53 protein-coding genes and 1 pseudogene (2 of these 54 only partly in view) are annotated in these 56,163 nt (G+C 63.3%); 23 read left to right on the top strand and 31 right to left on the bottom strand.

From position 1 onward, the window contains the following. Both egtD and egtB read right to left on the bottom strand, forming a co-directional pair. On the bottom strand, window positions 1-970 hold the 5' portion of the coding sequence (gene egtD / locus YUO_RS0126475; RefSeq protein WP_028349978.1) for an L-histidine N(alpha)-methyltransferase. 2 nt of this gene lie to the left of the window's left edge; 970 of the gene's 972 nt are visible here — the first part of the coding sequence; its start codon is at window positions 968-970; the stop codon is cut by the window's left edge — 1 of its three bases falls inside, at window position 1. A gap of 48 nt (window positions 971-1,018) precedes the next feature. Next, on the bottom strand, window positions 1,019-2,257 hold the full coding sequence (egtB, locus tag YUO_RS0126470) for an ergothioneine biosynthesis protein EgtB (protein WP_028349977.1): 1,239 nt from the start codon (window positions 2,255-2,257) through the stop codon (window positions 1,019-1,021). Window positions 2,258-2,559: 302 nt separating this feature from the next. Here egtB and grxD point away from each other — a divergent pair, with 302 nt between their 5' ends. From grxD to YUO_RS0126450, 4 genes are read left to right on the top strand one after another with little or no spacing between them, the layout of a single operon-like run. Further along, the gene (grxD, locus tag YUO_RS0126465) at window positions 2,560-2,898 is read left to right on the top strand and encodes a Grx4 family monothiol glutaredoxin (RefSeq protein ID WP_028349976.1); all 339 of its coding nucleotides are present in this window, start codon (window positions 2,560-2,562) and stop codon (window positions 2,896-2,898) included. After that, window positions 2,895-3,449 (top strand): O-acetyl-ADP-ribose deacetylase, encoded by a 555-nt coding sequence (locus tag YUO_RS0126460; RefSeq protein ID WP_028349975.1) that lies wholly within the window; start codon window positions 2,895-2,897, stop codon window positions 3,447-3,449. The genes grxD and YUO_RS0126460 overlap by 4 nt, the downstream gene beginning before the upstream one ends. 43 nt (window positions 3,450-3,492) lie before the next feature. Next, window positions 3,493-4,776, top strand: coding sequence for a serine hydrolase domain-containing protein (locus YUO_RS0126455; protein ID WP_028349974.1), 1,284 nt, complete (start codon window positions 3,493-3,495; stop codon window positions 4,774-4,776). Further along, window positions 4,757-6,061, top strand: coding sequence for a serine hydrolase domain-containing protein (locus tag YUO_RS0126450; RefSeq protein ID WP_035727696.1), 1,305 nt, complete (start codon window positions 4,757-4,759; stop codon window positions 6,059-6,061). Before YUO_RS0126455 ends, YUO_RS0126450 begins: the two co-directional genes overlap by 20 nt. An 11-nt stretch (window positions 6,062-6,072) precedes the next feature. Here YUO_RS0126450 and YUO_RS0126445 read toward each other — a convergent pair whose 3' ends face one another. Continuing rightward, on the bottom strand, window positions 6,073-7,491 hold the full coding sequence (locus YUO_RS0126445) for a GH1 family beta-glucosidase (protein WP_235782837.1): 1,419 nt from the start codon (window positions 7,489-7,491) through the stop codon (window positions 6,073-6,075). A 298-nt stretch (window positions 7,492-7,789) separates the two neighbouring features. Between YUO_RS0126445 and YUO_RS0126440 the strand changes: the two genes are divergently transcribed. Further along, window positions 7,790-9,346, top strand: a complete 1,557-nt coding sequence (locus YUO_RS0126440; RefSeq protein ID WP_028349971.1) for a glycoside hydrolase family 17 protein — start codon at window positions 7,790-7,792, stop codon at window positions 9,344-9,346. A 25-nt stretch (window positions 9,347-9,371) separates the two neighbouring features. On the opposite strand, the gene YUO_RS0126435 is transcribed toward YUO_RS0126440, so the two are convergent. From YUO_RS0126435 to YUO_RS0126415, 5 genes are all read right to left on the bottom strand, one after another. Beyond that, on the bottom strand, window positions 9,372-10,439 hold the full coding sequence (locus YUO_RS0126435) for a threonine aldolase family protein (RefSeq protein ID WP_028349970.1): 1,068 nt from the start codon (window positions 10,437-10,439) through the stop codon (window positions 9,372-9,374). 41 nt (window positions 10,440-10,480) lie between these two features. Further along, the gene (locus tag YUO_RS0126430; protein ID WP_028349969.1) at window positions 10,481-11,626 is read right to left on the bottom strand and encodes an alpha-hydroxy acid oxidase; all 1,146 of its coding nucleotides are present in this window, start codon (window positions 11,624-11,626) and stop codon (window positions 10,481-10,483) included. A 116-nt stretch (window positions 11,627-11,742) separates the two neighbouring features. After that, window positions 11,743-12,360 (bottom strand): 30S ribosomal protein S4, encoded by a 618-nt coding sequence (rpsD, locus tag YUO_RS0126425; protein ID WP_028349968.1) that lies wholly within the window; start codon window positions 12,358-12,360, stop codon window positions 11,743-11,745. 191 nt (window positions 12,361-12,551) lie between these two features. After that, complete coding sequence (locus YUO_RS0126420; RefSeq protein ID WP_028349967.1) at window positions 12,552-13,331, bottom strand: acyltransferase; 780 nt, start codon at window positions 13,329-13,331, stop codon at window positions 12,552-12,554. A gap of 201 nt (window positions 13,332-13,532) precedes the next feature. Continuing rightward, window positions 13,533-14,312, bottom strand: coding sequence for an HpcH/HpaI aldolase family protein (locus YUO_RS0126415; protein ID WP_028349966.1), 780 nt, complete (start codon window positions 14,310-14,312; stop codon window positions 13,533-13,535). Window positions 14,313-14,541: 229 nt separating this feature from the next. Here YUO_RS0126415 and YUO_RS0126410 point away from each other — a divergent pair, with 229 nt between their 5' ends. Beyond that, window positions 14,542-15,291: a ThuA domain-containing protein gene (locus YUO_RS0126410; RefSeq protein ID WP_028349965.1), complete on the top strand. Its 750-nt coding sequence runs from the start codon at window positions 14,542-14,544 to the stop codon at window positions 15,289-15,291. A 109-nt stretch (window positions 15,292-15,400) separates the two neighbouring features. Here the strand turns inward: YUO_RS0126410 and YUO_RS41830 are convergent, their stop codons facing one another. Further along, window positions 15,401-16,372 (bottom strand): LysR family transcriptional regulator, encoded by a 972-nt coding sequence (locus YUO_RS41830; protein WP_235782836.1) that lies wholly within the window; start codon window positions 16,370-16,372, stop codon window positions 15,401-15,403. On the opposite strand from YUO_RS41830, the gene YUO_RS0126400 reads away from it, so the two are divergent. Beyond that, on the top strand, window positions 16,323-17,486 hold the full coding sequence (locus YUO_RS0126400; protein WP_028349964.1) for a mandelate racemase/muconate lactonizing enzyme family protein: 1,164 nt from the start codon (window positions 16,323-16,325) through the stop codon (window positions 17,484-17,486). The genes YUO_RS41830 and YUO_RS0126400 overlap by 50 nt on opposite strands. Window positions 17,487-17,665: 179 nt before the next feature. Further along, window positions 17,666-18,136 carry a GlcG/HbpS family heme-binding protein gene (locus tag YUO_RS0126395; RefSeq protein WP_028349963.1) on the top strand — a complete coding sequence of 157 codons (471 nt, stop codon included), beginning with the start codon at window positions 17,666-17,668 and terminating at the stop codon, window positions 18,134-18,136. Window positions 18,137-18,184: 48 nt separating this feature from the next. Here the strand turns inward: YUO_RS0126395 and murI are convergent, their stop codons facing one another. Continuing rightward, on the bottom strand, window positions 18,185-18,973 hold the full coding sequence (murI, locus tag YUO_RS0126390; RefSeq protein ID WP_028349962.1) for a glutamate racemase: 789 nt from the start codon (window positions 18,971-18,973) through the stop codon (window positions 18,185-18,187). 171 nt (window positions 18,974-19,144) lie between these two features. After that, the gene (locus YUO_RS0126385) at window positions 19,145-19,543 is read right to left on the bottom strand and encodes a RidA family protein (protein WP_028349961.1); all 399 of its coding nucleotides are present in this window, start codon (window positions 19,541-19,543) and stop codon (window positions 19,145-19,147) included. Between the two features lie 160 nt (window positions 19,544-19,703). Between YUO_RS0126385 and YUO_RS0126380 the strand changes: the two genes are divergently transcribed. Then, window positions 19,704-20,300, top strand: a complete 597-nt coding sequence (locus YUO_RS0126380; protein WP_028349960.1) for a TetR/AcrR family transcriptional regulator — start codon at window positions 19,704-19,706, stop codon at window positions 20,298-20,300. Window positions 20,301-20,328: 28 nt separating this feature from the next. On the opposite strand, the gene purB is transcribed toward YUO_RS0126380, so the two are convergent. The 3 genes from purB to YUO_RS0126365 form a co-directional block, all read right to left on the bottom strand. Further along, a complete protein-coding gene (gene purB, locus YUO_RS0126375) occupies window positions 20,329-21,636 on the bottom strand; it encodes an adenylosuccinate lyase (RefSeq protein ID WP_028349959.1) in 1,308 nt (435 codons plus the stop codon). A gap of 134 nt (window positions 21,637-21,770) precedes the next feature. Continuing rightward, window positions 21,771-22,424 carry a response regulator gene (locus tag YUO_RS0126370; RefSeq protein ID WP_028349958.1) on the bottom strand — a complete coding sequence of 218 codons (654 nt, stop codon included), beginning with the start codon at window positions 22,422-22,424 and terminating at the stop codon, window positions 21,771-21,773. After that, window positions 22,424-23,794: a sensor histidine kinase gene (locus tag YUO_RS0126365; RefSeq protein ID WP_028349957.1), complete on the bottom strand. Its 1,371-nt coding sequence runs from the start codon at window positions 23,792-23,794 to the stop codon at window positions 22,424-22,426. Before YUO_RS0126365 ends, YUO_RS0126370 begins: the two co-directional genes overlap by 1 nt. 203 nt (window positions 23,795-23,997) lie before the next feature. On the opposite strand from YUO_RS0126365, the gene YUO_RS0126360 reads away from it, so the two are divergent. The 5 genes from YUO_RS0126360 (at window position 23,998) to YUO_RS0126330 (ending at window position 28,891) form a co-directional block, all read left to right on the top strand. Continuing rightward, entirely contained in the window at window positions 23,998-24,765 is a 768-nt protein-coding gene (locus YUO_RS0126360) for a MotA/TolQ/ExbB proton channel family protein (RefSeq protein ID WP_028349956.1), read from the top strand. After that, a complete protein-coding gene (locus YUO_RS0126355) occupies window positions 24,762-25,436 on the top strand; it encodes a DUF2135 domain-containing protein (protein WP_028349955.1) in 675 nt (224 codons plus the stop codon). Before YUO_RS0126360 ends, YUO_RS0126355 begins: the two co-directional genes overlap by 4 nt. Further along, window positions 25,429-26,037 carry a hypothetical protein gene (locus YUO_RS0126350; RefSeq protein WP_028349954.1) on the top strand — a complete coding sequence of 203 codons (609 nt, stop codon included), beginning with the start codon at window positions 25,429-25,431 and terminating at the stop codon, window positions 26,035-26,037. The genes YUO_RS0126355 and YUO_RS0126350 overlap by 8 nt, the downstream gene beginning before the upstream one ends. Window positions 26,038-26,380: 343 nt before the next feature. Continuing rightward, window positions 26,381-26,971 carry a TetR/AcrR family transcriptional regulator gene (locus YUO_RS0126340; RefSeq protein ID WP_028349953.1) on the top strand — a complete coding sequence of 197 codons (591 nt, stop codon included), beginning with the start codon at window positions 26,381-26,383 and terminating at the stop codon, window positions 26,969-26,971. A gap of 249 nt (window positions 26,972-27,220) precedes the next feature. Beyond that, window positions 27,221-28,891 carry a helix-turn-helix transcriptional regulator gene (locus YUO_RS0126330; RefSeq protein ID WP_051379668.1) on the top strand — a complete coding sequence of 557 codons (1,671 nt, stop codon included), beginning with the start codon at window positions 27,221-27,223 and terminating at the stop codon, window positions 28,889-28,891. A 45-nt stretch (window positions 28,892-28,936) separates the two neighbouring features. Here YUO_RS0126330 and YUO_RS49005 read toward each other — a convergent pair whose 3' ends face one another. Further along, window positions 28,937-29,326, bottom strand: coding sequence for a GFA family protein (locus YUO_RS49005; RefSeq protein ID WP_051379667.1), 390 nt, complete (start codon window positions 29,324-29,326; stop codon window positions 28,937-28,939). Between the two features lie 217 nt (window positions 29,327-29,543). Here YUO_RS49005 and YUO_RS0126320 point away from each other — a divergent pair, with 217 nt between their 5' ends. Further along, window positions 29,544-30,743, top strand: a complete 1,200-nt coding sequence (locus YUO_RS0126320) for an NAD(P)/FAD-dependent oxidoreductase (RefSeq protein ID WP_028349951.1) — start codon at window positions 29,544-29,546, stop codon at window positions 30,741-30,743. Between the two features lie 18 nt (window positions 30,744-30,761). Here the strand turns inward: YUO_RS0126320 and YUO_RS0126315 are convergent, their stop codons facing one another. Beyond that, window positions 30,762-31,016, bottom strand: coding sequence for a hypothetical protein (locus YUO_RS0126315; RefSeq protein ID WP_028349950.1), 255 nt, complete (start codon window positions 31,014-31,016; stop codon window positions 30,762-30,764). Window positions 31,017-31,353: 337 nt separating this feature from the next. Between YUO_RS0126315 and YUO_RS0126310 the strand changes: the two genes are divergently transcribed. Then, window positions 31,354-32,094: a metallophosphoesterase family protein gene (locus tag YUO_RS0126310; RefSeq protein WP_028349949.1), complete on the top strand. Its 741-nt coding sequence runs from the start codon at window positions 31,354-31,356 to the stop codon at window positions 32,092-32,094. A 109-nt stretch (window positions 32,095-32,203) separates the two neighbouring features. On the opposite strand, the gene YUO_RS0126300 is transcribed toward YUO_RS0126310, so the two are convergent. Next, window positions 32,204-32,587 (bottom strand): hypothetical protein, encoded by a 384-nt coding sequence (locus YUO_RS0126300; RefSeq protein WP_028349948.1) that lies wholly within the window; start codon window positions 32,585-32,587, stop codon window positions 32,204-32,206. A gap of 173 nt (window positions 32,588-32,760) precedes the next feature. Then, on the bottom strand, window positions 32,761-33,462 hold the full coding sequence (rpe, locus tag YUO_RS0126295) for a ribulose-phosphate 3-epimerase (RefSeq protein ID WP_028349947.1): 702 nt from the start codon (window positions 33,460-33,462) through the stop codon (window positions 32,761-32,763). A 260-nt stretch (window positions 33,463-33,722) separates the two neighbouring features. Between rpe and YUO_RS0126290 the strand changes: the two genes are divergently transcribed. Beyond that, entirely contained in the window at window positions 33,723-34,469 is a 747-nt protein-coding gene (locus tag YUO_RS0126290) for an EF-hand domain-containing protein (protein ID WP_028349946.1), read from the top strand. A gap of 124 nt (window positions 34,470-34,593) precedes the next feature. On the opposite strand, the gene YUO_RS0126285 is transcribed toward YUO_RS0126290, so the two are convergent. Then, a complete protein-coding gene (locus tag YUO_RS0126285) occupies window positions 34,594-35,589 on the bottom strand; it encodes a P1 family peptidase (RefSeq protein ID WP_028349945.1) in 996 nt (331 codons plus the stop codon). Window positions 35,590-35,659: 70 nt separating this feature from the next. Then, window positions 35,660-36,181 (bottom strand): annotated as a pseudogene (locus YUO_RS45065) (response regulator); the annotation flags it as partial. Window positions 36,182-36,185: 4 nt separating this feature from the next. On the opposite strand from YUO_RS45065, the gene YUO_RS47935 reads away from it, so the two are divergent. Beyond that, window positions 36,186-36,467, top strand: a complete 282-nt coding sequence (locus YUO_RS47935; protein ID WP_235782841.1) for a response regulator — start codon at window positions 36,186-36,188, stop codon at window positions 36,465-36,467. A 5-nt stretch (window positions 36,468-36,472) separates the two neighbouring features. On the opposite strand, the gene YUO_RS41815 is transcribed toward YUO_RS47935, so the two are convergent. The 8 genes from YUO_RS41815 to YUO_RS0126240 form a co-directional block, all read right to left on the bottom strand. Beyond that, window positions 36,473-37,966: an HWE histidine kinase domain-containing protein gene (locus YUO_RS41815; RefSeq protein ID WP_051379671.1), complete on the bottom strand. Its 1,494-nt coding sequence runs from the start codon at window positions 37,964-37,966 to the stop codon at window positions 36,473-36,475. A 16-nt stretch (window positions 37,967-37,982) separates the two neighbouring features. Beyond that, window positions 37,983-44,273 carry a HAMP domain-containing protein gene (locus tag YUO_RS0126270; protein ID WP_028349944.1) on the bottom strand — a complete coding sequence of 2,097 codons (6,291 nt, stop codon included), beginning with the start codon at window positions 44,271-44,273 and terminating at the stop codon, window positions 37,983-37,985. Window positions 44,274-44,549: 276 nt separating this feature from the next. Further along, window positions 44,550-45,668 (bottom strand): branched-chain amino acid ABC transporter substrate-binding protein, encoded by a 1,119-nt coding sequence (locus YUO_RS0126265; protein WP_028349943.1) that lies wholly within the window; start codon window positions 45,666-45,668, stop codon window positions 44,550-44,552. A gap of 180 nt (window positions 45,669-45,848) precedes the next feature. After that, window positions 45,849-46,583 (bottom strand): ABC transporter ATP-binding protein, encoded by a 735-nt coding sequence (locus tag YUO_RS0126260; RefSeq protein WP_028349942.1) that lies wholly within the window; start codon window positions 46,581-46,583, stop codon window positions 45,849-45,851. Further along, window positions 46,580-47,005, bottom strand: coding sequence for an endonuclease domain-containing protein (locus YUO_RS41810; protein ID WP_035727722.1), 426 nt, complete (start codon window positions 47,003-47,005; stop codon window positions 46,580-46,582). The genes YUO_RS0126260 and YUO_RS41810 overlap by 4 nt, the downstream gene beginning before the upstream one ends. 95 nt (window positions 47,006-47,100) lie before the next feature. Beyond that, window positions 47,101-47,934, bottom strand: coding sequence for an ABC transporter ATP-binding protein (locus YUO_RS0126250; protein ID WP_028349941.1), 834 nt, complete (start codon window positions 47,932-47,934; stop codon window positions 47,101-47,103). Further along, the gene (livM, locus tag YUO_RS0126245; RefSeq protein WP_028349940.1) at window positions 47,931-49,250 is read right to left on the bottom strand and encodes a high-affinity branched-chain amino acid ABC transporter permease LivM; all 1,320 of its coding nucleotides are present in this window, start codon (window positions 49,248-49,250) and stop codon (window positions 47,931-47,933) included. Before livM ends, YUO_RS0126250 begins: the two co-directional genes overlap by 4 nt. Window positions 49,251-49,261: 11 nt before the next feature. After that, window positions 49,262-50,179: an ABC transporter permease subunit gene (locus YUO_RS0126240; RefSeq protein WP_028349939.1), complete on the bottom strand. Its 918-nt coding sequence runs from the start codon at window positions 50,177-50,179 to the stop codon at window positions 49,262-49,264. 275 nt (window positions 50,180-50,454) lie between these two features. Here YUO_RS0126240 and YUO_RS47280 point away from each other — a divergent pair, with 275 nt between their 5' ends. Next, complete coding sequence (locus YUO_RS47280; protein WP_198028096.1) at window positions 50,455-50,613, top strand: hypothetical protein; 159 nt, start codon at window positions 50,455-50,457, stop codon at window positions 50,611-50,613. Between the two features lie 214 nt (window positions 50,614-50,827). Here the strand turns inward: YUO_RS47280 and YUO_RS0126230 are convergent, their stop codons facing one another. The 3 genes from YUO_RS0126230 to YUO_RS0126220 form a co-directional block, all read right to left on the bottom strand. Next, window positions 50,828-51,220, bottom strand: coding sequence for a carboxymuconolactone decarboxylase family protein (locus YUO_RS0126230; protein ID WP_028349938.1), 393 nt, complete (start codon window positions 51,218-51,220; stop codon window positions 50,828-50,830). Window positions 51,221-51,329: 109 nt separating this feature from the next. Further along, complete coding sequence (pcaD, locus tag YUO_RS0126225) at window positions 51,330-52,112, bottom strand: 3-oxoadipate enol-lactonase (protein WP_028349937.1); 783 nt, start codon at window positions 52,110-52,112, stop codon at window positions 51,330-51,332. A 17-nt stretch (window positions 52,113-52,129) separates the two neighbouring features. After that, entirely contained in the window at window positions 52,130-53,485 is a 1,356-nt protein-coding gene (locus YUO_RS0126220; RefSeq protein ID WP_028349936.1) for a 3-carboxy-cis,cis-muconate cycloisomerase, read from the bottom strand. Window positions 53,486-53,651: 166 nt separating this feature from the next. Here YUO_RS0126220 and YUO_RS0126215 point away from each other — a divergent pair, with 166 nt between their 5' ends. The 4 genes from YUO_RS0126215 to YUO_RS0126200 all read left to right on the top strand — a co-directional run. After that, window positions 53,652-54,098, top strand: a complete 447-nt coding sequence (locus YUO_RS0126215) for an SRPBCC family protein (RefSeq protein WP_028349935.1) — start codon at window positions 53,652-53,654, stop codon at window positions 54,096-54,098. Between the two features lie 189 nt (window positions 54,099-54,287). Next, on the top strand, window positions 54,288-54,767 hold the full coding sequence (locus YUO_RS0126210; protein WP_028349934.1) for a (2Fe-2S)-binding protein: 480 nt from the start codon (window positions 54,288-54,290) through the stop codon (window positions 54,765-54,767). A gap of 69 nt (window positions 54,768-54,836) precedes the next feature. After that, window positions 54,837-55,640, top strand: a complete 804-nt coding sequence (locus tag YUO_RS0126205) for an FAD binding domain-containing protein (RefSeq protein ID WP_028349933.1) — start codon at window positions 54,837-54,839, stop codon at window positions 55,638-55,640. Window positions 55,641-55,689: 49 nt separating this feature from the next. After that, window positions 55,690-56,163 carry the 5' portion of an AAA family ATPase gene (locus tag YUO_RS0126200; RefSeq protein ID WP_028349932.1) on the top strand. Its footprint extends 435 nt past the window's final position, so the window shows 474 of its 909 coding nt (coding positions 1-474); its start codon is at window positions 55,690-55,692; its stop codon lies off the right edge, out of view.

The raw sequence follows: 56,163 nt of genomic DNA, 5'->3' as shown, positions 1-56,163 counted from the left end.
AGTCCGACGCCACCAGCGCGTGAACGGAGAACATCTGGTCGCGATCGTTCCAGGATTCCCGCACCGACCAGCCGGACTCGCGCGCCAATGCGGTGAAGCGGTCGAAGCTGTATTTGTAGCTCGACTCGGTGTGGATGCTCTCGCCGGGACGGAATGAAAAATTCCGTCCCAGGATGCGCACGCTCTGCGCCTTCTTGGAAATCAAGTGCATCTCGATGCGATGGCGCTCGCGATTATAGACCGAGCGGTGCATGAAGGCGGAGACGTCGAAATTGCCGCCGAGCTCGCGGTTGATGCGGACCAGTACGTTGAGATTGAACCGCGCGGTGACGCCGGCGGCGTCGTTATAGGCGTCGTAAAGCACCCGCTCGTTCTTCTCGAGATCGACGCCGATGATCATCTGTGCGCCTTTGCCCAGAATGTCGCGTGCGCTGCGCAGGAAGGCGCGCGCCTCGTGCGGCTCGAAATTGCCGAGCGTCGATCCCGGAAAGAAGCCGACCTTGGGCTGGTCTGCGATTTCCGCCGGCAGCTCGAACGGCGCGGTGAAATCGGCGGCAACCGGATAAACGCCGAGATCGGGGAAATCCTTGCGCAAGCCGCCGGCCTGCGCGTTCAGGAAATCGCCGGAAATATCGACCGGGACATAGGCGGAAAAATCGCAGCGCTCCAACAGCAGGCGGACCTTGGTGGTCGCGCCGGCGCCGAATTCGACCAGGGCCGCCCCTTCCGGAATGAGTGCGGCGATTTCGTCGCCGCGGCTGCGCAGGATGCCGAGCTCGGTGCGGGTCGGGTAGTATTCCGGCAGCACCGTGATTTGCTCGAACAGCTCGGAGCCCGCAGCATCGTAAAAATATTTCGGCGACAGCCGCTTGGGGAACTGCGAGAGGTCGCCGATCACATCGCCGGCAAAGGCGGAGGTCTGTTCGTCGAACGGGTGCGTTTGGGCCAAAGCGGCGGCATGCACATTCATGATACTCTCCTGAACGCGCTTTCCGGCGCGCTTCGATGATCGAAAATGTCAGGCGTAATCGGCGAGGCGTAACCCCGTGAATTGCCAGCGGTGGTGCGGGTAGAAGAAGTTGCGGTAGGTGATACGGCTGTGGCCGGCCGGAGTTGCAAGCGAGGAGCCGCGCAGCACGAGCTGGTTGACCATGAACTTGCCGTTGTATTCTCCGAGCGCCCCCTCGATGGCGCGGTAGCCGGGGTAGGGGGAGTAGGAGTTGCGGGTCCACTGCCAGACGATGCCAAAGGCATCGTTGAGCTGGCCGGCGCGGGCGGCGACCTCCCATTCCATTTCGGTCGGCAGATGGCGGCCCGCCCAGCGGGCGAACGCATCCGCCTCGTAATAGCTGACATGGCAGACGGGGGCAGCCGGATCGATCGGCTGCAACCCGCCGAGCGTCATGATCCGCCACTCGCCGTCGACCTGGCGCCAGTGGCCGGGGGCCTGCCAGCCCTCGTTGGCGACCGTGGCAAAGCCGTCCATCAGCCACAGCGTGGCCGTGCCGTAGCCGCCGTCCTGCATGAAGGCGAGCCATTCCGCATTGGTCACGAGGTTGCGGGCGAGCCTCACCGGGCCGACCAGGGCGCGGTGCGCGGGCTTTTCATTGTCGAAATGGAAGCTGTCGTCGCTGTGGCCAACCGTGTGGATGCCCTCGTTGAGGGTGGTCCACTCCTCTGCCGAACGGTGCGATGTCGGGAAGCACCAGGATGGATCGTAGGCCGGCGGGATCGGGTTCTGAGCAAAGGCGTGCAGGATGTCGGTCAGCATCAATTCCTGATGCTGCTGCTCGTGATTGAGGCCGACCTCGACCAGCGGGACCAGTTTTGTGAGGCGCTCCTCGCCAGCGGTCTGGAAGAATTTGACCACGGCGGCATCGACATGCCGGCGATAGGCGGAGATCTCGTCGGCGCTCGGGCGTGTCAGATGGCCGCGCTGGTGACGGGCGTGCCGCGGTCCGGCGCTGACATAATAGGAATTGAATAGAAACGCATAATCAGGGTGGAAGGGCTGGTAACCTTCGCAGTGCTCGCCGAGCAGGAATTGCTCGAAGAACCAGGTGGTATGAGCGCGGTGCCATTTGGCCGGGCTGGCGTCCGGCATCGACTGGATGAGCTGGTCCTCGGGGCTCAACGGAGCGGCCCGGCGCTCGGTTTCACCGCGGACGGCCAGATAGGCCTCCACCAAATTCTGGGCGAGGGTGCCGGAATCCGAGAAAAGTGACGGGGTAGGGACGGCGAGTGCTGGTTTCGTCACAGGTGTCTCCGGTGAGAGGAGAGAACGTTAGTCTGGCAAACTGGTTCCTGACGGGCAGTCCGTCCTAGATAGGGGTTCCGGTGCGGGAAAAAAGCCTGCCCGCGCTATGACATTAATGCCGTCAGACTATGGGCTGCGGTCGCCCCGGGCGCCCCCAGCCGGCCCCGCGCATGCCAGCTCTTCGCCATTTTACTTTGGATGCACAACGGTTTGGGCTACATATATGACAGTATCCGGGTTACATGGACGAGCCGGCCCGTTACGCGACGCCGCAGGGGGCTGAGCCCCAAAAGGAAGCAAATATGAGCATCGAACAATTCATCGACAACGAAGTGAAGTCGAACGACGTCGTGCTGTTCATGAAGGGCACGCCGCAGTTTCCGCAGTGCGGTTTCTCGGGCCAGGTGGTCCAGATCCTCGATCATATCGGCGTCGGCTATAAGGGACTGAACGTCCTGGAATCCGCCGAGCTTCGCAACGGCATCAAGGAATATTCGAACTGGCCGACTATCCCGCAGCTCTACGTCAAGGGCGAATTCGTCGGCGGCTGCGACATCATCCGCGAGATGTTCCAGGCCGGTGAATTGCAGCAGCTCTTTGTCGACAAGGGCGTCACCGTCAACGCGGCGGCTTCCGCCTGAGCGGCATCGCGCGTCAGGTCGGCCAAGCGCGACTGGAAGTCATTGTTGCCGACATCACCACGCTCCGCGTTGACGCCATCGTCAACGCCGCGAACTCGTCCCTGCTCGGCGGGGGCGGGGTCGATGGCGCAATCCATCGGGCGGCCGGACCTGAACTGCTTGCCGAGTGCCGCACGCTGAACGGCTGTGCGACCGGCGGCGCCAAGATCACCCGGGGATACCAGTTGCCGGCCAGGCATGTGATCCACGCCGTCGGGCCGGTTTGGCACGGCGGCAATGTTGGAGAGGACGGGCTGCTCGCTTCCTGCTATCGGCGCTCCCTCGAGCTCTGCCAGGCCAACGGGCTCTCCTCTCTGGCCTTTCCCGCGATCTCCACGGGCGTCTATCGCTTCCCTGCCGACCGTGCTGCGCGCATCGCCGTCACAACCGTCGTCGATGGACTGGCCGCGGCGCCTGCCGTGACAAGGGTTATCTTCTGCTGCTTCGCCCGCGACAGCGCTCGGTTGCATGAAGAGGCGCTGGCAGCCTTTGGCAGCCCTTGCGCCGACTGACGCCGCAGCTACACTCCTGCCTGAATTCCGGAGGGGGGTTCCAATGAACTCACGTCAAATGCTGCGCGCGCTTGCCTGCGGCGCGCTGATGCTGGCGGTTACGCCGCAAGTCCGCGCCGAAGGCACCTTCGACATTCCCGCCGGCGCGCGTTTCAACAAGGACAAGCTTACGAAGATCACCGAATTCTTCAAGAACGAGGTGGCGACCGGCAAGATCGCGGGCGCGAACGTCCTGATCCAGCAGCATGGCAAGGCGGTCTATCACGAAACCTTCGGCGTTCAGGACGTGGAGTCCAAGAAGCCAATCAATGACAAGACCATCTTCCGCCTGTTCTCGATGACGAAAGCGATCACGTCGGTCGTGGCCATGCAATTGGTCGAGGACGGCACGATCAAGCTCGACGATCCCGTCTCAAAGTACATCCCGTCCTTCGCGAACGTGAAGGTCGGCGTCGAGAAGAAGAACGAGGATGGCACCAAGACGCTCGAGCTGGTGCCACTGAGCCGGCCGATTAACGTCCGCGACCTGATGGTGCATACGTCGGGGATCACCTACGGCTTCTACGGCGACACCCTGGTCCGCAAGGCTTATGCGGCCGCCAATATCTATGACGGAGATTTCGATCTGGCCGGGTTCGCCGAGCGGATCGCCAAACTGCCGCTGCACAACCAGCCGGGCGCGCTCTGGCAATACGGCCATTCCACCGACATCCTGGCGCGGGTGATGGAAGTCGCGTCCGGAAAATCCCTGTTCACGATCATGCGCGAAAGGCTGCTCGATCCGCTCGGTATGGTCGACACCGGCTTCTACATCACCGATCCGGAGAAGCGGGAGCGGATGGCGCTGCCGGTACCCAACGACAGTAACTTCCGCGTCGGCCGCGACACCAACCCGACCAATGTCAAGAAGATCGAATTCGCCAGCGGCGGCATGTACTCGACGATGGCGGACTACCGCCGCTTTACGCAGATGCTGCTCAATGGCGGCACGTTCGAGGGCAAGACCTACCTGAAGCCCGAAACGTTCAAGCTGATGACGACCGACTATGTCGGCCCCGGGTCTGGGGTCGAGCGGGACTATTTCTATTTCCCCGGGGACGGCTTCGGAATGGGCCTAGGCCTTGCGGTGCGCACCGATCCCGGTAACGCCAAGCCGCCGCCGCCGGGATCCCTTGGCGAATTGAAATGGGATGGCGCCAGCGGCTGCTATTTCGTGGTCGACCGCAAGCAGGACATGTTCTTCGTGCTGCTCGAGCAGACGCCGACGGAACGCCAGCGCATCCAGCGGACGCTGAAGCAGTTGGTCTATGAAGCGCTGGAGAACTGACGGCGTTATCGGGCGTTGCCTTGCTGCGGCGGCGCTTGTGGTTTTCCTGGTCGGCGGCCAACCGCAGGAGGCGCGGGCGGAGCCGAAAACGGCGGCCGCGCCAACGTTTTCGCGGGCGGCCCTTGACCGGATTGGTGACCACGTTCGCAACGAGGTCGCGGCCGGCAAGATTCCGGGTGCGGTGCTTCTGATCCAGCAGCACGGCAAGCCGGTCTACCTTGAATGTTTCGGCGTGCGGGACCCTGCGTCCAGCCAGCCGATGATGTCGGACAGCATTTTTCAGATCTATTCGATGTCGAAGGCCGTCACATCGGTCGCCGCGATGATGCTGGTCGACGACGGGAAACTGGCCCTCGACGATCCCGTGTCCAAATACATTCGCGCCTTTGCGGATGCGAAAGTCGGTGTCGATCTCTCCGATGAAGCAGGACAGTACCCGCTCAAGCTCGAGCCGCTGAAGCGCCCGATCACGATCAGGGATCTGCTGCGGCACACGTCGGGCATCACCTACGGCTTCTTCGGCGAAACCGCGGTGCAGAAACTCTATGCCAATCCGCGATTATACGCCGGCGACTTCGACAACGCCGAATTCGCTGATCGCATTGCGACACTGCCGCTCGCCGATCAGCCAGCAACGCGTTGGAACTACAGCCACTCGACCGACGTACTCGGCCGCGTCGTCGAGGTGGTCTCGGGGCAGACGCTATTTCAATTCGAGAAGCAGAGATTGTTCGATCCGCTAGGCATGTCCGAGACCGCATATTATGTCGCAGATAAAACGAAGTGGCCGCGCATCGCCCAGCCATTTCCGGTCGATCGCTTTCGGGTGGCCGGAATCGGGGACCCGACAGTGCCGCGGCGGTGGGAATCCGGTGGCGCGGGTCTGGTCTCGACGGCCGCCGACTACGCCCGATTCCTGCAGATGCTGCTGAACGGCGGCGAACTGGACGGCAGGCGGTACCTGAAGCCCGAAACAGTCGCGCTAATGACGTCGGATCAGATCGGTCCTGAAACCAGGATCATTCACGATCCCTTTTATTTTCCGGGACCGTCCAGCGGCTTCGGTCTTGGCTTTGCCGTGCGCACCTCGCCGCCGCCAAACACGACATGGCCGCTCGGCGAATACCGGTGGGATGGCGCAGGCGGCAGTTTCTATTTTGTCGATCCGCAGGACGACTTGCTCGTTGTCTTCATGGTGCAGGCTCCGACGCAAGGCGGGCGAATTCAACTGGCACTGAAGACGATCATGTATGAGGCGCTCGGCAAGGGCCAGCGCAGGGATTGACTATCCCCGGACTAGACTACCGCATTTCGTGCGATCGTCTCGCGATAGAACGACGCGCTCAGCTTGGGCGTACGACGCTTGGTATTGAAGTCGACGTGGTAGATGCCGAAGCGCTGCTCATAGCCATCAGACCATTCGAAATTATCCATCAGGCTCCAAAGGAAGTATCCGAGCACGGGCACGCCCTCGGATGTCGCGCGCTGTAGCTGCGTGAGATAATTGCGCAGATACATGATGCGGTCGACGTCGTAGATGGTCCCGTCCGGCGACGGCTGGTCGCTCCCTGACGTTCCGTTCTCGGTGATATAGATCGACTTCACGTTCCACAGTTTTGCGACATGACGCGGCACCCAGTAGATGGCCTCGGGGCCGGGCCTGAGCCAGCTCGCTTTCATGTGCGGAAACGAGGCGGGAAACGGCGCCAGCGTGAAGCCGCGCTCGTTGTCGGCGGCAACAACATAATGGTCCGGCATATAGACATTCAGCCCGACGAAATCGATCGGGGATGAAATGACGCGCAGATCCTCGGCAGTGAATTTCGGCGCGTCTTGGCCGGACCGCGCCAGATACGCGTCGGTGTATTTTCCCTCGAGCATCACGGTCAGGTAGCCGGCGTTGAGCTCGCGCGTCGCGATCTCGGCGGCGCGGATGTTGGCTGGCGTTTCGATGGCAGGGATGCAGCTCACGGCATTCTCCGCCGGACCGACCTTCGTTCCGGCACGCCCATGGGCGCGGATGGCCTGAACGGCGAGGCCATGTCCCAGCGCAACATGGTGACGAACCTGGTTCAGTCCTGATTGAGGCAGTTTGAGGCCGGGCGCGTCGGCACCAAGGCCGTGGCCGAGATGAACGAGCCTTGAGCACTCGTTGATCGTGAAGAAATGCTTCACGCGATCACTCAAGCGGGCAGTGGCATGGGCGGCGTAGTCCGCGAATGCCTTTGACGTGTCGCGCGAAGTCCAGCCGCCGAAGCGATCCTGCAGCGCCTGCGGCAGGTCCCAATGATACAGCGTCGCAAACGGCTCGATGCCGTTGGCCAACAATTCGTCGACAAGGCGGTGATAGAAATCGAGGCCCTTTGGATTTGCCGGTCCGGTCCCATCCGGGAAGACGCGCGGCCATGCGATCGAGAACCGATAGGCTTTTGCGCCCAGCGATTTCATGATCTCGATGTCTTGCTTGTAGAGACGATAATGGTCGGTCGCGGTGTCGCCATTGCTGCGATCGGAAATGGTGCCGGGCGTGTGGGCAAAGCGGTCCCAGATCGACGGCCCGCGGCCGTCTTCGTTGACCGCACCCTCGACCTGATAGGCCGAGGTCGCCGTGCCCCACAGGAAGCCGCTCGGGAAATCCGACGACGGGCGCTGATTCTGTGTTCCGGTCGCTTGATCCGATTGCGCCGTACTGGACTTGGCTGACAGCATCGACATGCCAAGAGCCGACCAGCCTGCAAGCCTGCCAAATTGTCGCCGGGAAAATCTCTTGAATGCCATCATTTTACTCGTCGGGCGCGATCAATTTTGCGCAAACAAAACTCACTTTGGAAGGGCTCAATATCGCTGCTTCCGTGCTCTCGCGCAATTGTACACATGGCGCGACCTTCGGGTCGACATGCCTGCCGCGCAAGGCTAAACAGGCACATCCATTCGTCCTATTAGGGGAGCAGGACCAATCGGCTTCCGCACGCCGCTGGCGCTTTTATTTCTATCGCTCGGCATCGTTGTCGCGGTGTGGTGGTGGCTAGCCACGCCGGTAGCGCTGACGCGCGCGCCGATCGATGATGCATCGAAGCTGGAATGCGTTTCCTACGCGCCGTTCCGCAACGATCAGACGCCGCACGATCCGACACTCATCGTCAAGCCGGAGCAGATCGCGGAGGATCTGCAGGAGCTTGCCAAGGTCTCCAAATGCATCCGCACCTATTCCATCGACAACGGGCTCGACAAGGTGCCCGAGCTTGCGTCCAGGGTCGGATTGAAGGTTCTGCTCGGCGTGTGGATCGGGCGTGATCGCGCGAAGAACGCGCAACTCGCCGACATTGCGGTCTCGCTGGTCAAGGATCATCCTGGCACGGTCGCAGCGCTCATCGTCGGCAGCGAAGTGCTGCTGCGCGGCGACATGACCGTCGGCGACCTTCGCCAAACGATCCAGTCGGTCAAGCCGCGCGTGGACATTCCGGTGACCTATGCCGATGTCTGGGAATTCTGGCTGCGCTACCGCGAGGTAGGCGCCGATGTCGATTTCGTCACCGCCCATTTCCTGCCCTATTGGGAAGACGTTCCGCCGCGCGCCGAGGATGCGGCCGCGCAAATAGATGAGATACGCAAGCAAGTGGCGGCAGCCTTTCCCGGCAAGGAGATTTTGATCGGCGAAACCGGTTGGCCAAGCCACGGGCGGATGCGCGACGGCGCGCTGGCGTCCCGCGTCAACCAGGCACGTTTCATTTCCGAGATTCTCGAGCGAGCACGGCGCGACAATTTTCGCGTCAATTTGTTCGAGGCCTATGACGAGCCGTGGAAGCGCCGCTGGGAAGGAACGGTGGGGGGCTATTGGGGACTGTTCGACGCGGCAGAACGCAAGCTGAAATATCCGGCCGGCGTGGCCATCAGCAATTACCCGTTCTGGAAGCTGCAGATGGCAGGCGGGCTGCTGCTTTGCCTCTGTGTATTCGCAGTTGCCGGGTTCACGCAGAAGCGCCAGCCGGCGCTGCCGCCGTTGGCATCGTGGGCCGCGGTTGCCGCATCCGCGACCGCTAGCGGGATCTTGCTGGGCATCAGCATCGACAAGATGCTCCAGGAAAGCTACGGCCTCGGCGGTTGGCTAGTTCAGGGTTTTCTGCTGACGGCGGCAGTGACAGCGCCGCTGCTGGCCACCTACGCGCTGATGTCGGGGCGGGGGCTGCCGGCGTTTCTTGAAGTGTTGGGGCCGCGCAAGGGCCTGACCCCATTGTTCATGAGCAACATACTGGGCGTGACGCTGATCGTGACGACGCTGATTGCCGCGCAGACCGCGCTCAGCCTGATATTCGACGCGCGCTGGCGCGATTTCCCGTTCGCCGCCCTGACCATGGCCGTGGTGCCGCTCTGGACATTGGCGTTTCTCAACGGCTCGAAATCCGGCGAGCGGCCGCTCTCTGAGGCCGTGTTTGCCGGACTCTTCGCCTTGGCCGCGATCTATATCGTCTTCAACGAAGGTTTCCAGAACTGGCAGGCCATGTGGACGGGCGCAGTGTATCTGCTGCTCGGCAGCGCGTTGTGGCGGGCGCGCATATCAGCCGTTGCCTGAGTTCACGGCCTCGGGCTGACGCTTCTCACGCGCCGCGTACGATCTCGCGCACCAGGGCGACCGTCTCCTCGATCATCGCAGCACTGACGTCGAGATGCGTACAGGCGCGAATGCGGCCGTCCATCATCGCGAGCAGCACGCCGCGTTTGCGCAAGGCTTCGACCATCTTATCGCCCGCGATGCCGGCTCTGTCAGGCTTGAAGAACACCAGGTTGGTCTCGGGCTCTTGCACCTCGATGCCGTCGATCTGCGACAGCCCTCGCGCCAGCGCGCGCGCATTGGCATGATCGTCGGCGAGGCGGTCGACGTGATGGTCGAGTGCATAGACGCAGGCCGCGGCGCAAATGCCGGCCTGCCGCATCGATCCGCCGAGGCGCTGCTTCCAGCGCCAGACGTCGTCGATGAAGGTGCGCGACCCCGCAATCACGCCGCCGATCGGCGCGCCGAGGCCCTTGGAGAAATCGATCCAGGCCGAATCCCAGCCCGCGGCCATGTCGCGCGCCGATATTTTCGTGGCGACGCAAGCGTTCAACAGCCGCGCGCCATCCATATGAGTGATCAGTCCATGCGCCTTGGCGATCTCGACGATTTCATCCAGCGCCGCCTTCTTCCAGATCGTGCCGCCGCCGATATTGGCGGTTTGCTCGACGCTGACGACGGTCTGCGGCGGCTGGTAGCGCGAGCGCGGGTGCAGCGCGGCGCGGAACGTTTCGGGCGTGAATTGCCCGTCATCGCCCGGCAGCGGCATGATCTGGAAACCGCCGAGCGCTGCGTGTGCGCCGCCTTCGCGTGCAATGATATGCGCGGTGGCATGGGCCAGAATTTCATCGCCCGGCCGGCAATGGGCGAGGGTGGCAGAGACGTTGCACATGGTACCTGACGGCATGAACACGGCGGCTTCCTTGCCGAGCAGGTCAGCCACGCGCTCGCACAGCAAATTCACCGTCGGGTCGTCGCCGATTTGCTCGTCGCCGACTTCCGCCCGCGCCATCGCCTCGCGCATCGCGAGCGTCGGTCGCGTCTGGGTGTCGGACAACAGGTTGATGCGGATGGGATCGGCGTTGGGATCGCGCGGGGCAGGGGTGTAGTGCATGGCAGTTTCTCGTCTCTTTTGACTTGATGGCGGGACAGAAATTATCTGAATCGCAGATTTTCGCGAGAGAGCTGATTGATCGCAGTGCATCCCATCAGCTTCATTCCCCGCTCGAGTTCCGACCGCATCAGGTCGAGAGCCCGCTCGACGCCGGCCTGGCCGGCCGCTGCGAGAGGATAGAGATAATAGCGTCCAACGCCTACAGCCTTGGCTCCAAGCGACAACGCCTTCAAGACATGGGTGCCCCGCTGAATTCCGCCGTCCATGATCACGTCAATTCGATCGCCGACGGCATCCACGATTTCGGCCAATTGGTCGAATGGCGCGCGCGAACCGTCCAATTGCCGGCCGCCATGATTGGACAGCACGATGCCGGTGCAACCGATCTCGACGGCGCGCCTGGCGTCCGCCACCGACATGACGCCCTTCAGGCAGAATTGCCCGTTCCATAGCCGGACCATTTCAGCCACGTCATCCCAGTTCATCGAAGGGTCCAGCATCTCGGTGAAATATTTGGAGATCGACAGCGCGCCGCTGCCCATGTCGACGTGCTGGTCCAGTTGCGGAAGCTTGAACCGCTCATGCGTGAGATAATTGATGCCCCAGGCCGGCTTGATCCCGAACTGGTACATCCCGGCAAGTGTCAGCCGAAATGGAATCGAAAAGCCGGTACGCTTGTCGCGCTCGCGGTTGCCGCCCGTGATACTGTCCACGGTGAGCATCATCACCTGGACGCCGGCTTCTTTCGCGCGTTGCATCATCGCACGGTTGAGACCGCGATCCCGATGATAGTAGAATTGATAGACCTGCGGCGTGTCGTGCGCCTTGCGCAGTTCCTCGAGGCTTACCGTGCCCAGCGAGGATACCCCGAACATCGTGCCGTACTTCGCCGCAGCGGCGGCAACCGCGCGTTCGCCGGTATGGTGGAATAGGCGTTGCAGCGCGGTCGGAGAGCAATAGATCGGCATCGCGAGCTTCTGGCCCAGCACCGTCACCGACATATCGATGTGTTCGACGCCGCGCAGCACATTGGGTACCAGGTCACAGCGCTCGAAACTTGCGGTGTTCCGGCGATGGGTCACCTCGTCGTCAGCCGCGCCATCGATGTAATCGAAGATAGGGCGGGGCAGCCGTCGTCGGGCCAGCCTGCGGAAGTCATGAAAGTTGTGGCAGTCGCGCAAGCGCATGTTGGACCCGCATTGATTCAGCCCACGGCGAGGCTCGGCGTTGAGACGACGCATACTCGCATACAAAAAGGCCCCGGCAAAACCGGGGCCTTTGATATCTCGTAACTGAAAACCGATCAGCGCGAATAGAATTCGACGATCAGATGCGGCTCCATCTGCACTGCGAACGGCACGTCCGACAGCGCGGGGATGCGGGTGAACTTCGCCGTCATCTTGGAGTGATCGGTCTCGATGAAGTCGGGCACATCGCGCTCGCCGAGCTGGCTTGCTTCCAGAACGGGAGTGAGCTGCTTGGAGGATTCCTTGACCTCGACGACGTCGCCGGGCTTGAGCTTGTAGCTCGGAATATTGACGCGGCGGCCATTCACCTTGATGTGGCCGTGGTTGATGAACTGGCGCGCGGCGAACATCGTGGCTACGAACTTGGCGCGATAGACCACGGTGTCGAGACGGCGCTCCAAGAGGCCGATCAGGTTCTCACCGGTGTCGCCCTTCATCCGGCCGGCCTCGACATAGATGCCGTGGAACTGACGCTCGGAAATGTTGGCGTAATAGCCTTTAAGCTTCTGCTTGGCGCGGAGCTGGACGCCGAAGTCGGACAGCTTGCCCTTGCGGCGTTGGCCGTGCTGGCCGGGGCCGTATTCCCGGCGGTTCACGGGGCTCTTCGGGCGGCCCCAGATGTTCTGGCCCATACGGCGATCGATCTTGTATTTCGCCTCACTGCGCTTTGTCATCGCGTCCTCTGCTTAAGAGTTTGAGTTTTGAGGAAACGCGCCCTCCTGTGCACCGGGGTTGCCGGGGCCGACAGGTCCGCCTCGAAAGCTCGGGGAGGACCACGGGTCGCGAAACGCATCGCGGGCCGAAACCGGCCCGCGAGCAAGCGGTTCTTAGGGAGAAACCGCCGTTCTGTCAACGAAAAGGGCCGTCAGGTCGCGACCGCGCGGACCGGTTTGGGCTCGGTTTGCTGGCGATTGGCCCGCAATTCGGCTGATATTTCGCCGTTCAGCACCTGTTCCAACCGGTTCAACGCCCTGGCCATCGGGGCGGCATCGGTAATCCGGTGATCCCAGCGCAAGACGACATCGACGGTCTGGTCGGGCTTTTCCACCCCATAGCTCAGCACAAAGGGTCCGGGGCTGATGGCATGGAGCTGGCCCGCGCCATAGGCGGCCACCGAGGTGACCCCAAAACTACCGAAATAATTGGCCCGCTGGCGGCCGAAATTCAGCCCGACCGCCCAGAACAGCCGCCGCAGCGGCAGCGGCAGCCGCGTGGTTCGCAGGATCTTCCGGAACGCCGGCACCTCGTCGATCGGCGCCACCTTGGCGTGCCGGATCAGGGCGTCGACCTCGGCAAGCGGCATTTCGTCGGGCGCGGCGACCTTTTGTGGCAGCACGCAATCCTGGCCATTCTCGATCCGGGCGATCGCCACCATCGCGACGCTGCGCGGCAGTTCGTAGAAGGCCGGCATCGGCCATTTGACGTAGAGGGTGCGCAGGATCGGTTGTTCCTTGGCCACCAGCGCGAACGCCTTGACGAAAATCGCGGCCCAGCCCGGCCGCTCGGCGGCCTGCGCGCGGGCTTCCTGCAGGGCTCGAATATTGAGGGGACGCGAGAGCGAAACAAAGGGCACGCGGTTCGAGGCGTGCATGAGGTCGGCGACCAAGCGGCGCGGTAGTGTGATTTTTCGAACCGTTCCGCGCATCGCTCCGCCCGCGTTTCCGCAATAGATCAATCAAAAAGCCGGCACGCCGCCCTGGCAACCTGCCAGCACCTCATCTAGCACGAACAAGGCGTTTTGACGCCATGAGGTTCGCATCCGGATCGCCCCGATTTGCCGGCGCCGCGGCCCGGAGGAACCCGGTAAACCCCGAGAACTTTGAAGGGCTTGCCGCCGTCTCGGCACCTATCGCTTAATCCCTTCAAAGCTTGCCGCGATGCCGCGCTGGAACAGCGACCAGTCGAAGCCGAGCGCCAGCGCGACGTAGCCGCGGTCGATCATCTTATTGGCTTGCTCGGCCGTGCGCGCGACGCCGCCGATTGGTACGCCACTTCTGAGGATGCCTTCCTCGGCACGCTTCGTCAGCGCCACCACCTCGGGATCATCGGGCAGGCCGCGCTTGTTGATGGAGGTGGCGAGGTCGCCGGGGCCGATCACGGCGACATCGATGCCAGGCGTCGCCATGATCTCGTCAATGCGCTCGACCGCTTCGACATGCTCAATGGTGACCATGCAGATCATGTCGTCGTTCGCGGTCGCCATGTAATCCGCCATCGACACGCCCCAGCGGAACGGCGCATGGAATGGGCCCCACAGCCGGTCGCCGTTCGGTGGATAGCGCACGCTGCGCACGGCTTTTTCGGCCTCAGTGCGGCTGCAGATCATCGGAAAATTGATGCCGAGCGCGCCGAGGTCCATCGGCGCTTTCGCCAGCCATGGCTCGTTGGCGGCAATCCGCACCATCGGCACGCAGGGCGTGCCAGAAGTCGCCGTGATCATCGCATGCGCCGAGCCGAGATCGATCGGGCCGTGCTCGAGATCGACGATGATGAAGTCGATCCCCGAGCGCGCCATGATCTGCACGGTCTGGATCGAAGGGATGGTCGCGATCGCGCCGAAGGTCGGGCGGCCCTCGCGCCACAATTGGCGAAGGCGGTTGAGCGGCGCAGGCTTTGCGGTGGTCAAGCGGAAACTCCCTGCTGAAACGACCGAGTCATCATTGGGCGAGGGGACCATAAGGTCAAATTCACAACGCATCGAGCCAGATTGTTTTTGAGCCGTGCCATGAACTCAGGCGCCACAGGCGAGCAACGCAATGCAGCCCCAAGGACAGAGAGACTAAAGAGCCAGCGCTGGGCTTATCTGTGCTAATCTTCTTGCAGCACATGGTTGCCTGGGTTTCGGGGAGTGGATTGTGAGGCGACGTGAGTTCATCGCGCTCCTTGGCGGCGCGGCGGCAGCGCGACCACTCGGTGCGCATGCGCAGCGCCCGAAAGCGCGCGTCCTCTATTTCACTCACTCTGCCGGCTACCGGCATCAGGTCCTACAGCTTTCAAAGGCAATCCTGACTCAGCTCGGAAGCAATTCGGGTATCTTTGAGGTCACTGCAACGGAAGACCCGTCTGAATTTTCGACCGAAACCCTCGCGCGCTACGCCGCGGTGATGTTCTTCACATCCGGAGAACTTCCGATGAGCGACGCACAAAGGATGGCTCTTCTCAACTTTGTGAGTTCGGGCGGCGGGTTCATCGGCGTTCATTCGGCGACGGACACATTCTACACGTGGCCGGACTATCTCGATCTGGTCGGCGGCTACTTCAATGGTCATCCCTGGCATCAGGCCGTGACCATCAAGGTGGTTGATCCCAGCGACCCTCTGGTGGCGTTTCTAGGGAGTTCATTCCAGATCGAGGACGAGATCTACCAGATCAGCGACTTCGACTACCGTGGATCAAGTGTGCTTCTGCGCCTTGACCCAAACTCGGTGGACCTCGGCAAGAGCGGCGTGCATCAGCGATTCTATGGTTGGCCTCTCGCATGGACCCGCCTCTACGGCGAGGGGCGCGTATTCTATACGGCGCTGGGCCACGAGCCGTCAGTCTGGCAGGAATCCCGCTACCAGCGGCTCCTCACCAACGCTATCCTCTGGTCTGTGCGAAGGTAACGAGCGAGTATCGACACGGCCGCCGCTCATTGCTTCTATTGGGCCAACGCATGCCACAATTCGTCTGCTGCGTGATTGCGACAGTCGGGCGATCTGAATAATCTGATCTCTATCGGTATGTCGAACTGCGGTGGCCCCGCGCCAACGAGCCGTCCCTGTTCCAGATCGTGTTTTGCCAATGTTCGCGGAAGCCACGCGACCCATGGCCTTCGCGCGCCATCGTCATCAGCGTCGCGGCGAGATGTGAGGTAAAGCCGGTCTCCATTTGCGCGATCGCATCCCGGCTCATCTGATGGGCGGAGAGGATCCGGCCAAGTCCGGAGGCATGGCTATACGCGAGGAGACGTATCGGTCGAGCCGATGTGCCGGAGAGCGGCCATGCAGGCCGCCCGTCGGAATAGGGCGCGCAGAGCGGGACCAGACAATCATCGCCAACCCGCACGCTCTGGAAGCGGTCGGGTTCGAAACGCGTCGGCGCCTCTGGATGATAGTGACACAGCAGGAAATGCACCTCTCCGCCGAGCATGATCTCTTCGCAAGCTTCCATGCTGTCCGAAACCAGGTTGAGGGCGCCGAGGGCCTCAAAGCGCAGGTGGTTCCGAATCCATTCGGGGAAAAACGTGAAGGAAAGCGCGTGCGTTGCTGCGATGGACAGAGCGATAGTATTTCGCTCGCCCACCGATCGGGTATCGCGTCGGGCCCTGTCCAAACCACGGATCATGTCGGCAGCCAGCGGCTGAAAGTGCTGGCCGGCTGGCGTCAAGCTGGCGCCTTGAGCGCCCCGCACGAAAAGCGGGGTGCCGATCCAGTCCTCAAGCGCGCGTATGCGCCGGCTGAAAGCCGGCTGTGTTACGTTCCGCGCGTCGGCTGCGCGCGAGAAGCTCTTCAGTTCTGCCAGCGCCAGGAAGTCTTTGAGCCAGTCGAGATCCATGTCGATGCCGTTTGCGCATAACGCGAACCGATCATGGCATTGGCCAATCCGCCCTGTCCAGAAGTACCCCATCGAAGCAGATCGCCCCAAGGAGAACATCATGCGCATCATCGACGTCTGCGAGATCACCAAGCCGATCTCGTCGCCCATCCGCAACGCCTATATCGACTTTTCGAAGATGACCGCGAGCCTCGTCGCTGTCGTGACTGATGTCGAGCGCGATGGTCGCAGGGTCATTGGCTACGGCTTCAACTCGAACGGCCGGTACGGCCAGGGCGGTCTCATCCGCGAGCGCTTTCGCAACCGCATTCTGGAAGCAGACCCCAAAAGCGTCCTCAACCAATCCGGCGATAACCTCGATCCGCACAAGCTCTGGGCGGTAATGATGAGCAACGAGAAGCCCGGGGGTCACGGCGAGCGTTCAGCTGCGGTCGGAACGCTCGACATGGCGGTCTGGGACGCGACGGCCAAAATCGCGGGAAAACCGCTGTTCCGGTTGCTCGCTGAGCAAAAGGGGCGCGAGGCCAACCCTCGCGTCTTCGTCTACGCAGCCGGCGGCTACTACTACCCCGGCAAGGACAATGCGGCGCTGCGGGCAGAAATGCGCGGATATCTCAATCGCGGCTACAACGTCGTGAAGATGAAGATCGGTGGCGCATCCATTGACGAGGATCAGCGCCGCATCGAGGCGGTTCTGACCGAGATCGGCTCCGAGGCTCAACTGGCTGTCGACGCCAACGGCCGTTTCGACCTTCAGACCGGCATCGCTTATGCCAAAATGCTCCGCCAGTATCCGCTGTTCTGGTATGAGGAGGTCGGTGACCCCCTCGACTATGCCCTTCAGGCAGCGCTCTCGGAATTCTATCCCGGCCCGATGGCTACCGGCGAGAACTTGTTCTCGCACCAGGATGCGCGCAATCTTCTGCGCTACGGTGGAATGCGCCCGGACCGCGATTGGCTGCAGTTCGACTGCGCCCTGTCTTACGGCTTGGTCGAGTATCTGCGCACGCTCGACGTGCTGCATCAATTCGGTTGGTCGCCGTCCCGCTGCATTCCGCACGGCGGCCATCAGATGTCGCTTAACATCGCGGCAGGACTGGGGTTGGGCGGCAATGAGAGCTATCCCGACCTCTTCCAGCCGTACGGCGGCTTTCCGGATGGGGTGAAAGTCGAGAACGGTCACATCGTCATGCCCGAGCTTCCCGGAATCGGGTTCGAGGGCAAGTCGGACCTTATCAAGGTCATGCGCGATCTGGCTGAGTGAGCGTAACGCGATCTGCGGTGTCGTTGCGATCCTCGCCATCTCCGATGAGGTAAGAGGCGAGCTCCGCAGCGATGTCCGCAACGCCGAATTATCATTCGGCGAGGGACCATAAGGTCACATCGACGTTTTCATCCGCCCGGGTATAGTCCCCTGCACAATAAAACCTAAGGGAGGAGACAATGATGAGGACAATTCTGGTCGCCGCTGCATTCGCCGCCCTGGCCACCGGTGCATCCGCTCAGGACAAGCGCCCTGACTACGGCACCGCGGTCAATGCCGCAGGTGCGAAGAAGATCGCAGCCGGCGTCCTCGCCGAATGCCAGAAGAACGGGTGGAACGTGGCTGTCGCTGTGGTCGATAATCACGGATTCCTCGTGTACTTCGAACGCATGGACAACACGCAGACGGGCAGCATGGACATCGCCGTCGGTAAGGCGAGGTCCGCGGCGACCTATCGGCGCCCGACACGCGTTTTCATGGAGGCGATCAACAAAGGCGCGCCGTCCACCGCTACACTTCCCGGTGTCTTCGCCTCGCCGGGCGGATTGCCGATCATGGTCGATGGCAAAGTCACTGGCGGCGTGGGAGTGAGCGGCGTCACCGGCGATCAGGACGAGCAATGCGCCAAGGCCGGACTCGGGACTACATAAGGAATTGCATCCTGCACTCCAGCGTACCGTGACACGCGCCCAGGCGACCTACGCCGGGACGCGCCCGCCGAAAAATGGCATTAGCGCCCGGCTCAGCGCGTGCCGCCGCTGGGAGGTGAATATCATCTCGGCCCCGGCCTGATCGCTTTGGCGGCCAGGCGACCCGAGCAGCTCGGACACGCGCCGGGCGATCGCGGGTGCCGGGTCGATCCAGTCGACCGGCCATGGCGCGAGCTGTGTCAGACGGTCGAGCAGCAGCGGAAAGTGGGTGCAGGCCAGCACGACGGTGTCGGTGCGATCCTTGCCATTGCCGACAAAGCAGGGGGCAAGCTCCGCCGCAATATCTTCGTCGCGCACGTCGTTTCCGCTGAGGGCGGCTTCGGCAAGGGAAGCTAGTTCTGCCGATCCCACCAGCGTCACTTCGCAGCCCTGCGCGAAATCATCGATCAGGCGCCTGGTGTATTCGCGCTTGACGGTGCCCTTGGTGCCGAGCACCGACACGCGCTTGGTCTTCGAGCTGGCGCAGGCTGGCTTGATCGCCGGCACGGTGCCGACGAACGGCACGCTATAGGCGTTGCGCAGGTGCGACATCACGAGCGTGGAAGCGGTGTTGCAGGCAATCGCCACCAGGACCGGAGCGTGGCGTGTGATCAACTCGCCGACCAGCGGCACCACGCGGGCGATGATCTCTTCCTCGCCGTGATGGCCATAGGGAAAGAACGCGTCGTCGGCGACATAGACGTAGTGGGCGTCGGGCCGGGCACGGACGATCTCGCGCAGGACCGTGAGGCCGCCAAGGCCGGAGTCGAAGATGAGGATTTTCGGCGGGGATGACACGCTGCGACCTTAGCCGATCTGCGGTTACCGTTAGGTTGCCGGCGGCGGTCGTAGAGGTTGTCGACGGCGGTTGCGACAATTTGGAACCATCTAAATCGGCTTGGCAAGGCCGGAAAACTGCTGGGGGCTACCCAGGACGTCCTGCAAGCGGGGACGCTCGCCGCCAATAGGTCAGGTGGACTGAGGAAGGCGCGCGATGACTTTGATTTCAAAATCGAAGCCCGCTAGCCAGTTCACGCCCACCGCAGTCCAGTTCGGATAGGGCGGCTCACCGATCTCCTTCAAGCGAACTGCATTGACCGCCTCCCACTGCGTGGCCGGATCGGTGTGGAACGTGGTTACGTCAACGACGTCGTCAAATGTGCAACCGGCAGACGTCAGCACGGCCGAGAGATTGTCGAAGGCAAGCTGGACCTGCTTTTCGAAGACCGGCTCGGGCGATCCGTCATCGCGGCTGCCCACTTGGCCCGAGACGAACAGAAAGTCGCCCGAGCGGATCGCCGCCGAATAACGGTTGATCTCGTAGAGTGCCTGCCGGCCGGCAGGGAAGATCGCATCGCGTTTGGCCATGACGTCACTCCTGTTCAAAGGCAAGCCAGACCTCCACGGGTCCGGCTGTTTGCATCCCACTCGAGCGATAAATTGACATACGCTCCGTATGTTTCTATAAACCACATACGCGGCGTATGTAAACTAGCATACGGAGCGTATGTGATTTGCGGAGATAGCGGTGGCCGCGAAGCGACGCGCACAGATGGTGGAGGAAACCCGGGCCAAGCTCATCCAGGCCGCCCGTAAGGCTTTCGCGACCAAAGGCTATGCGGCGGCGTCGATGGACGATTTAACCGCCGAGGCCGGCCTGACGCGCGGCGCGCTCTATCACAACTTCGGCGACAAGAAGGGGCTGCTGCAGGCCGTGATCGGCCAGATCGACGCGGAAATGCTGGCGCGAATGCGCGCTGTACGAGATCAGGCGGAGACCCGGTGGCTCGGCTTTCTCGCCGAGGGCGTCGCCTATATCGAAATGGCGCTGGAGCCGGAGATCCAGCGCATCATGCTGCTAGACGGGCCGGCCGTGCTCGGCGATCCATCGCTATGGCCCAATCAGACTGCGTGTCTTCGCTCGACCACGCAAACGATCCAGGCGCTTATCGACGAAGGAACGGTGAGGCCGATGGATGCGGAAGCTGCCGCGCGGCTGATCAATGGCGCGGCGCTCAACGCCTCGCTCTGGATTGCCGCAGCCGACGATCCGCATGCCGTCTTTGCAAAGGCTATCGAGGCTTTCCGATATCTCGCCCTTGGTTTGCTGCAGACCGAGAGATGACCGTCAAGCGTTCGGACGGCGTGCGTTGTCAGCTCTCGCCGAACACGCGCTTGAAGATCGTATCGACGTGCTTGAAGTGATAGCCGAGGTCGAACTGCTCCTCGATTTCGGCATCGCTCAGGTGCTTCTTCACGTCGGGGTCTTTTTTCAGCAGCGTCTGGAAGTCGCCTTCGCCGCGCCAGACCGGCATAGCGTTGCGCTGGACGTATTTGTAGGCGTCCTCGCGGCTGGCGCCTTTCTGCGTCAGCGCGATCAGAAGCCGCTGCGAATGCACGAGACCACCGAGACGGTCGAGGTTCTTCTGCATGTTGGCGGGATAGATCAGCAATTTCTCGATCAGGCCGGCAAGCCGCATCAGCGCGAAGTCCAGCGTCACGGTGGCATCCGGCCCGATCATGCGCTCGGCCGAGGAGTGCGAGATGTCGCGCTCGTGCCAGAGCGCGACGTTTTCCATCGCCGGCATCGCATAGGCGCGCACCATGCGCGACAGGCCGGTAAGATTTTCCGACAGCACCGGGTTGCGCTTGTGCGGCATCGCCGACGAGCCCTTCTGGCCCTCGGAGAAGAATTCTTCCGCTTCCAGCACTTCGGTGCGCTGCAGGTGCCGGATTTCGATGGCGAGCCGCTCGACCGAAGAGGCGATCACGCCAAGCGTTGCAAAATACATCGCGTGACGGTCGCGCGGGATCACTTGCGTGGAAATCGGCTCCGGCTCCAGCCCCATCGCCTTGGCGACATGCTCTTCGACCCGTGGGTCGATCTGCGCAAAAGTGCCGACGGCGCCCGAAATCGCGCAGGTCGCAACTTCCTTGCGGGCGGCGACCAGCCGCTCACGGGCGCGGGAGAATTCCGCGTAGGCATAAGCGAGTTTGAGCCCGAACGTCACCGGCTCGGCATGGATGCCATGGGAGCGGCCGATGGTCGGCGTCATCTTGTGCTCGAAGGCGCGCTTCTTCAGCGCGGCCAGCACCTTGTCGAGGTCTGATATCAAGAGGTCCGCGGCGCGGGTAAGCTGCACGTTGAGGCAGGTGTCGAGCACGTCGGAGGAGGTCATGCCCTGGTGGACGAAACGCGCCTCGGGACCGACGATTTCGGCCAGATGGGTCAGGAAGGCGATGACGTCGTGCTTGGTCTCGCGCTCGATCTCGTCGATCCGTGCCACGTCGAAGGTGGCGTGCTTGGCCTTGGCCCAGATCGTCTTCGCCGCCTCCTTGGGGATCACGCCAAGTTCCGCCTGCGCGTCGGCGGCATGCGCCTCGATCTCGAACCAGATCTTGAAACGCGTCTGCGGCTCCCAGATGGAAGCCATTTCCGGACGGGTATAGCGGGGGATCATCGACAACTCCGAAGCGGGCAGGCGAGGCGCGCGAGGCGGCTCCCGGCCGATTTGTTTTTACGCCGTGCTTTAGCAAATCGGGCCGGGGGAGGCCACCCGTAGGGCGGCCGCGAGCGGGGAAAACCGGGCCGCCGCTACAGGCTGGCCAGTCCGCATTCCACAGCCAGGCGGACCAACTGCGCGTCCGTCCGCATGCCGGTCTTGGTCTTGATCAGATAATGGTAGTTCTGCACGGTCTTGATGCTGAGATTGAGATTTGAGGCGATCTGCTCGGTGGTCGCGCCGGCGGCCAACTGCCTGAGGATCTCGATTTCCCGCTCGCCCAGTTGATCGAGCACCGATCCCGAGGGGGAGAGGTTGTCCAGCGCCAGCACGCGAGCAATGTCGTCGCTCATCGCCTGTTCGCCGTGGACCAGCGAACGGATCGCCCGGATCAGCGCTGATGGGTCGGAGCCCTTGGTGACGTAGCCTTTCGCGCCGGCATTGAAGGCGGCCTTCACCTGCGCCGCCTCGCAGTGCATGCTGAAGACGAGAATGCGGGTGTCGGAGGATCGGGCGCGAATGTTCCTGATCGCCTCAAGCCCGCTGGCGCCCGGCATCGATATATCCATGACCACGACGTCAGGAGCGTGCGCCTTGAACGCGCGATAGGCGTCGGCGGCGTTGTCGGCCTCGGCCACCACCTGGAAATCGTCCTGGTGCTCCAGCACGCGCCGGTAGCCTTGCCGGACCACGGGATGGTCGTCGACGAGCAGGATCGAAATGCCTTTGGTCTGCGACGCGTTCATCAGGCTGCAAGCGGGATCGTGGCGGCCACGCTCACCCCGCGGTTCGCATCCGCGATCGACAGCGACCCGCCGAGCGCGGCGACCCGCTCGCGAATGCCGGTCAGGCCGAAGCCGGGAGAGCGGGCCAGTTTGGCCGCATCGCCGCCACCGTCGTCCTCGACGTGGACCAGCAGCGCGTTTTCCGCGCCGGTGCGCCGCTCGATCCGCAGCACGATCACCCGCGCCGAACTGTGCCGCAAGGAATTGGTCAGGCACTCCTGGGCGACCCGATAGGCGGTCGCAGCGACGGCGCCGCGGACGTCGGCGAGATCGCCCTTGAGATCGAGCTGGATCATCGGCTGCGTCGCATTCCGCGAGCGCCAGCTATCGACGAGATCGACGAGGCAGGCCTCAAGCCCGAGTTCCTCGGCGGGCGGATGGCGCAAGCGGTTCAACGTATCGCGCAGGCACGCCATGATGCGATGGGTGGCTTGCGAGATCATCCGCGCGTCCTGCGCAACCTCGCTCCTGTCCGTTTCCCGCGCGCTGGTTGCTTCGATCGTATTGGCGAAAGCGAGGATCGCCGTCAGGTTCTGTCCGAATTCGTCATGCAGTTCACGGGCAAGCGCCCGCCGCTCGTCGCTGCGGATTTCGAGCAGGCGCCGGGTCAGCGCGGCGCGTTCCTCCATCGACTGCGCGAGGCGGTCGCCGAGATCGCCGACGGCCTGTCCGATCATGGCAAGCTCCATCGATCGGAAGCGGGGCAGCGACGTGCTGTATTGCCCGCGCGCCATCCGCTGCAGCGCGGCGACGATCCGCTGCGCCGGCGCAAGCGTATGCGCAATCGCAAGCGAGGCGAGCAGCGCGATCGCCACCGCCATCAGCAGGGCGACGTGGATGTTGTCGAGGATGTGCTGCCAGGCGAGTGCGATGGCGGCATTTGGATCGGCGGCGGCCGATACGCTGCCTGCGTTGGCCGCGCGGGTGCTGATCGGCCGGACGACCGCGGCGTGATCCCCAAGCAGTGTTTGCACGGTGGCCGCGAACCAGCGCGGCGGAGATTGGCCGATCCCCTTGCTCTGTCCGCAAAGCGGCTTCTCGAACGCGCCTGCCGGCTCGAGCCGGACGCAGATGCCCGGCGAGATCAGCCCCATCGTTTCGATCGTGCGCCATTCCGGCACCGGCAGCAGTTGCTCGCGCATTCTGTTGCTGCGCAGCATCAATTCGCGCCAGTAGAGCGCTTCCAGCGCCACCGAGACACGCTCGGCGGAAGCGGCCGTGGCACGATCGACGCTGCGATGCGCGTCGATCGTCGCCCAGATAGTCGCCGCTCCCAGGCACAGGATGACCACGAGAAACAAGCGGGCGACGAGCTGAAGCACGAGGCGCATGCGATCACTCCCGAAGGTGCGGATAAGCGTAACAGCGCCGCCAACCCGTGCCAATGCAGTGAGTTCTAATTCGGGAAAATTTCCCAACCAACCGTGGGCATATGTCTTTGGACGCGGTCGTGACCGCTGATCTATCAAAGCCGGGGGCCTATTTCGCAGGTGGCCTTGGGCCGCGGCGCGCCATTCCAGGGAGCTGACGCAGCATGAGTGCAACGGCTGGCGCCGAGACCGCATCATCCGGCGCGGATACGTCGGAACGCAGCGTTCTCCTGTTGTGGATGATTTTCACCGGGCTCTCTGTTTTCGCCGTGGTGCTCTTGTGGCGATACGGTCTGCTCCATCTGATGATCATTTCAGACCGTACCTACATTTCGAGCGTCATTGCCGTCCTCTATGTCGTCACCTGCTTCCATTGCTTCTGGCGGACGCGCGCGATCGCGCGTGAAGGCGAGATGACGCGACGCTGCCGCGCAATCCTGTCGGTCCCGGGCGGCGCAAGGGGGCTGGACGAGGATGCGCGGGCGCTACCGGGCGGGCTGGTGACGGATCACATCCGCAGCCTGGTGCAGAAGGCCAGCGCACAGGCGGCCGGGCGCATCGACCAGACGCTGCTGCTCCGCTCGCTCGCTGACCGGCTGCGTGGCTCCAACGGATTTGGCGCGTTCGTGTCCGACACGCTGATGAAGCTCGGGCTGCTCGGCACCATCATCGGCTTCATCATCATGCTGGCGCCGATCGCCACCCTCGATGCGGCCGACAAGGTCGCGATGAAATCATCGATGGGCCTGATGAGCGACGGTATGGCAGTGGCCATGTACACGACGTTGGCCGGCCTGATTGGCTCCATCCTCGTGAAGATCCAGTACTACATGCTGGATGCCGCGACCCAGCGGGTATTTTCCGATGCCGTCATGCTGACCGAGACGCACGTCACTCCGGCCCTGGAACGCCATCTTGGAACGCCGGCATGATGGACGATTTCGGTCTCTATCCGCGCGAGGAGGCCTTCGATCCGCTGGGCGTCATGCTGTTCAAGGCGCTTCAGGTGATTGCGTTCCTGTTCTTCCTGGCGCTGCTCGCAGTTTCACCGGACGCGAAGGACGGCAAAATCGACTCCAAGGCCGAGTTCATCATCACGATGGACTGGCCGGACAATCATCCCGACGATCTCGATCTGTTCGTGCAGGATCCTGCCGGCAACATCGCCTGGTATCGCCACCGCGAAGCCGGTTTCCTCACGCTCGATCGCGACGACCGCGGCGGCGCCAACAATTTCATCATCGTCAACGGCAAGAAGATTGCGTCGCCGATCCGGGAAGAGATCGTCACCGTGCGCGGCATCGTCGCCGGTGAATACACCGTCAACGTCTCGCACTTTCAGGCGACGACCGGCCAGCCCGTCGCGGTGAGCGTGAAAGTCCAAAAACTCAATCCGACCGCACAGGTGATCTTCGACAACAAGCTGACGCTCGACCACACCGGCGAGGAAAAGACCGCGCTGCGCTTTTGGCTCGATGCCGAAGGCAAGGTGCTCGACGTCCAGCAGCGGCAGAAGTCGCTGATGGAGACGTTCCGCAACGTCCGCGCCAATGGCGCGGATCTCGATCCGAAAACCGGCGTCAGGATGCCGCGTCGTGAATAGCCTGCAAGAGGTCGTCCTCACGCTCTCTCTCAGCTATGCGCTGATCGGCGCGCTGTTGCTGATTGTCCTGGTCTATGGGCGCTTGCCCTGGTCGGCCAAGGCAGTCGCCGTGGTGGTGACGAGCGCGTTCTACATTGCGAGCTTCATGGGCGTGCGCGGCCTATTGGGGTGGGCCAGCGTCGACAGGCTGCCCGCAAGCTTCAAGCTGTTGCACGCCCGGATCGTGGAGCCGCACTCGCTGGAAGGCGATCCGGGCTCGATCTATCTTTGGGTCGAAACGCTCGACGACGGCAACCGGCCGAGCGGTGTGCCAAGGGCCTTTCGCATTCCCTATAGTGAAAAGCTCGCGCAGAAGACTGACAAGGCGGCCAGTGAGATCGCCGCCGGCCGGCCGCAGGGTGGCCGCGCCGCCGATTTTGGCGATGGCGGGGGCAGGCTGCTCGAGGCCGCCCGGGAATACATCATGCCCACGGCGATCATCGATACGTCGGGAGGTGATCCCTCCACGGGTGGAGGATTGGCCGCGGCGCCCCGCGACGGCGACGGAGTGTCGTTTACGCCGCTGCTCCCGCCGCGGATGCCGCCCAAGGACGAGCAGTAAGCTTGGGGCGGGGGTCTCCGGAGGGTGGTCAATCACGGATGATTGACTAACAGATATTGAAATCTGTCAGCGAGACATGCTATATCCATTGCCGACGCCGGTACTGGGCGTCACCCGGCTCGTTGGCCCTGAGCCCGGGTACTTGCAAAGGACTACGCCATGACTGCCCATCTCATTCATCTCACCGCCCAACTCCAGCGCTGGCTCAATCAGAGCGTCGCCCGCCATCTGGCCGCCCAGGCCGAGCGGCTGGAACCGGTGAAACATTAATCCGCCAAAGGATTTACAACGCGGATTGCAAGGGGATTAGAATGACCCGTCCCATCGTTTCGCAGGTGCGCGCATGAACGAAGTCGTGGTTTTGACCCCCGAACGGATCCTGGAGGTCACCGAGGACGTCTTGCGCCGTTACGGGCTCGCCAAGGCAACGGTGGTGGACGTCGCCCGCGCGCTGGATGTCAGCCACGGCAGCGTCTACCGCCATTTCCCCAGCAAGGCCTCGCTGCGCGAGGCGGTGGCCAAGCGCTGGCTCGACCGCCTCAGCGCGCCGCTTCTGAAGATCGCTGAAAGCTCCGGCCCGGCGCCGGCGCGGCTGGAGAAGTGGCTGCGCACGATGTTCTCGATCAAGCACAAGCGGCTCAGCGACGATCCTGAGATGTTTGCGACTTACCTGGCGCTGGCGCGCGAGGCCTGCAGATCCGTGAGCTGCCACAAGGACTGTCTGGTCGATCAGATTGCCCGGATCCTCTCCGAAGGCGTGAAGCGGGGTGAGTTCGAGGTCGCAGACGTCAAGGTTTCGGCGCGCGCCATTTTCGATGCCACCAGCCGCTTCCACCATCCCGCGCATGCCGAGGAATGGAACGAGCCGGGTGCCCCGGCGCGGATCGATGCGCTGCTAGCGCTGCTGCTTAAGGGGTTGGAAGCGCCGCGTTAGCGCTGGCGATCCTTCTGAAACCGACTTGCAAGACAAAGCCCGTTTTCCCGCGAGCCGTGATGGCTCTGGTTGAGCGGCGCCGGATGCGCAAGAAGCCGTAATTCGACGTTTTCCAGCAGATATCTGATCAATTCTGTTCCCATCGGAAATCCACCCGCGCGAAAGGCATCCTGCCGGTCGACTGTTCCGCATATGATGCTTTGGCAAATCTCATGGGTCCGGTTATCTCTTGGGGACTGGAGCAAACGCATGAAGCAGTGTCCGGGCCAGCAGAAGCGCGGAGGTGCGAGCAAATCCGGCGATCTCGATCTGGCCCGTGAATATTATCGACAGCGCGCTTGGGCCGACGCTTACCAGGCGTTCTTGCGGGCCGACCAGGAAAGCTCGTTAACTGCCGAAGCTCTCGAACTGCTGGCGATGGCCGCATACCTGGTCGGCCGGGACGAGGATTATCTCAAGGCGCTCGAACGGGCCTACAATGCGCACCGCGATACTCCCCGGCGGCTTCGCGCTATCCGTTGCGCGTTCTGGCTCGGCTTTCGCCTGCTAATGCGCGGCGAGATGGGCCGTGCGAGCGGCTGGTTTTCCCGTGCTCAACGTTTGCTGGAGCGTGACACGCGCGAATGCGCCGAGCGGGGCTATTTGCTGCTGCCGGTCGTCGAGCAACGCCTCGAATCTGGTGAGTACGAGGCCGCGTTCGTCGCTGCAGCCGAGGCCGCCGCAGTCGGCGAGCGCTGTGGCGACCCGGACCTCGTCGCCTGTGCCCGCCACCAGCAGGGCCGCATACGACTGCAGCAGGCGCAGCTCGGAGCCGGACTCGCGCTCCTGGATGAGACCATGGTCATGGTCACTGCTGGAGAGCTATCGCCGCTGGTGACTGGCTTGATGTATTGCAGCGTGATCGCGGCCTGTCAGCAGGTATACGCATTCGATCGAGCCCGCGAATGGACAGGCGCCCTGGCGCGGTGGTGCGAGGGCCAGCCCGATATGGTCGCCTTCGCCGGGGTTTGCCAAGTGCATCGCGCGGAGATCCTGCAGTTACAGGGTGCCTGGCTTGAGGCGATCGAGGAAGCGCGGCGCGCCTGCGCGCGGTCGCAGGGCTTCGACCGGCGGGCTGCCGCCGGAGCGCTCTACCAGCAGGCAGAGGTCCATCGTCTGAAAGGGGAGTTTGCAGCGGCTGAAGAGGCGTTTCGAGGCGCGAGCCAGCTTGGCCTGGAGCCCCAGCCGGGCTTAGCGCTGCTGCGCCTTGTGCAGGGACGCACCGATGCGGCCGCCAGCGCCATTCGCCGCGTCGCAGGCACGACGGTGAACCGCCTGAAACGCATGGGTTTGCTGCCCGCCTATATCGAGATCACCTTGGCCGCCGGTGACGTTCAGGACGCACGCAACGCCTGCCGAGAACTCGAGGACATTGCGCGGAGCTTCGATACGAGCGTGCCGGATGCAATTGCCGCGCAGGCCTGCGGAGCGGTGGACCTTGCCGAAGGGGACGCGCGGTCCGCACTCGGTTCGCTGCGCCGTGCCTTCGAGGTGTGGCAGAAGATCCCGGCGCCCTACGCGGCTGCGCGCGTGCGCGTGCTGATCGGACGGGCCTGCCGCGCCCTCGGAGACGAGGACGCTGCCGATCTGGAGTTCGACGCGGCCCGGACCATTTTCGAGCGTTTAGGTGCCGGCCCCGATCTCACGCAGATCGGCTCACTGACGAAGGGCGTCGCTTCCAGCAATGTGCATCGCCTGACCCCGCGTGAGCTTGATATTCTCCGCCTGGTCGCCGCCGGCGAAACCAACAAAGCGATTGCTGGCAGGCTCTCCCGAAGCGAGAAGACGGTCGACCGGCACGTCAGCAACATCCTCGCCAAGCTTGATGTTCCCTCGCGGGCCGCGGCGACGGCCTTTGCGTGCCGACACAAGCTGATCTGAACACTGAGATTAAGGTCGAAGGTTTCTTCGATCAGCTTCGGACGGTCAAACAGGCGAGCCGGACGCGGCTTCCGGGTGCAACGACGCGAGCCTTTCGCCTGCAAACGCCTCTCCCGTGGGCTTGAGCTTCTCGGGTTCTTCGAACGCGCCGAGATGAAAGTGCGTCTCATTGGGCCGTCGCTGGTTCGCGCAGGTCAGGGTCGAGCCGCACCTTGCGCAGAACCCGCGCTCCACGCCCGGCGATGAATTGTATTTGCTGATCGCTCCGCTTGTTACCGTGACGGCTGAATCGTCGAAGGCAACGAAGACGGATGCCGGCGCTCCGGTATGGCGCCGGCAACTCTCACAGTGGCACCACAGGACCCATTTCGGGCGCCCAGCCGCACGGAAGCGCACGGCACCGCAAAGGCAACGTCCCTCGAATGTATCGCTCATATCGTTTCTCCTTCCCGCCGGCTTCGACACGTCGCGATCGTGCCATACCTACGGCGCCCGCGAATGGGGAGGATCACCCATACGTTTGTAAGGCCCCGATTGGGGTGTTCTCCCGAAGCGCCGGCTCGCGTTTCTCTCTAGCACCAGCCATGGCACGCCGCGGACCCGCGATGCGCCGAGCCCGCGTCTGATTTGTCAGCACAAGGAGAGAGCCGCGATGACCAAGGCATTCGACGCAATCGTAGTGGGCGCCCGTTGCGCGGGATCGCCGACCGCAATGCTGCTGGCCCGGAAAGGATATCGGGTTCTCGTGGTCGATCGCGCAACTTTTCCGAGCGACACGGTCTCTACGCACATCTTGCATCCCCTTGGCGTCAGTGCCCTGTCCAATTGGGGCCTTCTCGATCGTCTGACTGTGACCGGGTGCCCGCCGATCGACAGCTATGCTTTCGACTTTGGTCCTTTCACGATTGTGGGCGCGCCAGGCTCGAGTGAAGCTCCGGTAGCGTACTGTCCGCGCCGCACGATGCTCGACAAGCTGCTCGTCGATGCTGCGGCTCAGTCCGGCGCGGAAGTTCGCGAGGGTTTTGCCGTGGATGAAATCTTGATCGAGGACCGACGGGCGGTCGGCATCAAGGGCCGCTCGAAGCATGGCGGCCCTATCACCGAGCGCGCTGAAGTCGTCGTCGGCGCCGACGGCAGACACTCGTTCGTGGCCGAAACGGTCCGGCCAGAGCACTATGACGAGAAACCCATTCTGCTCGTCGCATATTACACCTACTGGAGCGGACTGCCGATGTTCGGCAAGTTTGAGCAATATATCCGTGACGGGACCGGATTTGCCGCCGCTCCAACCCATGACGGGCTGACGATGGTGATCGCCGGTTGGCCATACGCAAGGTTCGACGATTGCAAGAAGGACATCGAAGGGAATTACCTGAAGACCATCGCGTTGGCGCCGGCGTTCGCCGACCGCCTGCGCGAAGCCAAGCGGGAAGCGCGCTTCGCCGGTGCGGCGGTGCCGAACTACTTTCGCAAGCCCTACGGCCCCGGCTGGGTGCTCGTGGGCGACGCGGGCTACAACCGGGATTTCATCACTGGACAAGGAATCATGGACGCCTTCCATGACGCCGAGCTCTGCGCGGTCGCGCTCGACAGGGCCTTCTCGGGAGCGCAACCGTTCGACGCGGCGATGAGCGAGTACCATCGCGCGCGCGATTCACGGGTCGCGGCAATGTATGAATTCACCTGCATGCTGGCGACGCTGGAACCACCGCCACCGGATATGCAGCACCTCCTTGGCGCGATTCACGGCAATCAGAGCGCTATGGATGCCTTCGCGCGGATGAATGCCGGAACAATATCACCCGCTGAGTTCTTCGCGCCGGAGAACGTCAAGGCGATGACCGCCGCTTAGGGTAGGTCTTGAGCATGCTCAGTCGCGGATCATCGCGATCAACTTGAAGTCCTTGTCGAGCTTGATGTCGTACTGACCGTCCTTGCATTTGGCATCATCGACTTCAAAGTAGCCGCTGGCCTCGGTCTCCTTTTCCATCTTGCCGCCCGTGCAGCCAAGGACTTCCAAAGCAGCCTTGATTTTCTCGGCCTCTGCCGGTGTCACTGGGGTGTCAGCAAGCGCGAAAGTGCTGCTTACAAGTGCTACTGCGAACGCCGTCAAGAAGGGCTTCATCTGTGCATTCTCCAATCCAGCAGATAAACCAGCTTAAGCCAAGTCTGTTCCAACCGAAAGGCGTCAGGAGAGGCTGACCCATCACGCCATGGGCATCGCGGGCTAGAATTGAGCGGTGGCCTAGCTTGCTTGCGCGGCTCTTCTAAACGTTAGCACATGGACCGCAGTAACGATGACTGAGAACAGCAGCAAACCAATTTCGGCGCCGTGAGCCCTTTTCCGAAGCGTAAGTTGAGGCGCCCCCAAATTAGCAATCGAACTGCGCAAGCGGCTCGTTGTTTGATATCCATCAAGGCGCGCGCAGGCACGGGCGCGATGATGGATCGGGAGGAGACGCGTGCGGCTGGCCATTTTTGCCGATATCCACGCCAACCGGCAAGCGTTCAGCGCGTGCCTCGATTTCGCGCGCGCCCGCGGCGCGGAACGGATTGTCTGTCTCGGCGATGTGGTCGGCTATGGCGCCGATCCGGAATGGGCGGTCGATACCGTGATGGGCCTGGTCGATGACGGCGCCATCGCCGTGATCGGCAACCACGACCACGCGATCAGCACCCCGTCGGAGACCATGAACGCCGAGGCCCAGGCCGCGATCGAGTGGACCCGCGGCAGGCTCAGCACGCCGCAGCGGCGTTTTCTTGCTGAGCTGCCGCTGACGCGGCAGGAAGACGATCGCCTCTACGTACATGCCGAGGCATCGCATCCGGCACGATGGCATTATGTACGCAGCAGTACGGATGCCGCGCGCAGCATCGAGGCGGCCAAAGCCCATGTCACCTTCTGCGGGCACATCCACCGGCCGGCGCTCTATTCGATGTCATCGGCGGCGAAGATGACGGGTTTCGTTCCGACATCCGATGTGCCGGTGCAGTTGCTCGGCGGCCGGCGCTGGCTCGCTGTACTCGGCTCGGTCGGGCAGCCGCGCGACGGCGATCCTGCGGCTGCGTTTGCGATGCTCGATACCACCTCGCGCGAGATTACCTATTGCCGCGTGGCGTACGACGTCGAAGCGGCAGCCGACCGCATCCGCGCCAACGGGCTGCCGCACTGGCTGGCCGATCGCCTGCTGGTCGGGATATGACGGCGATGGCGAAGCCCGCAATTGCGCCCGGCGCCCAACTCGACGGCTTCAAGGCCGCCACGATCGGCAGTGGCGCCGGCGGATAGCGTGTAGCAGGTGGCGCGTGCGCTCAGTCGAGGGGCTGAACGGGTGGCAGCGCTGTTTTGGCGGAGCGCGGCGGGTTCGGCACGGGATAGCTGGTGAGGCGGGCGCTCCGTTCGGCCTGACCGGCGGAATTGGATGCGGGGCCTACCGCTTCCGCCCTGGCGCCTCGCACGCTGTCCCTTGAAGCCTGTCTACGGTGCCGCGACGAGCGCGAGCCTTCCAGTCCCCACGAGCGCGATATCGAAGGCCCGGCCGTATAGCCGACGAAGGCGCCGGCGACAGCCCCAATCGGGCCCAGCACGACGGCGCCGGCCACGGCGCCGAGGGCCGCGTCGCCTGCGCGCTGCGCGAGCGCGGCAGAGGGCGCGAATACCAGGAGCATTGCGGCTGTGATGAAGGCCTTGATCATATTTCTGTCCCGTCCGTGGAAGGCGGGATGCTGGTCCGCGTTTATGGCGAGATGCGTGAAGCTTTGTGGCCGGAGCGTGGACTTTCGGGTTCCATGGCTGCTGCCCGTCGAGTGTGGCTTTCCTGCCGGCTATCGCCGTCGCCCTGCGTTCGCAGGGATGACATTGAGGCTAGCTAGACCGCTTCGCCGCGCGCCAGCGCCGCCGCGTTGCGGATAGCGGATATGTTGGCCTTGTAGCTGTCCACGGTGCCGCCCTTGAACACCGCGGAGCCCGCGACCAGCGCATTGGCGCCGGCGGCGGCCAACTGCCCGGCGACATCAGGACCGACGCCGCCATCGACCTCGATGTCGATCGGACGGCCCGCGGCCATCGCCCTGACGTCGCTGACCTTGCTAAGCGCGGATTTGATGAAGGCCTGGCCGCCGAAGCCGGGATTGACCGACATCACAAGCACCAGATCGATCAGGTCGATAACATATTCGATCGCACTCGCCGGCGTGCCCGGGTTGAGCGAGACGCCGGCCTTCTTGCCGAGCGCGCGGATCGCCTGCAGCGAGCGATGCAGATGCGGGCCGGCCTCGGCATGGACGGTGATGTGATCGCAGCCGGCCTTTGCAAAGGCCTCGAGGTAGGGGTCGCAGGGTGAGATCATCAGATGCGCGTCGAAGATCTTCTTCGTATGCGGGCGCATCGCCTTGATGACATCGGGGCCGTAGGAAATGTTCGGCACGAAATGTCCGTCCATCACGTCGAGATGGATCCAGTCGGCGCCCGCTGCGTCCACCGCGCGGACTTCCTCGCCGAGCTTGGCGAAATCCGCCGCCAGGATCGACGGTGCGATGACCAGGGGACGCGACGCAAATTGCTGGGACATGTGCGCTTTTCCCGAAAGGCTTGCGAGAGTGCGGAATGGCTCCGCGTAACATGCAGCACGGCCGGGGGCAATGCGCGGCGCCGCCGTCTCCTGTGGGCGGAAAAATCTGCCGCGGCGGGCAGCTATTGCCGGGTTTGCCGATCAGACGGGATACGGAAAAGCCCGGTTTTATTGGGTTTTCTTCATGGCATGGCGCTTGCTGAGGAAAACGGAACACGAACTGTGGGCCGCTTTACGCGCGGCATTGTTGGAGTTCCGCCATGTTCTTTGCTCTGGGCGCCGCGTCATCGGCCATCGATGCCCTCAAGGCGCTGACGTCGTCCAAATCGTCTGCGCCAACCACCGGCCTCAGCCAGAACTTCGCAAGCTTCGGCCAGTCATCCCCGACTACGCCGGCATCGATCGCTCCAGGGTCCGGCTCGGGCAACGGCCTTTCGACGATATCGCCGGAAACCATGAGCGCGCTGCTTGACGCGCAAAGCCAGTCCTCGACGGGATCGGCCACGGCTTCGAAAAGCCGTCACGCCGCGCTGAAGGACCTGTTCGGGCAGATCGATGGCGACGGTGACGGCAAGATCAGCAAGACGGAATTCGAAGAGGCGCTTGGCGCCGGTGGCACCAACCTTGCGCAGGCCGACAGCGTGTTTGGCAAGCTCGACCAGGACGGCGACGGCTCGGTCAGTCTCAAGGAACTGGCGTCGGCGCTCCGGCCTGAGAAGGAGCATCACCGCCGCCCGGACGAGACGAACGAGTCCGACGCATCCAATTTTGATCCGCGCTCGCAGATGCGCCAGGGCGCAATGACCACGACGGTCAGCAACAGCGACGGCTCGGTGACGACCTCCTTGACCTATGCCGACGGATCGAAGGTAACGATGACATCGCCTGCGTCCGGCAGCTCATCCACATCAGCGACATCGTCCTACAATTTCATCGAGCAGATGATCCAGCGCGAAGCCAAGGCGATCGCATCGGGCGCCACCGCATCGCTTTCGCTCAGCGCCTGACGGGATTAGCTGTAACCCCTCATCCTGAGGAGCCCGCGAGAAGCGGGCGTCTCGAAGGATGTAGGCCACAGACGGGGCCCCATGGTTCGAGACGCGCTTCGCGCTCCTCACCATGAGGGGCTTGCTAACCGAAACGATCCCTCCACGCCGGTAGCGCGCCGGCGAAGGGCAGTGCAGTCGCAGCATGGACGCCGCGCGCGATTGCGCGCGCAACCGTGTTGGCGGCCACCATGCCGAGTTCGGTGAGGCCGAACAGCGGATCGATCGGCTTCTTGCCGGTCGCGGCGGCAAACACCACGTCACCGTCCAGCGGCGCATGCACGGGATAGATGGCGCGCGCCATGCCGGTTTGCGCGATCATCGCGAGCCGCCTGGCCTGCGGTTTGGTCAGCACCGCATCGGTGACAACGACCACCAGCGTGGTGTTCTGCGACGGAGTAGCTGACGGCGCGCCCTTGAGGCGGGCTCTCAGCATATCGGGCGTGAACGAGGGCGGCAGTCCTCGCCCGCCAAACTCGTTGTCCTGCTCGAACGGCGCGGCCCAGAACCACGGGCCGTCGCCGATCGTCACGCTGCCCACCGCATTGACCACCGCAAGCGCGCCGATGGTCACGCCGCCGTCGGTCTGTGCCGAAGCGGAGCCGAGGCCGCCCTTGAAATTGGCAGTGGTCGCGCCGAGGCCGGCGCCGACGCTGCCGAGGGCGAAATCGTCAGCCGCCGCGTTGGCCGCGGCGTAGCCGAGATCGCGATAGGGGGGAAAGCGTCCCCATGCCTTGTTGCCGCCGTTGAGCAGATCGAAGCAGATTGCTCCCGGAACAATCGGGATGACCGCGTCACGGATGCGAAAGCCGCGCCCCTGTTCGGCAAGCCAAGCCTGCACGCCGCCGGCGGCATCCAGTCCGAGCGCCGAGCCGCCGGCAAGCGCGATGCCGTCGATCGCCTCGACGGTGCTCTCAGGGCTGAGCAGCGCTTCTTCGCGGGTGCCGGGGCCGCCGCCGCGCACGTCGATCGAGGCCACGGCGGCCGTGTCGAACAGGATCGCGGTGACGCCGGAAGCGATGCTTGCGTCGTGGGCGTGGCCGACGCGAACGCCGGAAATATCGGTAAGCAGGTTTTTCAAAGCGCCGCTCCGTGGGGCTGCATCCGCCTGAGGCGTTCCATCCACGGATATATCAGCCGCAGCGCTTGCTTCAACTGGCAAGCGCCAGCCGGATCATCCGCGCAAGCTCGGATTTGCGATACGGTTTTGCCAATAGCAGCACGCCGGAATCCAGGCGGCCGTGATGGACGATGGTGTTTTCGGTATATCCCGAGGTGTAGGGCGTCTTGAGGTCAGGCCGGCGCTTCAGCGCTTCGTCGACGAGCTGGCGGCCGTTCATGATGCCGGGCATGATCACGTCGGTAAACAGCAGGTCCACGTTCGGGACATCGTCGATGATGCGCAACGCATCGGAAGCGTTGGCTGCCTCCAGGGTGGTGTAGCCCAGGCTCTCGATCTGGGTCATCACATAGCGCCGCACCAGCGCATCGTCCTCGACGACGAGGACAGTTTCGGTGCCGCCCTCGATATTTCCCGAGACCAGCGCTTCCGCCGCGGTCTGCTGCAATCCCGTTGCTCGCGGCAAATAGATCTTGACGGAGGTGCCGTGGCCTTCCTCGCTGTAGATCTTGACGTGCCCGCCCGACTGCTTGACGAAGCCGAACACCATATTGAAGTTGTTCGAAGATACGAGCTTCGACCTTGCGATCGTCGACATCTTTTTGCAGGGCACCGACGGCTCCGATCTGATTGCAGCGATGCGCGCCCGCGTGCCGGGCCTGCCCGTCATAGCGATTTCGGGAATGACCGCGCTGGACTTTCTGTCCGAAACGCCAGAACTTTCCGACGTCATCTGTCTGCAGAAGCCGTTTCGTCCGCCGGATTTGATGCGTGCGATCGAATTGGCGATGGGACCGGCCCGGCCGCAGGGCGCTCCCGTTGCGGGAGCAGCGCGTTAGCAGTCTTACCGCTCGGCGCGTCGCAGACCATTGCCATCAACAGTAACCTCGAGGAGCGAAACCGGATCGGCGCCAAACTGCCGTTGCGACAACGGAACCGACAGGCGGCACACGAGGCCTTCCGGGCGCCAGTCGAATTCCGCCCTGCCACCAAGCTGCGACTCGATGCTGGCGATGACGCTTCTGGTTCCGAACCCTCGCGACACCGGCTTCTCGACATGTGGCCCGCCAGTCTCCGACCATATGATCTTGAGAACGCCCGCCTGGTCTTCCCAACACACCGACAGCCGGCCCGACAACGCAGACAGCGCGCCGTACTTCGCCGAATTGGTGACGAGCTCGTGCAGTGCCAACGCAACCGTCTGGGCCGTCGCCGGCTCGAGATGGATCTCCGGGCCGGACAAGTCGGTCTGGTCGCCGGTGGAATAGGGCGCCAGCTCCTCCTCGATCAGTTTGCGTATTTCGGCGCCTTGCCAGCTCGAGAGCGAGAGCACGGTGTGCACGCGCGCAAGGGCATTGATCCGTCCTTCGACGGAACGGACGTAGCTCTTCACATTGTCGCCGCGCGTCAATCGGACGATGGATTGCGCGAGCGCCAGCGCGTTCTTGGCGCGGTGGTCGACCTCCCGCGCCAGCAGGCTTTGCCGCTCCTCGGCCTGCTTGCGTTCGGTGATGTCGACGGTAACGCCGCTGACGCGGACGACGCGGCCGCCCTTGTCGGTGCTTGCCGCCGCCGTTCCCGCGCACCAGCGCACCTCGCCATTCGGCCGGATGATGCGGAATTCCGCTTCGTATGATTTCGCGCCCCGAGCGAAGCTGGCCCACGCCTCGTGCAATTCATGAACGTCGTCAGGGTGAAGCAGCGCCTGGATATTGGCCGGCGTCAGTTCGAACTTGCCGGGATCGACGCCGAGGATCTGATACTGGCCTTCGTCCCACATAAAGTCGCCATTGACCCAGTCCCAGTCCCAGGAGCCCATCTTGCCGGCCGCGATCGCCAAACTGCGGCGCTGCTCGCTTTCCAGAAGCCTGGCGTGCGATTCCTCGAGTTCGGCAGTGCGCGCACGAACCCGGTCCTCGAGTTCGACATTGAGCCGTTCGAGCTGGCGCGTCTTGCGATAGAGCTCCGCGAACACCTTGATCTTGGCGCGCAACACTTCGGGCACCACAGGCACCGGAACGTAGTCGACCGCGCCCATCTCATAGCCGCGCAGCCGGTCGATGTCGCTGACCTGGATCGCGGAGATGAAGATCATCGCCGTCTTCTGGAAGCGGGGATGTTCGCGGATCATGGCGGCGAGTTCGAACCCGTCGAGTTCCGGCATGCAGACGTCGACCAATATGATGGCAACATCGTTCTTGAGCAGGAACTCGAGCGCTTCGCGCCCGGACGAGGCCTTGACCAGGTTCTCGCCGAGTTCTTTGAGGATGACCTCATAGGCGAGCAGCTTCGCAGGCTGATCGTCAACCAGAAGAATGTTTACCTTCTCTTGATCCATCATCTGCTTACGCCGGTCAGCGGTGCAACCACATTCGGATGGCGAGCAGCAACTGCTCGGTATTGACGGGTTTGGCGAGATAGTCCGAAGCGCCGGCTTCGAGGCATTTCTCGCGGTCGCCCTTCATCGCCTTGGCGGTCAGCGCAATAATCGGCAGGCGGCTGAAGGACGGATTTTCGCGGATGACACCGATGGTCTGATATCCGTCCATCTGCGGCATCATGATATCCATCAGCACGATTGCGATATTTGGGGTAGACTCGACCAGCGCAATGGCCTCGTGGCCGGTCGTCGCGGTCAGCACCTTCATGCCGCGCCGTTCGAGCACACTCGACAGCGCGAAGATGTTACGGGCGTCGTCGTCTACCAGAAGTGCGGTCTTGCCAACGAGATCCTCATCGGAGCTATTGAGCTTTTCGAGCATTCTCTGCTTTTCGACTGGCAATTCCGTGATCACACGGTGCAAAAACAGCGACGTTTCATCGAGCAGGCGTTCCGGCGACTCGACGCCCTTGACCACGATGCTCCTCGCCATGGTGTGAAGTTCCGCGTCTTCCTCGGCCGAGAGTTCCCGGCCCGTAAACACCACGACCGGCACGTTCGATAGCGTTTCGTCGTTGCGAAGCTGGTCAAGCACCTCGAACCCGCTCATGTCAGGCAATCGCAGATCGAGCACGACGCAGTCGCAGGGCTGGTTCCGCAACGTCGACAAGGCATCGGCGCCGGTGTCGGCGGTGAGGATCTCGATGTCGTCATGGCCGAGCAATTCGGTGATGCTCATCTGCTCGGCGGCATTGTCCTCCACGATCAGCAGGCGCTTGCGGCGGGGCTTGGCGTATTCCTTGATCTGCGACAGTGCCGCGCTGACGCCCTCGGTCGTCGTCGGCTTGTTGACGAAGGAAAACGCGCCGCGCGCCAGCGCATGCTGGCGGTCTTCGTCGAGCGTGATGATCTGCACCGGAATGTGCCGCGTCAGCGGACTGTGCTTGAGCTGGCTCAGCACGGTCCAGCCCAGCATGTCAGGCAGGAACACATCGAGCGAAACCGCTGTCGGCTGGAACTGCTTGGCGAGCTCGAGCGCTTCGGCGCCGCGGCTCGCAACCAGCACCTTGAAACCCTTGTCGCGGGCCAGATCGATCAGCACCCGCGCATAATGCGGATCGTCCTCGACGATTAGGAGGATGTTGTCTCCCGGCGCGAGATCGAGGCGATCGTCCGGCAATTGCTCGACGACGCGCTCCTGCGTTGAGGTGGCTTGCACCGCCGGCGCCGGCGTGAACGGCGACGGAGCGGCGACGCGCGACGCGATCGTCGGGCCGGAATATTTCAGCGGCAGATAAAGCACGAAGGTGCTGCCTTTACCGGGTGCGCTGCGCAGATGGATTTCGCCGCCGAGCAGGCTCGCGAGCTCGCGGCTGATCGCGAGGCCGAGACCGGTGCCGCCGTATTTCCGGCTCGTGCCGGCGTCCGCCTGCTGGAACGCCTCGAAGATCAGTTTCTGCTTTTCCAAGGGAATGCCGATGCCGGTATCCGTCACCTCGAAGGCGACGACGGCGGGGGCGTGATTGAGGATCGGGTGTTCGGCGCTCCAGCCGCCGACGGCAGCCGACACGCTCAGTTTCACGCCGCCTTCCGCGGTGAACTTGAATGCGTTCGACAGCAGGTTCTTCAACACCTGCTGCAGCCGCTTGGAGTCGGTGACCATGCTGCGGGGAAGGTTCTCGTCGACATTGATGTTGAACGAGAGGTGGCGGTTTTCGGCCTCGTGCTTGAACGGGCGGCCGACGGTCTCCAACAGGCTGGACGTCAGGATTTCCTCGGCATCGACCGTCACAGTGCCGGATTCGATCTTCGACAGGTCGAGGATGTCGCTGATCAAGTTCAGAAGATCGGTGCCGGCGCCGTGGATGGTGCGGGCGAACTCGACCTGCTTCGGCGACAGATTGCCGTCGGGGTTTTCGGTGAGCTGCTGGCCGAGGATCAGGATGCTGTTGAGCGGCGTGCGCAGTTCGTGCGACATGTTGGCGAGGAATTCGGACTTGTACTTCGATGTCAACGCAAGTTCCGTTGCCTTTTCCTCGAGCGCGCGCCGTGCTTGTTCGATTTCCTGGTTCTTTCGTTCCACCTCGACGTTGCGTTCGGCGAGCTGCTGGGCCTTCTGTTCGAGCTGTTCGTTGGTCTGCTGCAATTCCTTCTGCTGCGTCTGCAGTTCACCGGCGAGCTGCTGGGATTGCTTCAACAGGCCTTCGGTCTGCATCGTGGCCTCGATCGAGTTGAGCACGATGCCGATGCTGTCGGTGAGCTGTTCCAGGAAGGTCATCTGTGACGTCGTGAACGACGAGATCGAGGAGAGCTCGATCACGGCCTTCACCTGGTTTTCGAACAGCACCGGAAGCACGACGATGTTTTTCGGGATCACGCGTAGCAGTGCCGAATTCACCGGTGCCGTATCGTGAGGGATGTCCGACACCAGCCGCTGGCGCTTGTCCATGGCGCATTGGCCGATCAATCCTTCGCCGAACTGAACGATTTGCGGATGCGGATTGGCGCCGTCGCCGGCGTAGGCCGAGAGCAGGTGCAATTGCGGGCTCTCGGCGTTCTCGACCTGGTAGATCACGCCCATATGCGCGTTGACGAGCGGCGCCAGTTCGGTCAGCAGCAGCCGACCGACGGTGGACAGCTCGCGCTGGCCCTGCAACATGTTGGTGAATCTTGCGAGGTTTGTTTTCAGCCAGTCCTGCTCGGTGTTCACCTGGGTGGTGAGCCGCAGGTTGCCGATCATGGTGTTGATGTTGTCTTTGAGTTCGGCCACTTCGCCGCGGGCGTCGACCTGGATCGAGCGGGTCAGGTCGCCCTTGGTCACGGCGGTCGCCACCTCGGCGATCGAGCGCACCTGCGAGGTCAGGTTGGCGGCGAGCAGGTTGACGTTGCCGGTGAGGTCCTTCCAGGTGCCGGCCGCGCCGGGCACGTTGGCCTGGCCGCCGAGCCGCCCCTCGACGCCGACCTCGCGCGCCACGCTGGTGACCTGATCGGCAAAGGTCGCGAGCGTCTCGGTCATGTTGTTAATGGTGTCGGCAAGGGCTGCGACTTCGCCCTTCGATTTCACTGTCAGGTTCTGCTTCAGGTCGCCGTTGGCGACCGCCGTCACCACCTTGACGATGCCGCGGACCTGTTCGGTCAAATTCGCCGCCATGAAGTTGACGGTGTCGGTGAGGTCCTTCCAGGTGCCGGCGACGCCCGGGACCTGCGCCTGACCGCCGAGCTTGCCCTCGGTGCCGACCTCGCGCGCCACGCGGGTCACTTCGCCGGCAAAGGCGTTGAGCTGGTCGACCATCGTGTTGATGGTGTTTTTCAGTTCGAGGATTTCGCCCTTCACGTCGACGGTGATCTTGCGCGACAGGTCGCCGCGCGCCACGGCGGTCGTGACTTCAGCGATGTTGCGCACCTGCGTGGTGAGGTTGGCCGCCAGCAGGTTGACGTTGTCGGTCAGATCCTTCCAGGTGCCGCCGACGCCGGGCACCACGGCCTGGCCGCCGAGCCGTCCCTCGGTGCCGACCTCGCGCGCCACGCGCGTCACTTCGGCGGCGAAGGAGCGTAGCTGCTCGACCATCGTATTGAGGGTGTCCTTCAGCAGCAGGATCTCGCCGCGGACGTCCACCGTGATCTTCTTGGAGAGGTCGCCGCCGGCGATCGCAGTTGCGACCTCGGCGATGTTGCGGACCTGCGCGGTCAGGTTCGAAGCCATGAAGTTGACGTTGTCGGTCAGGTCCTTCCAGGTGCCGGCGACTTCAGGCACCTGGGCCTGGCCACCGAGCTTGCCTTCGGTACCGACCTCGCGCGCCACGCGCGTCACTTCCGACGCGAAGGCGTTGAGCTGGTCCACCATCGTGTTGACGGTGTTCTTCAGTTCGAGAATCTCGCCCTTGACGTCGACCGTGATCTTCTTCGACAGGTCGCCCTTCGCCACCGCCGTGGTCACCTCGGCGATGTTGCGGACCTGGCCGGTCAGGTTGCCGGCCATCGAGTTGACGTTGTCGGTGAGGTCCTTCCAGGTGCCGGCGACGCCGGGCACGTTGGCCTGGCCGCCGAGCCGTCCCTCGGTGCCGACCTCGCGCGCCACGCGGGTCACTTCGCCCGCGAAGCGGTTGAGCTGGTCGACCATCGTGTTCAGCGTTTCCTTGAGCTGCAGAATTTCGCCGCGCACGTCGACCGTGATTTTTCGCGAGAGGTCGCCGCCGGCGATCGCGGTCGCCACTTCTGCGATGTTGCGGACCTGCGCAGTCAGGTTGCCCGCCATCGAGTTCACTGAGTCGGTCAAATCCTTCCAGGTGCCGGCCACTTCAGGCACCTGTGCCTGGCCGCCGAGCTTACCGTCGGTGCCGACCTCGCGCGCCACGCGCGTCACTTCGCCGGCAAAGGCGTTGAGCTGATCGACCATCGTGTTCAGCGTTTCCTTCAACTGAAGGATTTCGCCCGAGACGTTGACCGTGATCTTCTTCGACAGGTCGCCCTTCGCCACCGCGGTCGCGACTTCGGCGATGTTGCGAACCTGAGCGGTGAGGTTGCCGGCCATCGAATTGACGTTGTCGGTGAGGTCCTTCCAGGTGCCGGCGACGCCGCGCACGTTGGCCTGGCCACCGAGCTTGCCTTCGGTGCCGACTTCGCGCGCGACGCGCGTCACTTCGCCGGCAAAGGCGTTGAGCTGATCCACCATCGTATTGATGGTGTCTTTCAACTCCAGAATTTCGCCGCGGACGTCCACCGTGATCTTTTTCGACAGGTCGCCATTGGCGACCGCGGTCGTCACCTCGGCGATGTTGCGGACCTGCGCGGTCAGGTTGGAGGCCATCGAGTTGACGCTCTCGGTGAGGTCCTTCCAGGTGCCGGCGACGCCGAGCACGTTGGCCTGACCGCCGAGCCGTCCCTCGGTGCCGACTTCGCGCGCCACGCGCGTCACTTCGCCGGCAAAAGCATTGAGCTGGTCGACCATGGTGTTGAGCGTTTCCTTCAACTGAAGGATTTCGCCCGAGACGTTCACGGTGATCTTCTTGGAGAGGTCGCCGCCGGCAATGGCGGTAGCGACATCGGCGATGTTGCGAACCTGCGCCGTCAGGTTGGAAGCCATGAAGTTGACGTTGTCGGTGAGGTCCTTCCAGGTGCCGGCCACACCAGGCACCTGGGCCTGACCGCCGAGCTTGCCTTCGGTGCCGACCTCGCGCGCCACGCGCGTCACTTCCGAGGCGAACGAGTTGAGCTGGTCGACCATCGTGTTGATGGTGTCCTTGAGCTCGAGGATTTCGCCGCGGACGTCGACCGTGATCTTGCGCGAGAGGTCGCCACGGGCGACCGCGGTAGTGACGTTGGCGATGTTGCGGACCTGTGCGGTGAGGTTGCCGCACATCGCGTTGACGGAGTCGGTCAGATCCTTCCAGGTGCCGGCGACGCCGGGAACGATTGCTTGGCCGCCGAGCTTGCCGTCGGTGCCGACTTCGCGGGCCACGCGCGTCACTTCGGAAGCGAAGGAGCGGAGTTGGTCCACCATCGTGTTGATGGCTTCCTTGAGCTGCAGGATCTCGCCGCGGACGTCGACGGTGATCTTCTTCGACAGGTCGCCATTGGCGACCGCAATGGTCACTTCGGCAATGTTGCGGACCTGGCCGGTCAGGTTATTGGCCATCGAGTTGACGCTCTCGGTCAGGTCTTTCCAGACGCCGGTCACTTCCGGCACCTGGGCCTGGCCACCGAGCTTGCCCTCGGTGCCGACTTCGCGCGCGACGCGCGTCACCTCCGAGGTGAACACGCCGAGCTGCTTGATCATCGTGTTGACGATGGTGGCAGACTGCAGAAATTCGCCGCCAAGCGGGCGGCCGTCGACGTTGAGTTGCACGGTCTGCAGCAGATCGCCCTGTGCCACCGCGGCGACCGCGCGCGTGACTTCGCGGGTCGGCCACAGTAGATCGTCGATCAGCGTGTTGACGGAGCCTTCCATGTCCGCCCACGAGCCGCTCGAGAGGTCGAACTTGACGCGCTGGCGCGTCTTGCCCTCGCGCCCGACGACCTGGCCGACGTGCTCCAGTTGCTGCGCCATTCGCTGGTTGGAGGCGACGATTTCGTTGAAGGTATCGGCAATCTTGCCCTCGATGCCGAGATGATCGCCTGTCATGCGTACCGAGAAATCGCCGGCACGCATTGCCTGCAACGCGTGCAGCAGGTCCTGCATCGGATCGGACGTGCCGTTGGTGTGGGGTGGTTTGGATTTGGCGACCCGGCGAGCGGAGGGAGATGCTCCAGGGGAAAGATCACTCATGGTGTCTCCTCGGCCAGTTCGCGCAAATCTCAAAATCTCAAAATCTCATTGGCTGAGATGCAATTTCACGAAATAGACCCGCTGCCCTGCGGCAGATCAAGCTGGAATAACGGTTAAGGTCGTGAAATCAATGACATGGAACTCAGCCCCAACTCTCCACAATGCCGTGGGAACCCAATTGTTCCTCTCGGTTAAAAATTATTTGGAACCGAAAATAAAAACGCCCCGGTAGGCCGGGGCGTTTGATGTTGTGATCGGCGCTGATCGCCGAAGGGATCAGGAGGCCTTCGGATGGATCTCGGCGTAGTTGCCCTTGGCGTCCCACTTGTAGACGACGTAGTCGATCACCTTGATGTCACCCTTGGCGTCGAAGCCCAGCTTGCCGAGCACGGTGTCCCATTCGCCGGCCTTGATGGTTTCCATGACCTTCTTCGGATCGGTGGTCTTGGCCTTCGCCGCCGCCTGCGACCACACCTGCATCGCAGCGTAGGTATAGAGGGTGTAGCCTTCGGGATCGATGTTCTTGCCCTTGAACTTCTCGACGATCGCCTTCGCGGTCGCCTTGTTGCGCGGATCGGGACCGAAGGTGAACAGCGTGCCCTCCGCGGCCGGACCGGCGATCGAGGCGAACTCCTTGTCGTTCAGCGCGTCGCCCGCCATCAACACCGTCTTGAGGCCCTGGTCGCGCATCTGGCGCAGAATGAGGCCGGATTCTTGATGATAGCCGCCGACAAACACCAGATCGATATTGTCGCGCTTCAGGCGCGACACGATCGCGTTAAAGTCCTTGTCGCCCTTGTTGTAGGATTCGAACATCTTCTCGGTGACGCCGGCCTTGTTGAGCGCCTTCTTGGTTTCGTCGGCGAGACCCTTGCCGTAAGTGGTCTTGTCGTTGAGGATGGCGATGTTCTTGCCCTTGTAGTTCTTGACGATGTAGTCGGCGGCAACCAGGCCCTGCTGATCGTCACGGCCGCAGACGCGCGCCACGTTCCAGAGCTTGCGCTCGGTGAATAGCGGGTTGGTCGACGCCGGCGTAATCTGCAGCACGTTGCCGTCGGCATAGGCTTCCGATGCCGGGATCGACGACGACGAGCAGAAGTGGCCGGCAACGAACGGGATCTTGGCGCTGGCGAACTTTTCCGCGACAGAGCGTGCCTGCTTCGGATCGCAGGCATCGTCGCCGATCTGCAGCGCCAGCTTCTTGCCCAGCACGCCGCCGGCGGCGTTGATATCGGCCACGAATTGTTCGGCGCCGTTCTTCATCTGCCGGCCGAATGCGGATTCGCCGCCCGTCATCGGGCCCACCACTGCGATGGAGATGTCCTGCGCCAGCGCCGTTGTCGACAGCGCCAGCGATGCGCCCAATGCCAGGCCGATGAGTTTCAGTGATTTCATGAGGTGTCCTCGCAGGTCAGTCGATTTCAGGAAGTACCCGGCAGGCCGGGTACCAAAACCACGCCTATTGTCGGCTGATTTTACGGCGAAGTCATCGGCAAATTTCGGGCAAATCCACCGTCGGTTCGCCGCATCTTGCCGCAGCACGCACCAAGGGTGCGCCGGGGGCAGGTGGGACCGCTACTCCCGGCGGCCGCCCTCCAGATAGGCGGCGCGGATTTCCGGGCGCTGCAGCAATTCGCTGCCGGTTCCGGACAGCGTGATCAGGCCGTTGACCATGACATAGCCGCGATGGGCCAGTTTCAGCGCGTGGTTGGCGTTCTGCTCCACGATCAGCACGGTCAGGCCGTCCTGCCGGTTCAGGGTCCGGATCGCATCGAAAATCTGCCGCGCGATCAGGGGAGCCAGCCCCAGCGACGGCTCGTCCAGCATCAACAGGCGCGGCCGGCTCATCAAGGCCCGGCCGATCGCCAGCATCTGCTGCTCGCCGCCGGACAACGTGCCGCCGCGCTGGGTCATGCGTTCCTTGAGCCGCGGGAACAGCGCGAAGACACGTTCCAGGCCGCTCGCCCGATCGGCCTCGCTTGAGTCGGTGGCGTCGGCGCCCATCTGCAGGTTTTCCGCCACGCTCATGCGCGGAAAAATCCGGCGGCCTTCGGGCGACTGGGCAATCCGCAGCCGCGCAATCTCATGCGTCGGCACGCCGGTAATGTCCCGGCCGTCGAATTCGATGCGGCCGGCGCGGGCACGGGGCCGGCCGAAAATCGTCATCATCAACGTCGACTTGCCGGCGCCGTTGGCGCCGATCAGCGCGACGATCTCGCCGGCGTTGATGTCGAGGTCGACGCCCTTGAGCGCCTCGATCTTGCCATAGGCCGCCCGCAGCGAGCGGATCGCGAGCAGGGGGTGAGTCATGACTCGCTCTCTTCTTCGTCGGGCGCGAGCTTGTCGGTACTCCCTCCCCCTGAAAGGGGGAGGGGTGGGGTGGGGGTTGCAGCCGCTTGCGCAAGCCTCTCGGTTTGCGTCAGGAGATCGCTAAGCACGCCCTCCAGGTTCGCAAGGACATCGTTGTTCCAGTAGCGAACGACGGTAACGCCTTTCTCGGCAAGCCATTGTGTTCGACGATCGTCGGCTTGCTTACGCTGTTCTGCGTGTTGTCCGCCGTCCACTTCGACAGCGAGCCGAAGACGGGAGCAATAGAAGTCGACTGTGTACGGCCCGATCGGATGCTGCTTTCTGAATGAAAGGCCATTCAGTTGGTCACGGCGCAGCGCACGCCACAGCCGCAATTCCGCGTCGGTCATGTTTGCGCGGAGAGATCGCGCCCTAGCGGTCATATCTTTCGTGCGGGAAAAGCGTGACCCCCACCCGCCCGCTTCGCGGTCGACCTCCCCCTTCCAGGGGGAGGTGGGGGACTTGTCGCGCGGCTCGCTCACGTCCCGCTCTCCATCACCGCGATGGCTTCCTCCTCGTCGGCGCCGAGATAGGCCGCGATCACCTTGGGATCGTCGCGGATCTGGCGCGGCGTGCCTTCGGCGATCTTGATGCCGTGGTCCATCACCACGACGTGGTCGGAGATTTGCATCACCACGCTCATGTCGTGCTCGATCAAAAGGATCGAGGTGCCCTGGTCGGCGCGGATCGAGAGCAGCAATTCGCTTAAAGCAGCGCTTTCGCGCGCATTCAATCCCGCAGCCGGCTCGTCGAGGCAGAGCAGGGCGGGCTGGGTGCACATTGCGCGCGCGATCTCCAGGCGCCGCTGGTCGCCATAGGGCAGGTTGCCGGCGGCATCGTCGGCGCGATCCAGAAGACCAATGCGGTCGAGCCAGATCCGCGCCAGGTCGATCGCGGCCTGTTCGGCGTGGTGCCAGGACGGCGCGCCGATCAGGCCAAGGAACGTCAACCCGGAGGCGCGCATCAGCGCGTTGTGCTGTGCGACCATCAGGTTTTCCAGCGCCGTCATCCCGGGAAACAGGCGGATGTTCTGAAAGGTGCGCGCGACCTTGGCCAGTTTGGCAATCCGGAAATCGTTCAGCCGCTCGAGCCGGATGGCGCGGCCGTCATCATGGGTAAGGCCGATGGCGCCCGAGGTCGGCTTGTAGAAGCCGGTGATGCAGTTGAAGACGGTGGTCTTGCCGGCGCCGTTCGGCCCGATCAGCGCGGTGATCTTGCGCCGCTCGGCGTCGAAGGAGAGGTCGTTGACGGCGACGATGCCGCCGAAGCGCATCGACAGGCGATCAACGCAGAGAATCGGATCGCCGCTCATCCGTGTCCCTCCTTGACGAGGTCGGACGAGATCGCCTGGCTATGCTTGAGGAATACGGTCGGCGCGCGATGGCCGACCAGGCCGCGCGGCCTCCAGATCATCAAGAGCACCATCGCCATGCCGAACACCAGCATGCGGTACTGGTCGAGCCCGCGAAACAGCTCGAAGCCGCCGATCATGGTGAGCGCCGCCAGTGCCACGCCGAGTTGCGAGCCCATGCCGCCCAGCACCACGATCGCCAGCACCAGTGCCGATTCATGGAAGGTGAAGGATTCCGGGCTGATGAAGCCTTGTCTTGTGGCGAAGAACGCGCCGGCAAGACCGCCGAACAACGCGCCCGTTGCAAATGCCGTCAGCTTGGTCGTGGTGGTGTTGATGCCGAGCGCGCGGCAGGCGACCTCGTCTTCGCGCAACGCTTCCCAGGCGCGGCCGAGGGGCAGGCGGCGCAGGCGGATCGTGACCCAGTTGGTGAGCAGCGCCAGCGCCAGGATAATGTAGAACAGAAATACGATGCGGTGCGTCGGGGAGAATTCGATGCCGAGCAGGGCCGCCAGCCCGTCATCGGCCGGCGTCAGCGGAATGCCGAACAGGGTCGGGCGCGGAATGCCGGTGACGCCGTTCGGCCCGCCGGTTAGGGTCTGCCAGTTGATCAGGACGAGGCGGATGATCTCGCCGAAGGCCAGCGTCACGATGGCAAGGTAATCGCCGCGTAGCCGCAGCACAGGAAAGCCGAGCAGCACGCCCCAGAACGCCGCCAGGATTCCGGCGAGCGGCAGGCAGATCCAGAACGACAGCCCGAAATTGGTCGCTAGCAGCGCGTAGGAATAGGCGCCGACCGCGTAGAACGCGACATAGCCGAGGTCGAGCAGGCCGGCGAGCCCGACCACCACGTTCAGCCCCCAGCCGAGCATCACATAGGTCAGCACGAGGATGGCGAGGTCGAGAATGTAGCGCTCGTTGTAGAAGAGGACCGGCACCAGGAACGTGAACACCAGCAGCGCCGGCGCGACCAGGCGTCCTGCAAGCGACAGCGCGCTTTGCACCGAAGGTGGCACTACCCTGACGGCGTCGACCGGTCCCCACCATCGCCGCAGCAGCTCGACGAGGATGCTGCCGCCGAACACGGCTGCGACCATGACGGCGAGGTCGTCGAAGCGCGTCCAGTAGACCAATTGCCCTTGCGGGCCGGCCTCGGTACGCACGCCGATCATCAGCGAAAACAGCACCAGCGCCACGAACGCGCTGATCAGCGCTTTCTTGAGGATGAAGGCAGCGCCAGGGGCTCGCGAGGTTTGGGCGGCGGGGGGTGCGCTCACGCTGCGGCCCATCAGACTTTTTCGACTTCAGGCCGGCCAAGCAGGCCGGTCGGAAGGAAGATCAGGACCACGATCAGGATCGAGAACGCGGCGACGTCCTTGTATTCGACCGAAAAATAGGCCGACCACAGCGTCTCGATCAGGCCGATCAGGAGACCGCCGAGCATCGCGCCGGGCAGCGAGCCGATCCCGCCGAGCACGGCCGCGGTGAACGCCTTGATGCCGGCGACAAAGCCCATGAAGAAATCGACCAGCCCGTAATAGAGCAGGTACATCATGCCGGCCACCGCAGCGAGCGCAGCGCCAATCACGAACGTCATGGAAATGGTGCGGTCGACGTCGACGCCGAGCAGGGAGGCCATGGTCTGGTCCTGTTCGCAGGCACGCATGTCGCGGCCGAGCCGGGTGCTCGACACCAGCCAGGTGAACAGCGCGAGCAGCACGATGGTGGTGACGACGACGATGATCTGGATGTTGGAAAGCTGCACGACAAAGCCTTCGGAACCCTCATGCAGGGTATAGCCGCCGGTGATGATCGGCGGCACCGGTTTGACGCGTGCGCCCTGGGCGACCTGCGAATAATTGGTGAGCACGAATGACATACCGATCGCCGAGAGCATCGGCGCCAGGCGGAACGAGTGCCGCAGCGGCCGGTAGGCGATGCGCTCGACCGTCCAACCGTAAAGCGCGGTGATTGCCATCGACACCAGCAGCACGACCAGGAGGATGAGCGGGATGGCGGTAAGCCCGAACGAGACCAGGATCAGGAAGGTGATCAGGGCGATGAAGCCGCCGATCATGAAAATATCGCCATGGGCGAAATTGATCATGCCGACGATGCCGTAGACCATGGTGTAGCCGATGGCGATCAGGCCGTAGATCGAGCCGAGCACTAGGCCGTTGATCAGTTGCTGGGCGAAATAATCCATGCGCTGCCGTTTGTTGTATGAAGACGCGGCGAGAGCTCCGGCAGCCCATGACGACGCGTCGTGGCATTTTCTAACAGTGGGAACTGGGGGCGGCAACAGCGCCGGCTGCGGCTTATTTGGCTTGTACAGAGCTAGTTTTTGCGCAGGCGGTTCCGGCGCCACACTCCGGACACGGCAATGCCTTCCGATGATCCCACCGGAACCGCTGTTCCGCTGAAACCGACGCCGTGGCTCTCCGTTGGTTCAGGTTACGCCTCAGCAACGGAGATCCCTCGATGAGCAAGATGAACCAGAACCCGGGCCAGCAGAACCAGAACCCGGGTCAGAAGCCCGGTCAGCAGCAGGGCGGCGGCCAGAAGCCGGGCCAGCAGCAGCAGGATCCGGGCCGTCAGGGCCAGAAGCCCAGTCAGGATCCGCGGCAGATGCCAGAGTAACCAGAGTAGGAAGGCACATGCCAGACAGAAAAGGCCCCGCCGAAAAAGTGGGGCTTTTCTTTTTGTGCGCTGCCACCTCCGTGTCCCGGACGCGGCGCAGCGCCCCTTGGCGGTGCGCCGCAGAGCCGGGACCCAGATGCAGCCGCCTTGGGTCCCGGCTCTGCGTCGCGTCACTTCATGCCGCGCCGCGTCCGGGACACGGGATAGCGCCGGGCTAGCTCCTCAGCAAACCCAATTCGGTGATGATCGCGTTCGCCTCCTTGACGGCGTGGTTGGCTGCCGGCACGCCGCAATAGATCGCCTGCTGGAGCAGGATTTCCTTGATGTCGTCGGGCGTGAAGCCGCCTTCGGCGAGCGCCGCGCGCACATGCAGGCGGAATTCATCCCACTGTCCCAGCGCCACCATGGTGCCGATCACGAGCACGCGGCGGGTGCGGTGGTCGAAATGCGGCCGGGTCCAGATGTCGCCCCAGGCATAGCGGGTGATCAGGTCCTGAAAATCGGTATTGAACGCGTTGCGGTTCTTGATCGACTTGTCGACCCATTCATCGCCGAGCACCTTGCGGCGCTGCGCCATGCCGTCGTCGCGGCGTTGGTTGTCGTCCATGGTAGATCTCTCCCCCGCCATTGCGAGGAGCGAAGCGACGAAGCAATCCACGTATCCGCAAGCGGTGATTGGATTGCTTCGCTTCGCTCGCAATGACGTCTCTGGTTAGCTACCGTTGCGTCAGAAAACCGATCACCGCGTCGGTGAAGGCGTGCGGTTGCTCGACATTCGAAATATGCGCGGCATCCAGCAGCGTCATGCTCGCGCCGGGAATCCGGCTGCGCATGAATTCGGCATCCGCGACCGTCGTCGACATGTCGTGACGGCCGGCGATCACCAGTGTCGGGCTCTTGATCTTGGGCAGCAGTTCGCGCTGATCGAGCGTCGACAGCGCCTCGCAGCAGGCGATGTAGCCCTCGACCGGCGTGGTCAGCATCATAGCCTTCATGTTGGCGGTGATCTGCGGCTCGCGCTCACGAAAGTCCGCGGTCAACCAGCCGGCAATGACGGTATCGGCGACGGCGGCGATGCCGCCTTCCTTCACCGCCTTGATGCGCTCGTGCCAGCGCGTCGGGTCCGGGTAATAGCAGGTCGTATTGGACAGGATGATCTTGCCGAATCTGTCGGGCGCGTTGGCGCCCAGCCATTGCCCGACCATGCCGCCCATCGAGAGGCCGCACCAATGCGTCCGCGCGATGTTGAGATCGTCGAGGATCGCCAGCACGTCGCGGCCGAAGCGTTCCAGCGAGTAGGGCCCGGGCGGCACGCTCGACTTGCCATGGCCGCGCCGGTCGTAGCGGATGACGCGGAACACCTGGGTGAGCGCCTTCATCTGCGGCTCCCACATCTGCATGGTCGAGCCCAGCGAATTCGACAGCATCAGCGTCGGCCCGCCGTCGCGGCCTTCGACGGATACGTTGAGCAGGCAACCGTCGGCGTTGATCATCGGCATGGCAGTTCTCCGGCTTCTTATTTGTCGTCCAGCGAAGCGAGCAGGCGGTCTATCAGGGCTTGCGAGGCGCCCTGATAGGCCATCGGCTCGAACAGTTTTGCAATCGTGTCGGCATCAAGCTGTGCGGTGACGTTCGCATCCTCTAGCAGCACATCGCGTAGATGTTTCTTGTCCTTGACTGCCTTCCTGCTGGCAGCCTCGACCAGATGGTGCGCGTCACTCTTGCCGATCTTTTCGGCCAACGCCATCGCCACCGCTTCGGCCATGATCAGCCCGTCGGTCGCGTCGAGATTGGCGTGCATACGCGCGGCGTCGACTTCGAGCCCTTCCGCGATATCCACAATGGCCGACAGCGCGCCCGAGGTGACGAGCAGTAGCGTCGGCAGTGTCGGCCATTCCGCGTGCCACGGACCGGCGCTGCGCTCGTGATCCTGCACTTGCGCAGCAAATATTGTCGCCGCAAGATTGGGCGCCTGAGTGGCTGCTGCGAGCGCGCTGGCTGCCGCCACCGGATTGCGCTTGTGCGGCATGGTGGAAGAGCCGCCGCGGCCTTCGCCCGAGGGCTCGAACGCTTCGCCGACATCGGTCTGCATCATTAAGGAGACATCGCGCGCGATCTTGCCGCAGGTGCCGGCGATGATGGCCAATACAGAAGCTGCTTCGGCGATGCGGTCGCGGTGGGTGTGCCAGGGCGCGTCCGGCAGTGGCAGCTTCAGTTCGTCGGCCAGTTTTTCCGCGACCGCTAATCCCTTGTCTCCGAGGGCCGCGAGCGTGCCGGCGGCGCCGCCGAATTGCAGGGCCAGCGACTCGCTGCGCACGCGCTGCAGGCGCAGCTTCGAGCGATGCAATGCAGCGGCATATTCGGCGAGCTTTAGTCCGAACGGCATCGGCAGCGCATGCTGCAGCCAGGTGCGGGCGACCACCGGCGTGTGGCGGTGCTGTCGCGCCAGTCCGGCAAAGCCTGCGATCGCGCGATCGATGTCGGCGAGCAGCGCATCGATGCCGGCACGAAGGCCGAGCATGGCGGCGGTGTCGATGACGTCCTGGCTGGTCGCACCCCAATGCACATAGCGCGCAGCGGCGGCATCCAATTTGGCGACATTTGCGGTCAGCGCCTTGACCAGGGGGATGGCGAGGTTGCCGGCCTTGGTCGCCGCTTCAGCCAATGCGGCGATGTCAAATGATTCGGCTCGGCACGCGCTGGTAATCGGGTCGGCCGCGCTTGCCGGAATCACCCCGGCTGCAGTCTCGGCGCGCGCCAGCGCTGCTTCGAAATCCAGCATGTTTTGCAGGCTCGCCATGTCGTCGCAGACGGCGCGCATCGCCGCGCTCGAGAGCATCGGGGCAAGCAAGGGGGAGAGGGACGTGCTCATTGACGAGACCTAACCATTCCGGCCAGTCAATGCCAATGCCCCTTGTCGGGTTCGCGCCTGCTGCGGTTGCGAATATGCATCGCCCATTGCGCCAGCGGCCTTCCCTTTGGCCCGGGCGTGCTTTACTTGGGGCTATCAGGTTGACGCGATCCAGGAGGGCACCCCCATGGCCATGACGATGAACGGCGAAGTCCAGCTTCCGGCGTCGCGCGAGGCCGTGTGGGCCAAACTGAACGATCCGGAAGTGCTGAAGGCTTGTATCCCCGGTTGCGAGGAGCTGGAAAAGACTGATGAAACCAGCTTCCGCGCCATCGCCAAAATGAAGGTCGGGCCGGTCTCGGCCCGCTTCAAGGGCAAGGTCATGCTGAGCGATCTCGACCCGCCCAACGGCTACAAGATCTCCGGCGAAGGCGAGGGCGGCGTTGCCGGCTTCGCCAAGGGCGGCGCCACGGTGGCGCTGACCGAAAAGGATGGCGGCACACTCTTGAGCTACAACGTCGAAGCGCAGATCGGCGGCAAGCTGGCCCAGCTCGGACAGCGCCTGATCAACGGCGCGGCCAAAAAGCTGGCCGACGAGTTCTTCGCCAATTTCGGCAAGGCCGTGCAGGGCTGATTCTCGCGAGTCCGATCCCGCGAGGCCCCCTCCGATAGCCCCGTCAAGTCACTCAGGCCATGCCCCAGAAGAGGGGCTCGTTGGGGCTCCTGAGGTTGCTCATTATCGGGATGGCCCATATTATGGGCTTTGGAATGACTATAAACGTCTGCGTTGCCCGCTCCGGCAGTGCGGCCCAAGAGAGTGGTGATGGCCAAGATTTCCCTGATCGTGAACGGTAATCCCGTAAACGCCAACGTCGATCCGCGTACCCTTCTGGTCCAGTTTCTGCGGGAAAATCTCCGGCTGACGGGCACCCATGTCGGCTGCGACACTTCGCAGTGCGGCGCCTGCGTCGTGCATCTCGACGGCAAGGCGGTCAAATCCTGCACCACGCTTGCGGTGATGGCTGATGGCCACGAGGTCAAGACCATCGAGGGCCTGGCGCCCGACGGCGCGCCGCTGCACCCGATGCAGGAAGCTTTTCGCGAGCATCACGGATTGCAGTGCGGCTTTTGCACGCCTGGCATGATCATGACCGCGGTCGATCTGGTTAACCGCAAGGGCCACGACCTTTCGGACCATGTCATCCGCGAGGAGCTCGAAGGCAATCTGTGCCGCTGCACCGGCTATCAGAATATCGTGACCTCCATCGCTGCCGGCGCCAAGGCAATGGCCAAATCCGCTTAACCGACATGCCCGCTCAATCGACAAGTTCGCCTAATCGATTTCATCGCGAATAGCGATCAGGAAGTTCTCATGTACGAATTCAAATATCATCGGCCAGCGACCGTGCGGCAGGCCGCCAATCTCCTGGTGAAGAACGAAGACGCCAAGGTGATTGCCGGCGGCCACACGCTGGTGCCGGTCATGAAGCAGCGGCTCGCCAGCCCGCCGCATCTGGTCGATCTCTCGCACATCGAAGGGCTCGATGCGATCGAGATGAAGGGCCGTTCGCTGGTGATCGGCGCGACCGCCACGCATGCCGATGTCGCGACGTCGCCCATCGTCGGCGAGGCCATTCCGGCGCTCGCCGAACTCGCCGGCGGAATCGGCGATCCCGCGGTGCGCCACAAGGGTACGCTCGGCGGCTCGCTCGCTAATAACGACCCGACGGCGGATTATCCCGCGGCCGTGCTCGCGCTCGGCGCCACCATCGTCACCAACAAGCGCCGGCTGAAGGCGGAGGAATTCTTCCAGGGCCTGTTCACGACCGCGCTCGAAAGCGATGAAATCATCACCAAGGTAATGTTCCCGCTGCCGAAGAAGGCGGCTTACGTCAAATTCCGCAACCAGGCCTCGCGTTATGCGCTGGTCGGCGTGTTCGTCGCCAGGCGCCCGTCCGACGTGCGCGTCGCCGTCACCGGCGCCGGCTCTGAGGGCGTATTCCGCGCCACCCAGTTCGAGGAAGCGCTGAAGAAGCGTTTCTCGCACAAGGTACTGGACGGCATTTCGGCATCGCCCGAAGGGCTGAACAGCGATCTACACGGCAGCGCTGAATATCGCGCGCATCTGATCGGCGTGCTGACGCGCCGCGCCGTCGAAGCCGCGACGGCGAAGTAGGCTTGCCGGTTATTTTGCCGATTTCCGGCGCATCAAGATTGGCCATCGCATGAGTGCATCGACGCTGCCCAAATCCGTCGATGGGATGCTGGAGCTATTGACTTCGCGCGGCTATCTCGCGGAGCGGTCGCTGGCGACGGTCGCCTATCTGTCGCTGCGCATGGGCCGGCCCTTGTTTCTCGAAGGCGAAGCCGGCGTCGGCAAGACCGAAATCGCAAAGGTCCTGTCGGCCGCGCTCGGACGCAAGCTGATCCGCCTGCAGTGCTATGAGGGGCTCGACGTCGCCTCCGCGGTCTACGAGTGGAGCAGCGCGGCGCAGATGATCGCGATCCGGCTGGCAGAGGCCGCCGGCGATACCGACCGCGAGCAGTTGTCGTCGGATATCTTTGCCGAGCGTTTTCTGATCAAGCGCCCGCTGTTGCAGGCGCTGGAGCCCGATGTCGCCGGCGCGCCGGTGCTCTTGATCGACGAACTCGACCGCGCCGACGAGGCGTTCGAGGCGTATCTCCTGGAAATCCTCAGC

Source organism: Bradyrhizobium murdochi (genome assembly GCF_000472965.1).
In the GTDB taxonomy this organism is placed as follows: domain Bacteria; phylum Pseudomonadota; class Alphaproteobacteria; order Rhizobiales; family Xanthobacteraceae; genus Bradyrhizobium; species Bradyrhizobium murdochi.
Note: the sequence above shows the minus strand (reverse complement) of the source record. Positions and strands in the feature narration are given on the sequence as shown.

Excerpts from the sequence above, each read along its gene's own strand:
- YUO_RS49005 (WP_051379667.1), bottom strand. The coding sequence starts at position 29,326 with ATGAGCGATACATTCGAGGGACGTTGCCTTTGCGGTGCCGTGCGCTTC.
- YUO_RS0126315 (WP_028349950.1), bottom strand. The coding sequence starts at position 31,016 with ATGAAGCCCTTCTTGACGGCGTTCGCAGTAGCACTTGTAAGCAGCACT.
- YUO_RS0126355 (WP_028349955.1), top strand. The coding sequence starts at position 24,762 with ATGATGGACGATTTCGGTCTCTATCCGCGCGAGGAGGCCTTCGATCCG.
- pcaD (WP_028349937.1), bottom strand. The coding sequence starts at position 52,112 with ATGCCGATGATCAACGCCGACGGTTGCCTGCTCAACGTATCCGTCGAA.
- YUO_RS0126210 (WP_028349934.1), top strand. The coding sequence starts at position 54,288 with ATGGCCAAGATTTCCCTGATCGTGAACGGTAATCCCGTAAACGCCAAC.
- YUO_RS0126400 (WP_028349964.1), top strand. The coding sequence starts at position 16,323 with ATGCGCATCATCGACGTCTGCGAGATCACCAAGCCGATCTCGTCGCCC.
- YUO_RS0126450 (WP_035727696.1), top strand. The coding sequence starts at position 4,757 with ATGAAGCGCTGGAGAACTGACGGCGTTATCGGGCGTTGCCTTGCTGCG.
- purB (WP_028349959.1), bottom strand. The coding sequence starts at position 21,636 with ATGATCCCCCGCTATACCCGTCCGGAAATGGCTTCCATCTGGGAGCCG.
- YUO_RS0126250 (WP_028349941.1), bottom strand. The coding sequence starts at position 47,934 with ATGAGCGGCGATCCGATTCTCTGCGTTGATCGCCTGTCGATGCGCTTC.
- YUO_RS0126370 (WP_028349958.1), bottom strand. The coding sequence starts at position 22,424 with ATGAACGCGTCGCAGACCAAAGGCATTTCGATCCTGCTCGTCGACGAC.
- YUO_RS0126330 (WP_051379668.1), top strand. The coding sequence starts at position 27,221 with ATGAAGCAGTGTCCGGGCCAGCAGAAGCGCGGAGGTGCGAGCAAATCC.
- YUO_RS0126215 (WP_028349935.1), top strand. The coding sequence starts at position 53,652 with ATGGCCATGACGATGAACGGCGAAGTCCAGCTTCCGGCGTCGCGCGAG.
- YUO_RS0126455 (WP_028349974.1), top strand. The coding sequence starts at position 3,493 with ATGAACTCACGTCAAATGCTGCGCGCGCTTGCCTGCGGCGCGCTGATG.
- YUO_RS0126430 (WP_028349969.1), bottom strand. The coding sequence starts at position 11,626 with ATGCGCTTGCGCGACTGCCACAACTTTCATGACTTCCGCAGGCTGGCC.
- YUO_RS41810 (WP_035727722.1), bottom strand. The coding sequence starts at position 47,005 with ATGACCGCTAGGGCGCGATCTCTCCGCGCAAACATGACCGACGCGGAA.
- YUO_RS0126260 (WP_028349942.1), bottom strand. The coding sequence starts at position 46,583 with ATGACTCACCCCCTGCTCGCGATCCGCTCGCTGCGGGCGGCCTATGGC.
- YUO_RS0126360 (WP_028349956.1), top strand. The coding sequence starts at position 23,998 with ATGAGTGCAACGGCTGGCGCCGAGACCGCATCATCCGGCGCGGATACG.
- YUO_RS0126365 (WP_028349957.1), bottom strand. The coding sequence starts at position 23,794 with ATGCGCCTCGTGCTTCAGCTCGTCGCCCGCTTGTTTCTCGTGGTCATC.
- YUO_RS0126230 (WP_028349938.1), bottom strand. The coding sequence starts at position 51,220 with ATGGACGACAACCAACGCCGCGACGACGGCATGGCGCAGCGCCGCAAG.
- YUO_RS0126320 (WP_028349951.1), top strand. The coding sequence starts at position 29,544 with ATGACCAAGGCATTCGACGCAATCGTAGTGGGCGCCCGTTGCGCGGGA.
- YUO_RS0126435 (WP_028349970.1), bottom strand. The coding sequence starts at position 10,439 with ATGCACTACACCCCTGCCCCGCGCGATCCCAACGCCGATCCCATCCGC.
- YUO_RS0126300 (WP_028349948.1), bottom strand. The coding sequence starts at position 32,587 with ATGATCAAGGCCTTCATCACAGCCGCAATGCTCCTGGTATTCGCGCCC.
- YUO_RS0126205 (WP_028349933.1), top strand. The coding sequence starts at position 54,837 with ATGTACGAATTCAAATATCATCGGCCAGCGACCGTGCGGCAGGCCGCC.
- YUO_RS0126265 (WP_028349943.1), bottom strand. The coding sequence starts at position 45,668 with ATGAAATCACTGAAACTCATCGGCCTGGCATTGGGCGCATCGCTGGCG.
- YUO_RS41815 (WP_051379671.1), bottom strand. The coding sequence starts at position 37,966 with ATGGATCAAGAGAAGGTAAACATTCTTCTGGTTGACGATCAGCCTGCG.
- YUO_RS0126340 (WP_028349953.1), top strand. The coding sequence starts at position 26,381 with ATGAACGAAGTCGTGGTTTTGACCCCCGAACGGATCCTGGAGGTCACC.
- YUO_RS0126290 (WP_028349946.1), top strand. The coding sequence starts at position 33,723 with ATGTTCTTTGCTCTGGGCGCCGCGTCATCGGCCATCGATGCCCTCAAG.
- YUO_RS0126445 (WP_235782837.1), bottom strand. The coding sequence starts at position 7,491 with ATGTCGATGCTGTCAGCCAAGTCCAGTACGGCGCAATCGGATCAAGCG.
- YUO_RS47280 (WP_198028096.1), top strand. The coding sequence starts at position 50,455 with ATGAGCAAGATGAACCAGAACCCGGGCCAGCAGAACCAGAACCCGGGT.
- YUO_RS0126220 (WP_028349936.1), bottom strand. The coding sequence starts at position 53,485 with ATGAGCACGTCCCTCTCCCCCTTGCTTGCCCCGATGCTCTCGAGCGCG.
- YUO_RS0126270 (WP_028349944.1), bottom strand. The coding sequence starts at position 44,273 with ATGAGTGATCTTTCCCCTGGAGCATCTCCCTCCGCTCGCCGGGTCGCC.
- YUO_RS0126240 (WP_028349939.1), bottom strand. The coding sequence starts at position 50,179 with ATGGATTATTTCGCCCAGCAACTGATCAACGGCCTAGTGCTCGGCTCG.
- YUO_RS0126420 (WP_028349967.1), bottom strand. The coding sequence starts at position 13,331 with ATGCGCGGAACGGTTCGAAAAATCACACTACCGCGCCGCTTGGTCGCC.
- grxD (WP_028349976.1), top strand. The coding sequence starts at position 2,560 with ATGAGCATCGAACAATTCATCGACAACGAAGTGAAGTCGAACGACGTC.
- YUO_RS41830 (WP_235782836.1), bottom strand. The coding sequence starts at position 16,372 with ATGGGCGACGAGATCGGCTTGGTGATCTCGCAGACGTCGATGATGCGC.
- YUO_RS0126395 (WP_028349963.1), top strand. The coding sequence starts at position 17,666 with ATGATGAGGACAATTCTGGTCGCCGCTGCATTCGCCGCCCTGGCCACC.
- rpe (WP_028349947.1), bottom strand. The coding sequence starts at position 33,462 with ATGTCCCAGCAATTTGCGTCGCGTCCCCTGGTCATCGCACCGTCGATC.
- YUO_RS0126385 (WP_028349961.1), bottom strand. The coding sequence starts at position 19,543 with ATGGCCAAACGCGATGCGATCTTCCCTGCCGGCCGGCAGGCACTCTAC.
- rpsD (WP_028349968.1), bottom strand. The coding sequence starts at position 12,360 with ATGACAAAGCGCAGTGAGGCGAAATACAAGATCGATCGCCGTATGGGC.